This is a genomic window from Bordetella tumbae (assembly GCF_965139195.1).
Lineage (GTDB): Bacteria > Pseudomonadota > Gammaproteobacteria > Burkholderiales > Burkholderiaceae_B > Bordetella_A > Bordetella_A tumbae.
Genome location: NZ_CBCSJH010000016.1, coordinates 57,672 through 115,342 on the forward strand (window position 1 = coordinate 57,672; position 57,671 = coordinate 115,342).

The 57,671-nt window shown below is 58.7% G+C and carries 49 protein-coding genes (1 of these 49 only partly in view); 31 read left to right on the plus strand and 18 right to left on the minus strand.

Annotated features, from left to right (window positions below; all coding sequences use genetic code 11):
- Window positions 1-182: 182 nt before the first annotated feature.
- The 3 genes from ACNA0J_RS17130 (at window position 183) to ACNA0J_RS17140 (ending at window position 4,194) form a co-directional block, all read left to right on the plus strand.
- Window positions 183-1,340, plus strand: a complete 1,158-nt coding sequence (locus ACNA0J_RS17130; RefSeq protein WP_415820062.1) for a Fic family protein — start codon at window positions 183-185, stop codon at window positions 1,338-1,340.
- Window positions 1,341-1,919: 579 nt separating this feature from the next.
- On the plus strand, window positions 1,920-2,681 hold the full coding sequence (gene loiP / locus ACNA0J_RS17135) for a metalloprotease LoiP (RefSeq protein WP_460490356.1): 762 nt from the start codon (window positions 1,920-1,922) through the stop codon (window positions 2,679-2,681).
- 325 nt (window positions 2,682-3,006) lie between these two features.
- A complete protein-coding gene (locus ACNA0J_RS17140) occupies window positions 3,007-4,194 on the plus strand; it encodes an amidohydrolase family protein (RefSeq protein WP_415820063.1) in 1,188 nt (395 codons plus the stop codon).
- Here ACNA0J_RS17140 and ACNA0J_RS17145 read toward each other — a convergent pair.
- Complete coding sequence (locus ACNA0J_RS17145; RefSeq protein WP_415820064.1) at window positions 4,161-5,048, minus strand: LysR family transcriptional regulator; 888 nt, start codon at window positions 5,046-5,048, stop codon at window positions 4,161-4,163. The two genes, ACNA0J_RS17140 and ACNA0J_RS17145, sit on opposite strands and share 34 nt — an antisense overlap.
- 125 nt (window positions 5,049-5,173) lie before the next feature.
- On the opposite strand from ACNA0J_RS17145, the gene ACNA0J_RS17150 reads away from it, so the two are divergent.
- The 8 genes from ACNA0J_RS17150 to ACNA0J_RS17185 all read left to right on the plus strand — a co-directional run bounded on the left by ACNA0J_RS17150 (window position 5,174) and on the right by ACNA0J_RS17185 (window position 12,114).
- The gene (locus ACNA0J_RS17150) at window positions 5,174-5,851 is read left to right on the plus strand and encodes an ankyrin repeat domain-containing protein (protein ID WP_415820065.1); all 678 of its coding nucleotides are present in this window, start codon (window positions 5,174-5,176) and stop codon (window positions 5,849-5,851) included.
- Between the two features lie 215 nt (window positions 5,852-6,066).
- Window positions 6,067-6,744, plus strand: coding sequence for an RraA family protein (locus tag ACNA0J_RS17155; RefSeq protein WP_415820066.1), 678 nt, complete (start codon window positions 6,067-6,069; stop codon window positions 6,742-6,744).
- Complete coding sequence (locus tag ACNA0J_RS17160) at window positions 6,744-7,946, plus strand: aminotransferase class I/II-fold pyridoxal phosphate-dependent enzyme (protein WP_415820067.1); 1,203 nt, start codon at window positions 6,744-6,746, stop codon at window positions 7,944-7,946. The genes ACNA0J_RS17155 and ACNA0J_RS17160 overlap by 1 nt, the downstream gene beginning before the upstream one ends.
- Before the next feature lie 119 nt (window positions 7,947-8,065).
- A complete protein-coding gene (locus ACNA0J_RS17165) occupies window positions 8,066-8,884 on the plus strand; it encodes an ABC transporter substrate-binding protein (protein ID WP_415820068.1) in 819 nt (272 codons plus the stop codon).
- A gap of 114 nt (window positions 8,885-8,998) precedes the next feature.
- Window positions 8,999-9,688, plus strand: a complete 690-nt coding sequence (locus ACNA0J_RS17170; protein WP_415820069.1) for an amino acid ABC transporter permease — start codon at window positions 8,999-9,001, stop codon at window positions 9,686-9,688.
- Window positions 9,681-10,370 carry an amino acid ABC transporter permease gene (locus ACNA0J_RS17175; protein WP_415805552.1) on the plus strand — a complete coding sequence of 230 codons (690 nt, stop codon included), beginning with the start codon at window positions 9,681-9,683 and terminating at the stop codon, window positions 10,368-10,370. Before ACNA0J_RS17170 ends, ACNA0J_RS17175 begins: the two co-directional genes overlap by 8 nt.
- Window positions 10,371-10,390: 20 nt before the next feature.
- The gene (locus ACNA0J_RS17180) at window positions 10,391-11,125 is read left to right on the plus strand and encodes an amino acid ABC transporter ATP-binding protein (RefSeq protein ID WP_415820070.1); all 735 of its coding nucleotides are present in this window, start codon (window positions 10,391-10,393) and stop codon (window positions 11,123-11,125) included.
- Between the two features lie 59 nt (window positions 11,126-11,184).
- Window positions 11,185-12,114 carry a LysR family transcriptional regulator gene (locus ACNA0J_RS17185; RefSeq protein WP_415820109.1) on the plus strand — a complete coding sequence of 310 codons (930 nt, stop codon included), beginning with the start codon at window positions 11,185-11,187 and terminating at the stop codon, window positions 12,112-12,114.
- Between the two features lie 124 nt (window positions 12,115-12,238).
- Here the strand turns inward: ACNA0J_RS17185 and ACNA0J_RS17190 are convergent, their stop codons facing one another.
- Complete coding sequence (locus ACNA0J_RS17190) at window positions 12,239-13,297, minus strand: LacI family DNA-binding transcriptional regulator (protein ID WP_415820071.1); 1,059 nt, start codon at window positions 13,295-13,297, stop codon at window positions 12,239-12,241.
- Between the two features lie 260 nt (window positions 13,298-13,557).
- Here ACNA0J_RS17190 and ACNA0J_RS17195 point away from each other — a divergent pair, with 260 nt between their 5' ends.
- Genes ACNA0J_RS17195 through ACNA0J_RS17215 form a run of 5 tightly spaced genes read left to right on the plus strand, consistent with a single transcriptional unit; the run spans window position 13,558 to window position 19,644 of the window.
- Window positions 13,558-14,589: a TRAP transporter substrate-binding protein gene (locus tag ACNA0J_RS17195; protein WP_415820072.1), complete on the plus strand. Its 1,032-nt coding sequence runs from the start codon at window positions 13,558-13,560 to the stop codon at window positions 14,587-14,589.
- Complete coding sequence (locus tag ACNA0J_RS17200) at window positions 14,589-16,490, plus strand: TRAP transporter large permease (protein WP_415820073.1); 1,902 nt, start codon at window positions 14,589-14,591, stop codon at window positions 16,488-16,490. The genes ACNA0J_RS17195 and ACNA0J_RS17200 overlap by 1 nt, the downstream gene beginning before the upstream one ends.
- A 45-nt stretch (window positions 16,491-16,535) precedes the next feature.
- Window positions 16,536-17,075, plus strand: a complete 540-nt coding sequence (locus ACNA0J_RS17205) for a VOC family protein (protein WP_415820074.1) — start codon at window positions 16,536-16,538, stop codon at window positions 17,073-17,075.
- The gene (locus ACNA0J_RS17210) at window positions 17,072-18,346 is read left to right on the plus strand and encodes a ribulose-bisphosphate carboxylase large subunit family protein (RefSeq protein WP_415820075.1); all 1,275 of its coding nucleotides are present in this window, start codon (window positions 17,072-17,074) and stop codon (window positions 18,344-18,346) included. The genes ACNA0J_RS17205 and ACNA0J_RS17210 overlap by 4 nt, the downstream gene beginning before the upstream one ends.
- A complete protein-coding gene (locus ACNA0J_RS17215; protein WP_415820076.1) occupies window positions 18,343-19,644 on the plus strand; it encodes a four-carbon acid sugar kinase family protein in 1,302 nt (433 codons plus the stop codon). The genes ACNA0J_RS17210 and ACNA0J_RS17215 overlap by 4 nt, the downstream gene beginning before the upstream one ends.
- Window positions 19,645-19,716: 72 nt before the next feature.
- On the opposite strand, the gene ACNA0J_RS17220 is transcribed toward ACNA0J_RS17215, so the two are convergent.
- Window positions 19,717-22,476, minus strand: a complete 2,760-nt coding sequence (locus ACNA0J_RS17220) for a LuxR C-terminal-related transcriptional regulator (RefSeq protein WP_415820077.1) — start codon at window positions 22,474-22,476, stop codon at window positions 19,717-19,719.
- 197 nt (window positions 22,477-22,673) lie between these two features.
- Here ACNA0J_RS17220 and ACNA0J_RS17225 point away from each other — a divergent pair, with 197 nt between their 5' ends.
- The 3 genes from ACNA0J_RS17225 to ACNA0J_RS17235 are packed head-to-tail and all read left to right on the plus strand — an operon-like array spanning window position 22,674 to window position 26,384.
- Window positions 22,674-23,864 (plus strand): ABC transporter substrate-binding protein, encoded by a 1,191-nt coding sequence (locus ACNA0J_RS17225; RefSeq protein WP_415820110.1) that lies wholly within the window; start codon window positions 22,674-22,676, stop codon window positions 23,862-23,864.
- 13 nt (window positions 23,865-23,877) lie between these two features.
- Window positions 23,878-24,963: an alcohol dehydrogenase gene (locus ACNA0J_RS17230; RefSeq protein ID WP_415820078.1), complete on the plus strand. Its 1,086-nt coding sequence runs from the start codon at window positions 23,878-23,880 to the stop codon at window positions 24,961-24,963.
- The gene (locus ACNA0J_RS17235; protein ID WP_415820079.1) at window positions 24,960-26,384 is read left to right on the plus strand and encodes an aldehyde dehydrogenase family protein; all 1,425 of its coding nucleotides are present in this window, start codon (window positions 24,960-24,962) and stop codon (window positions 26,382-26,384) included. Before ACNA0J_RS17230 ends, ACNA0J_RS17235 begins: the two co-directional genes overlap by 4 nt.
- A gap of 45 nt (window positions 26,385-26,429) precedes the next feature.
- On the opposite strand, the gene ACNA0J_RS17240 is transcribed toward ACNA0J_RS17235, so the two are convergent.
- From ACNA0J_RS17240 to ACNA0J_RS17250, 3 genes are read right to left on the minus strand one after another with little or no spacing between them, the layout of a single operon-like run.
- Window positions 26,430-27,251 carry a siderophore-interacting protein gene (locus ACNA0J_RS17240; protein WP_415820080.1) on the minus strand — a complete coding sequence of 274 codons (822 nt, stop codon included), beginning with the start codon at window positions 27,249-27,251 and terminating at the stop codon, window positions 26,430-26,432.
- 22 nt (window positions 27,252-27,273) lie between these two features.
- Window positions 27,274-28,011 (minus strand): PadR family transcriptional regulator, encoded by a 738-nt coding sequence (locus ACNA0J_RS17245; RefSeq protein ID WP_415820081.1) that lies wholly within the window; start codon window positions 28,009-28,011, stop codon window positions 27,274-27,276.
- Complete coding sequence (locus ACNA0J_RS17250; RefSeq protein ID WP_415820082.1) at window positions 28,008-28,289, minus strand: hypothetical protein; 282 nt, start codon at window positions 28,287-28,289, stop codon at window positions 28,008-28,010. Before ACNA0J_RS17250 ends, ACNA0J_RS17245 begins: the two co-directional genes overlap by 4 nt.
- On the opposite strand from ACNA0J_RS17250, the gene ACNA0J_RS17255 reads away from it, so the two are divergent.
- Entirely contained in the window at window positions 28,281-35,054 is a 6,774-nt protein-coding gene (locus ACNA0J_RS17255; RefSeq protein ID WP_415820083.1) for an autotransporter outer membrane beta-barrel domain-containing protein, read from the plus strand. The two genes, ACNA0J_RS17250 and ACNA0J_RS17255, sit on opposite strands and share 9 nt — an antisense overlap.
- Before the next feature lie 71 nt (window positions 35,055-35,125).
- On the opposite strand, the gene ACNA0J_RS17260 is transcribed toward ACNA0J_RS17255, so the two are convergent.
- On the minus strand, window positions 35,126-35,578 hold the full coding sequence (locus tag ACNA0J_RS17260) for a MarR family winged helix-turn-helix transcriptional regulator (RefSeq protein WP_415820084.1): 453 nt from the start codon (window positions 35,576-35,578) through the stop codon (window positions 35,126-35,128).
- A 63-nt stretch (window positions 35,579-35,641) separates the two neighbouring features.
- Window positions 35,642-36,715, minus strand: coding sequence for an adenosine deaminase (locus ACNA0J_RS17265; RefSeq protein WP_415820085.1), 1,074 nt, complete (start codon window positions 36,713-36,715; stop codon window positions 35,642-35,644).
- Between the two features lie 162 nt (window positions 36,716-36,877).
- Between ACNA0J_RS17265 and ACNA0J_RS17270 the strand changes: the two genes are divergently transcribed.
- Together ACNA0J_RS17270 and ACNA0J_RS17275 are read left to right on the plus strand one after the other, a co-directional pair.
- Window positions 36,878-39,385, plus strand: coding sequence for an AsmA family protein (locus tag ACNA0J_RS17270; RefSeq protein ID WP_415820086.1), 2,508 nt, complete (start codon window positions 36,878-36,880; stop codon window positions 39,383-39,385).
- Window positions 39,382-39,768, plus strand: coding sequence for an MOSC N-terminal beta barrel domain-containing protein (locus ACNA0J_RS17275; protein ID WP_415820087.1), 387 nt, complete (start codon window positions 39,382-39,384; stop codon window positions 39,766-39,768). The genes ACNA0J_RS17270 and ACNA0J_RS17275 overlap by 4 nt, the downstream gene beginning before the upstream one ends.
- A gap of 11 nt (window positions 39,769-39,779) precedes the next feature.
- Here the strand turns inward: ACNA0J_RS17275 and ACNA0J_RS17280 are convergent, their stop codons facing one another.
- From ACNA0J_RS17280 to ACNA0J_RS17300, 5 genes are all read right to left on the minus strand, one after another.
- Entirely contained in the window at window positions 39,780-40,985 is a 1,206-nt protein-coding gene (locus ACNA0J_RS17280) for a benzoate/H(+) symporter BenE family transporter (protein WP_415820088.1), read from the minus strand.
- On the minus strand, window positions 40,982-41,236 hold the full coding sequence (locus tag ACNA0J_RS17285; RefSeq protein WP_094823017.1) for a YfhL family 4Fe-4S dicluster ferredoxin: 255 nt from the start codon (window positions 41,234-41,236) through the stop codon (window positions 40,982-40,984). The genes ACNA0J_RS17280 and ACNA0J_RS17285 overlap by 4 nt, the downstream gene beginning before the upstream one ends.
- A gap of 193 nt (window positions 41,237-41,429) precedes the next feature.
- A complete protein-coding gene (gene coaD / locus ACNA0J_RS17290; protein WP_415820089.1) occupies window positions 41,430-41,954 on the minus strand; it encodes a pantetheine-phosphate adenylyltransferase in 525 nt (174 codons plus the stop codon).
- A gap of 58 nt (window positions 41,955-42,012) precedes the next feature.
- Entirely contained in the window at window positions 42,013-42,594 is a 582-nt protein-coding gene (gene rsmD, locus ACNA0J_RS17295) for a 16S rRNA (guanine(966)-N(2))-methyltransferase RsmD (protein ID WP_415820090.1), read from the minus strand.
- Between the two features lie 260 nt (window positions 42,595-42,854).
- Window positions 42,855-43,361, minus strand: coding sequence for a hypothetical protein (locus ACNA0J_RS17300; protein WP_415820091.1), 507 nt, complete (start codon window positions 43,359-43,361; stop codon window positions 42,855-42,857).
- Between ACNA0J_RS17300 and ftsY the strand changes: the two genes are divergently transcribed.
- Window positions 43,336-44,463 carry a signal recognition particle-docking protein FtsY gene (gene ftsY, locus ACNA0J_RS17305; RefSeq protein ID WP_415820092.1) on the plus strand — a complete coding sequence of 376 codons (1,128 nt, stop codon included), beginning with the start codon at window positions 43,336-43,338 and terminating at the stop codon, window positions 44,461-44,463. The genes ACNA0J_RS17300 and ftsY overlap by 26 nt on opposite strands.
- A gap of 194 nt (window positions 44,464-44,657) precedes the next feature.
- Here ftsY and ACNA0J_RS17310 read toward each other — a convergent pair whose 3' ends face one another.
- On the minus strand, window positions 44,658-46,310 hold the full coding sequence (locus ACNA0J_RS17310; RefSeq protein ID WP_415820093.1) for a CYTH and CHAD domain-containing protein: 1,653 nt from the start codon (window positions 46,308-46,310) through the stop codon (window positions 44,658-44,660).
- 205 nt (window positions 46,311-46,515) lie between these two features.
- Here ACNA0J_RS17310 and ACNA0J_RS17315 point away from each other — a divergent pair, with 205 nt between their 5' ends.
- Window positions 46,516-47,241 (plus strand): IclR family transcriptional regulator, encoded by a 726-nt coding sequence (locus tag ACNA0J_RS17315; protein ID WP_415820094.1) that lies wholly within the window; start codon window positions 46,516-46,518, stop codon window positions 47,239-47,241.
- 28 nt (window positions 47,242-47,269) lie between these two features.
- On the opposite strand, the gene ACNA0J_RS17320 is transcribed toward ACNA0J_RS17315, so the two are convergent.
- Entirely contained in the window at window positions 47,270-48,136 is an 867-nt protein-coding gene (locus tag ACNA0J_RS17320; protein ID WP_415820095.1) for a TauD/TfdA dioxygenase family protein, read from the minus strand.
- A gap of 483 nt (window positions 48,137-48,619) precedes the next feature.
- Between ACNA0J_RS17320 and ACNA0J_RS17325 the strand changes: the two genes are divergently transcribed.
- From ACNA0J_RS17325 to ACNA0J_RS17355, 7 genes are all read left to right on the plus strand, one after another.
- Window positions 48,620-49,939, plus strand: a complete 1,320-nt coding sequence (locus tag ACNA0J_RS17325; protein WP_415820096.1) for an ATP-grasp domain-containing protein — start codon at window positions 48,620-48,622, stop codon at window positions 49,937-49,939.
- Window positions 49,936-50,430 (plus strand): dCTP deaminase, encoded by a 495-nt coding sequence (locus ACNA0J_RS17330; RefSeq protein ID WP_415820097.1) that lies wholly within the window; start codon window positions 49,936-49,938, stop codon window positions 50,428-50,430. Before ACNA0J_RS17325 ends, ACNA0J_RS17330 begins: the two co-directional genes overlap by 4 nt.
- Window positions 50,430-50,948 carry a dCTP deaminase gene (gene dcd / locus ACNA0J_RS17335; protein WP_415820098.1) on the plus strand — a complete coding sequence of 173 codons (519 nt, stop codon included), beginning with the start codon at window positions 50,430-50,432 and terminating at the stop codon, window positions 50,946-50,948. Before ACNA0J_RS17330 ends, dcd begins: the two co-directional genes overlap by 1 nt.
- Window positions 50,945-52,105, plus strand: coding sequence for an amino acid--tRNA ligase-related protein (locus ACNA0J_RS17340; protein ID WP_415820099.1), 1,161 nt, complete (start codon window positions 50,945-50,947; stop codon window positions 52,103-52,105). Before dcd ends, ACNA0J_RS17340 begins: the two co-directional genes overlap by 4 nt.
- A 21-nt stretch (window positions 52,106-52,126) precedes the next feature.
- Window positions 52,127-53,269 (plus strand): NAD(P)-dependent oxidoreductase, encoded by a 1,143-nt coding sequence (locus ACNA0J_RS17345; RefSeq protein ID WP_415820100.1) that lies wholly within the window; start codon window positions 52,127-52,129, stop codon window positions 53,267-53,269.
- 596 nt (window positions 53,270-53,865) lie between these two features.
- Entirely contained in the window at window positions 53,866-55,056 is a 1,191-nt protein-coding gene (locus ACNA0J_RS17350; protein ID WP_415820101.1) for an MFS transporter, read from the plus strand.
- A 36-nt stretch (window positions 55,057-55,092) separates the two neighbouring features.
- On the plus strand, window positions 55,093-55,749 hold the full coding sequence (locus ACNA0J_RS17355; protein ID WP_415820102.1) for an HD domain-containing protein: 657 nt from the start codon (window positions 55,093-55,095) through the stop codon (window positions 55,747-55,749).
- A gap of 235 nt (window positions 55,750-55,984) precedes the next feature.
- Here ACNA0J_RS17355 and phnE (ACNA0J_RS17360) read toward each other — a convergent pair whose 3' ends face one another.
- The 3 genes in view from phnE (ACNA0J_RS17360) to phnC are tightly spaced (at most 17 nt apart) and all read right to left on the minus strand, a layout consistent with a single transcriptional unit that may run on beyond the window.
- Complete coding sequence (phnE, locus tag ACNA0J_RS17360; RefSeq protein WP_415820103.1) at window positions 55,985-56,809, minus strand: phosphonate ABC transporter, permease protein PhnE; 825 nt, start codon at window positions 56,807-56,809, stop codon at window positions 55,985-55,987.
- On the minus strand, window positions 56,806-57,645 hold the full coding sequence (gene phnE / locus ACNA0J_RS17365) for a phosphonate ABC transporter, permease protein PhnE (RefSeq protein WP_415820111.1): 840 nt from the start codon (window positions 57,643-57,645) through the stop codon (window positions 56,806-56,808). The genes phnE (ACNA0J_RS17360) and phnE (ACNA0J_RS17365) overlap by 4 nt, the downstream gene beginning before the upstream one ends.
- A gap of 17 nt (window positions 57,646-57,662) precedes the next feature.
- Window positions 57,663-57,671, minus strand: the 3' end of a protein-coding gene (phnC, locus tag ACNA0J_RS17370; RefSeq protein ID WP_415820104.1) for a phosphonate ABC transporter ATP-binding protein. It continues 762 nt past the right edge of the window; 9 of the gene's 771 nt are visible here — the last part of the coding sequence; its start codon lies off the right edge, out of view; the stop codon is at window positions 57,663-57,665.

The window sequence follows — 57,671 nt, forward strand, 5'->3', positions numbered from 1 at the left end:
TAGGGCTGCACAGCTAAACAAATCTATTCTTTATTAGTTTTCGTATTATTAAAGCTTAGTGATATTATCCTTTAATAGTAATGGCGCCATTAAAGGATAGCGCTCCAATGCGAAAAAGCGATCTACCCCCTCAGTTGCGAGCGACGTGTGTTCCTATCCCTGAAAAATCAGGGTGTTTCGCTGTGGTTCCTCTTCCCGTTCCCACTTTTATCGACGTGCCGTCCTGCCATGCCCTGATTCTGCTGGCCAGGCGAGAGTTGGATGTACTCCGAGAGGTCATTGCAGACAACCAGGCCTACGCGGACTTGTTACTCCATATGCTTAATCGCAGGGAGGCGGTTGATAGTAGCCAGATCGAGGGCACACGTACCAGCTTTGACGGTTTATTGATCCACGAGATCAACGAGAACACGGACCAGGCGCAATCTGACGCCGATGCAGATATGACTCTGGGCTACGTGCACGCTTTCGCATACGGCGCAGAGCAAATTGATCAACTTGGCCCGACAGCTCTGAACCAGAAATTGATACTTGATCTGCATCGCCTGCTGATGGCGGGTGACGGGCAGGCTGCGCCAGGGCATTGGCGCGAAATCCAGAACTGGATTGGTGGATTCGCGATCGAAACGGCTACCTACGTTCCTCCACCTCCTGCAGAGGTGCCACGGCTTATGGCGGATCTGGAGAGGCTCTTTCAATATGAGCCCGAAGGCCCAGCCATGGTCTCGATCTTGATGAGGGCTGCGATCGCTCATGTGCAGTTTGAGGCGATACATCCATTCAAGGATGGCAATGGCCGCACGGGTCGGTTGTTATTGCCTCTGATGTTCAAAGCAGACGGCGAGCCTCCCCTGCATTTGGCCACTTTCCTGAAGGTGCGTAAACAAGACTACTACCGCGCGTTGGAGCAAGCACAGAAACGTTTGAACTGGGCACCATGGCTCACGTTGTTTTTGGAATGCGTGATCGCGTCTTGTCGCCATACCGTGCGGCTTTTCAGCGTATTGCGGGCAATTCAAACGCGCTGGAAAGGCTTGCTCGCGGCAGCTGGCAAGCGGCGCGACGCGGCTATCTGGAAAGTGATCGACCTGCTGTTGGGGCAGCCCGTCGTGACGGTGAGGGCCATTGCACAACGTCTGGGCGTCACGTTCCCTGCTGCTAATACCGCTATAGACGAGTTGGTCCGTTTTGATATTTTGCGCAAAATGGACCAGACCCAGCGTCGCGATCGAGTTTTTCACGCGCACGAGGTCATGAACGCGCTGTACACCGGCTTGGATGGGGTACTACTCGAAGTAGAGCGGCAGACGCGCTCTGCCCCTGGTCTGGCACGGGTATAAAAATAGGATGCTTGCGAAATGAATGTGCGAAGTAGATAACGCGATCCTTTAATAGTGTTAGTTCTATTAAAGGATATATTTTCTAACCTTTAATAGTGATGCTTGGTATCAAGGATTGGGTTTCATTGTGCAGGAGCGTATGGCAGCGGGACGCAGGAGGGCTATTTGCCCGCGTGGCCCCTGAAGCCAACATTAAATTGGCATGTTTGGTTACATTGTGTGCTAGGTGATCATGTAGGTTTTTCTCGGGCCGAGTTAACGCCCGTCGACGATAAGCCAAACCAGCATGCCTATGAATTCCCAACGAATCTGTTCCATGAGGGAGCTGGACTGATACGAGCAGCGAGCAGCTTTTTTTGTCACCTCATGCCATATAACGTTAAGTTTTTGGTTGCATTTCGAAAACGTATAACACCTAACGATCAGACACTTGTCATTACAGTCGAGCCTGCGAATTTTTAATCGGTCCAGGCTGGCAATTGCCGGCACGCGTCTGCGCCAAGGGACGGGAGAGCGGCGTACCGAGAAAAAGCAACGACGTTCCACATAATGTGCCCAGTGAGAAGAGGATCTCGGAAAATGAAAAGCAAAACCAAATTTATAGCTACGGCGTTGGCTGCCAGCGTGTTTTTGGCTGGTTGCAGCGGCATGAATCTCGATAGCGCCATGTCGGCTGGCTCTAATCTGTACTCGGCTGCCACCCTGACTGACGCGCAGATCGTGCAGTTGTCCGATGCCTCGTGCAAAGAGAGCGATCAGACCTCCAAAGTCGCTCCGGCTGGCAACAAATACAGCAAGCGTCTGACAAAGGTCATGAAGGGCTTTGGCAACATGACGTTGAACGGCCAAAAGGTCAACTACAAGGTCTACCTGACCGAAGACGTCAACGCCTGGGCCATGGGCAACGGTTGCGTGCGCGTGTACAGCGGCCTGATGGACCTGATGACCGACGACGAACTGCGTGGCGTGATTGGCCACGAAATGGGCCACGTCGCTCTGGGTCACTCCAAGAAAGCCATGCAGACTGCTTACACTGTCGCTGCTGCGCGTGACGCCGCTAACGCCTCGGGCAACAACATCGCGACCGCGTTGAACTCTTCGCAATTGGGCGACCTGACCGAGTCGTTCATCAATGCACAGTTCTCGCAATCGCAAGAGTCGGACGCCGACGATTACTCGTTCGATCTGCTGACCGAGAAAAAGATGAAGCGCGAAGGCCTGGTGACGGCGTTCCAGAAGCTGGCCAAGCTCGACGGCGGCGAGAGCAGCATGTTCAGCTCGCACCCGTCCTCGCCGGATCGCGCGGCGCGCATGCAGGCTCGTATCGACGCCAGCAAGTAAGCCAAGCTATCTCGCAATAGTGCTGGTTTGGTGAATACCGGACTTATGAGTCCGGTATTCATCGAAACTTTTTGAGCCGGGGTTCGCCAAGTGCGGACACCGGCTCAATGCTTTCTGCCATCCTGTCACTCAACAACGAGGATGGTGTGCGGGTTATCCTGGTGAATCCCGTTCGCTCCTACAGAGCTATTTATAAATCGAATGAATGGCATTCAGACATTTAACTTGTCGATGCCTGGTGGGTGGCGCTATCGTGAAAACTTGGCTGGCCTGAGGTATTCGATAATTAAAAGCCTCCCGTCTGCTCACCCATCAGGATTCTGCAATGATCGAACGTGTATTCATTAATGCCGCTGCCGCCGATGGCAGCACGCTGCGCATCGCTGTCGCGGATGGCAATATCGCCGGCATGGGGCCGGATGTACCGGTGGTGGAGGGCGCAGACGTCGTTGATCTACAAGGCTGGGTGGTGCTGCCGGGTTTTGTCGATGGGCATATTCACCTGGACAAGAGTTTTGTCGGCGACGTTTGGCATCCACATCAGACCGCGAACAGCCTGCGTGAACGTTTGGCATTCGAAAAGCAGGCGTTGGCGCAAGCAAAGCCGATGGGCGAGCGTGCGCAGGCGTTGCTCGCACAAGCCGCTGCCTTTGGCACGGTCGCCATGCGCAGCCATGTGGATGTCGATGCGACAACAGGATTGGAAAATCTGCACACCATCATGCAGGTACGCGAGCAATGGCGCGACCGCATGCATATAGAGCTGGTGGCGTTTCCTCAGGCTGGCGTCATGTCCTGTCCGGGTACGGTGCAGATCCTCGAGGCCGCCGCACGCGCAGGCGTCGATGTCGTCGGCGGTATCGATCCCACGACGCTGGATGGCGATGCGGACGGGCAGTTGGACGCGGTGTTCGGGATTGCCGAGAAACATGGCGTGAAAATCGACATCCATCTGCACGAGGCAGGACTGCAGGGCGTAGAGCAACTGCACCGCATTGCGGCCCGTACGCGTGCGGCAGGGCTCGGGGGCCGTGTCGCGGTCAGCCACGCCTATAGTCTGGGCGATGTGACGCCAGAGGTATTGGATCGCATTGCGGCGGCATTGGCCGATGCGGGGGTCGCCATCATGACGAACGCGCCGGGCAATCGAGCGTTTCCGCCGGTGCTGCGTTTGCGCGAGGCCGGGGTGAACGTGTTCTCCGGGAATGACAACATTCAGGATGCCTGGTGGCCGTATGGCACGGGCGACATGTTGCAGCGGGCCATGCTGGTGGGGTATCGCTCGGGGTTCTATACCGACGAGTCGTTGCACACGGCACTGCACCTGGTTTCGTCGGCCGGGGCGGCCGTGCTGGGCCTGGGCGGCTATGGATTGGCAATCGGAAACGAGGCAACATTCGTGGCGGTAAAGGCGCCCAATGCGGCTGCTGCCGTGGCCAGTGTGCCCACCGAGCGTCGCGTGATACGTAAAGGCCGTGTTCAGGATTTGGCCTCCGAACGATCCAGCAACTGAACCAGCACATCGGCGAGTTCGCGGATCGCCTGATTCGCAGAGGAACGATAAAAAATGCCCATTTCGTAGGCATCAATCTCGGGCAAGCCGCTGCGCCGCGTCAGTATCTGGTGATTCTTTGACGCTGCGCGGCGCGGCAGCAGACTGATGCCCATGCCGTTGGCGACGGCCTCCTGGATGCCCGCCAGGCTCGAACTCGTAAAGCTGATGCGCCACCGTCGCCCGATCGTTTCCAGTGCCTGGATCATCTCGTCACGATACAGCCCTCGCTGCGGAAAAGTGACCAGCGGAATGGGATCCTGTTTCAGGCAGGGATGCCGTGCACTGTCGATCCACACCAGTTTTTCCGGACGGCACGTGACGGCCGCGCGGCTATGCCGGCGTTGTTTGACCAGCACGAGGTCCAGTTCGCCTTGCTCGTAGCCGTGATACAAATCGCGGCTCAGGCCGCTGGTGACTTCCAGTTTGACGTGTGGGTAGTGCTGGCTAAAGCTCGAAAAGGCCTTCGTAATGGGGCCGGTGGCGAAATCTTCAGGAAGGCCCAGCCGCACCGTGATGGCCACCATTGCCCCGGACAACGCCTCGGCCAGTTGCTCATTCGCAGCCAACATCTGCCGAGCATATCGCAACAACACATGCCCGGCCTCGGTCGGGCGCACGTCGCGATTGCCGCGATCGAGCAGGGTATGGCCGGCCAGGTCCTCCAGGCGGCGTATTTTTTGACTGACCGTGGATTGCGTGGAATGCAGCCGTGTCGCCGCCGTCGTGAAACTGCCGCACTCGACGACGGCGACCATGGCTTTCAGCAAATCCAGTTCGAAAAGTACGTTATTCGATTTCGGACTGATAGGCATTCTAATATTTAATTTTTTAATGTGATGATTGGCTTTTATCATGGTCGTGGAAAGCCTGACAACTATGGGTACGGCACCTTCAAAACCTGGTTGCCACCGGCTTTCCGGGTCGATGGAGATAAACAATGCTGTTCAAACGTTTTGCAATTTGCGTCGCTTGCTTTATGGCAACGTGGATGGGTGCGGGCAGTTTCGCTGAGGAGAGCCCCTTGAATCGTCAATTACTGCACACGGCTGCGTCTGGCGATGCCGCCGATATCCAGGCCTTGCTCGCACAGGGCGCGGTTCTGGAGGCACGGGATGAACGGGGACGCACCGCTTTACTCGTCGCCACGCACCAGAACAACATCGCGGCGGCCCGGGCATTGATCGATGCCGGCGCGGACGTCAATGCCAAGGATGCGATTCAGGATAGTGCGTATCTATATGCAGGCGCCCGCGGCCTGAATGAGATCCTGGAGATGACCCTGACACATGGCGCAGACCTGAAAAGCACCAACCGGTATGGCGGCACGGCGCTGATTCCCGCCGCTGAACGCGGACATGTCGAGACCGTGCGCCGATTGATCAAAGCCGGGGTGGACGTGGACCATGTCAATCGCCTGGGTTGGACCGCATTGCTCGAGGCCATCATCCTGGGCGATGGTGGGTCCAGGCATGTGCAGATCGTGCAGGCGCTGGTGCAGGCGGGGGCGGATGTCAATCTGCCGGACGGCCGTGGCGTGACACCGCTGGCTCATGCGCGACAGCACGGGTACGAGGAGATCGCGCGGATACTGACAGTCGCGGGCGCGAAGCCCTAGCGTGTCTCATTGCGGCCCGCGGGCCGGTCAGCGCAATCGTCGCTGTGTTGAGGGGGCACGTCCGGACGCGGCCCGGGGCTGCCCAGCTATAATCCGATCCACGAAATTTTTTCGTGAATTTGGCCGAATTTATATCGTTTTGAGGATTGGAAGCCTAGGGTTTGTAATGCGGGCTGGTTTTCTTCCAGTTTTTTACGCATTCATTGCCAAAGCCCATGAGTCTTATCGGATATCGCGTTCTTCCCCGGCCTGAATCGGCCGTTTCCCCTAACGTCTTGGCCGGTTTTGCGACGGTTGGTTCGGCGCAGATCAGCGATTGCATGAATCGCTTGTACGGCGTGGCCGGGCTGCGTCCCTTGCACGCGCAAGCGCGCCGTATCGTGGGCCGTGCGTTGACGGTCAAGGCTCGCCCTGGCGACAACCTGATGATCCACAAGGCGATTTCGCTCGCCGAGACTGGCGAAGTGATTGTGGTCGACGGCGGCGGCGATACCAACAACGCGCTGGTGGGCGAATTGATGATGATGGACGCCCGCACGCGTGGCGTGGTGGGGTTCGTGATTGACGGCGCGGTGCGGGATGCCGACGTGTTCGCTCAAGAGGATTTCGGTTGCTTTGCGCGCGGCGTGACGCACCGTGGCCCCTACAAAGAAGGCCCCGGCGAGATCAACGTGCCCGTGTCGGTCGGCGGCCAGGTCGTATTCCCCGGCGATGTGGTGGTGGGCGATGCCGATGGCGTGGTCGTGATTCCGGCCGAGCACGCCGAGGCCGTCCTGGCCCTGGCACTGAAAAAAGAAGCCGACGAGGCCGCCATCAAAGAAAAACTGAACGCCGGCACCTACACCAAGCCCTGGGTCGACCGCATCATCGCGCAGAAATCGGGGGAGGCGTAATGAGCATCATCGCCGACAAGATCAAGCGCATCAAACTCTCGCCCAGCGTGGCGGCCCGCGCCATCATTGCCGAGCTGCGCGAACAAGGCCGCCGCGTCATTGACCTGACCGTGGGCGAGCCGGACTTCATGACGCCCGAGCATATTCGCCAGGCGGCGACAGCCGCGATGAATCGCGGTGAAACCAAATACCCGCCAGCCCAAGGCACGGTCGCGCTGCGCAAAGCCGCCAGCGTACGTCTGCAGGAAGAAACGGGCGTCGAATACCCGGCCTCGCGCATCATCGTCAGCACGGGCGCCAAGCAGGTGATTTTCAACGGCCTGGCGGCCACCTTGAACGACGGTGACGAGGTCATCATCCCCGCACCGTTCTGGGTGTCATATCCGGATATGGTGCTGGTCAACGGCGGTGTGCCGGTCGCCGTGCCGACGAGGCCGGAAACCGATTACAAACTGACGCCCGAGGCCCTGGAGCGCGCCATCACGCCACGCACCAAATGGCTGATGATGAATGCGCCGAGCAATCCGACCGGCGCCGTGTATCGCGCTGATGAGTTGCGTGCACTGGCTGACGTGTTGGTGCGTCATCCGCACGTGTGGCTGATGACGGACGACATCTATGCCCGCCTGAATTTCTCCGGCGAGGCCACCGTGCATCCGCTGCAAGTCGCGCCGGAGCTCACCGATCGCACCCTGGTCGTCAATGGCGTGTCCAAGGCCTATGCGATGACCGGCTGGCGTATCGGTTATGGTGCGGGGCCTGATGAGTTGATCAAGGCGATGGCGATTCTGCAGTCGCAAAGCACGTCGGGCGCATCGTCAGTCAGCCAGGCGGCTGCACTGGAGGCGTTGGCTGGTCCGCAGGACTGTGTCGCTGAGTTCGCAAAGGTGTTTCGCGAACGTCGCGATACGGCCATGGCGGCGCTGGCTGGAACACGAGGCCTGCAGATTGTTGAGCCGCAAGGGGCGTTCTACGTCTTTCCGGATTGCCAAGGGCTGCTGGGCAAGCGCACGCCGGCCGGCGACGTGATCAACACGGATACGGATTTGACGCATTATTTGCTGCGCGAGGCGGGCGTCGCTGTGATCGATGGCAATGCCTACGGCGCACCGGGCACGTTCCGTCTATCTTTTGCGGCGTCGCTGGATGATATCCGCGAGGGCTGCTCGGCGATTCGCACCGCCTGCGAAAAGCTTGCTTGATCCGAGAGGATGGCGCTCGAGCGCTGCGTGGACGTCAACGTATGAGGCCACGCAGCGCTTGGACATTCATCCATATCGGAATTTTTTCACCACGACTAAATGACCAAAAGGGGCAATCGATGATACGCAAAACCATTATGGCCGCATGCCTGGCGTGCGCTACCTTGGCCGGTGTTTCGGCACAGGCTGATCAGCTCGACGATATCAAAGCCAAGGGCGAGCTCTTGTGCGGTACGTTGGGCACGTCGCAGCCGTTCAGTTTCCAGGACGTCTCGACGCGTCAACTGGTCGGCTACGACGTGGACGTCTGCAAGCTCGTTGCCGACAAGCTGGGCGTGAAGGTGCAATACAAGCTGTTGTCGGTTGCTGCGCGCGTGCCTGAGCTGAGCGAAGGCCGAGTCGATATTCTGGCGGCCAATCTGGGTTATTCGCCCGAGCGCGCCGAGCAGATCGCGTTCAGCAACGCCTATTACGTCAGCCCGCAAAAATTGCTGGTCCGCGCCGACTCGGACTACGACACGATCGAATCTGTCAACGGCCGCCGCATCGCCGCCACCAAGGGTTCCAGCTCGGAACGCGAGATCAAGCGCATCATGGAGAAATCCAAGGTCCTGGGTTTTAGCGACAGCTCGGCCGCGTACCTGGCCTTGCAGCAAAAGAAAGTCGATGCGCAGTTTGCCTCGGAATTGGTGTTGGCCCGCCTGGTCCTGCAAAGCCCGCCGACTTCGCCCGTGCGCGTGATCGAAAAACCCGTGTTCAGTGAGTCGTGGGGCCTGGGTATCAAAAAATCCGAGACCCGTTTGCTGGAAGCAGTAAATCAAGCGCTCAACGACGCCGAGACCTCGGGCGACGCCGCCAAGCTGTTCGACAAATGGTTCGGACCAGAAACGCCGTACAAGCTCAAACGCGATTTCAAGGTCGGCCCGATCGCGGGTTGATCTGCTGTTTTGCAATGAGCGGGCCGCACATCATGTGCNNCCCGCGCCTGCGTCTGTGTGAGCGTGTTGTGATCCATCCATGGATCGCTCGGCGTTTCTCTGAGAGAGTGTTTTATGGATTTTCTCGAACCCATTTATCTACATCAATTGCTCGATGGCATGCTGACTACCGTGCAATTGTTCCTGATTGCCTGGGTCATGGCATTTACGATTGCCGTCCTGTTGGTGGTGATCCGGACGACCGATTGGGCACCATGCCGCTGGTTCGTCGATGCCTATGTCGAATATCACCGCAACGTGCCGCTGCTGGTGCAGGTGCTGTTCTGGTATTTCGGTATGCCGGAATTATTGCCCGAGGGCGTTCGCGATTGGCTGTATGAGCATAATGCCGAGTTGTCGCTGGCGGCCATTGCCTTGGCGCTGGGATCGGCAGCCTACATCGCCGAAGACATCCGCAGCGGTTTGCGTTCTATTCCGGGGACGCAGTTCGAGTCGGCACGGGCGTTGGGCTGCAGCTATCTGCAATGCATGCGATTCGTAATCGTGCCGCAGGCCCTGCGCGCTGCGATCCCGCCGCTGATCGGGCGTGCGCTGCTGCTGTTCAAGAACACCAGTGTGGCGATGGCGATCGGCGTGGTCGAGCTGACCTATCAGGCCCGCGAAATCGAGAACGAAACCTATCGCACGTTTGCGACCTTCGGGATCGCGACGGCGATGTATCTGCTGGGCTCGTTCTGCATCATGTTCATTGGTTCACATATTTACGCCCGCTACGTGCCGGGCCGCAGGAGCCGGCATGCTTGAGGTGATTGCACAATACTGGCCGACGTTTCTCGTCGGGCAATATCCGAACGGGCCGCTGGGCGGACTGGCCCTGACGTTGATCCTGGCGGTGTGTGGCTTGGCGGCGTCGTTGCCGTTGGCGCTGCTGATCGCGTTGGCACGTGTCAGTCCGTTTGCCTGGCTGCGCCGCATCAGCGCCGTGCTGGTCAACGTGGTGCGCGGCATGCCGCTGCTGATGCTGATTTTCTGGGCCTATTTCGTCATTCCGAAATTGACTGGCGAAGTCGTCAGCGGTTTCTGGACGTTGCTGTGCGCGCTGGTGCTATACGAGAGCGCGTATCTCTCCGAGGTCGTGCGTTCGGGGATCGAGGCGATTCCGCGTGGACAGACAGAGGCGTCCCGTTCCCTGGGCGTGGGCTACTGGACCACGATGCGCAAGGTCGTCTTGCCCCAGGCGCTGGTGAACGTCTTGCCCAGCATGACGAGTCAATTTGTCTCGACCATCAAGGAGACCTCGCTGGGCTATGTGATCAGTGTGAACGAGTTGACCTTTGCGGCCAATCAGGTGAACAACCTGGTCCTGACCAAGCCGCTGCAAGTGTTCGGCATTTTGGCGATCATGTATTTCCTGGTGTGTTTCAGCCTGAGCCGTGGTGTGAATTGGTTCGATCGGCGAGTGCGTCGCGCTCGCGCGATGGCCTAATGTATTGAAGGCGTTTTCTCATGATTAAGCTCGAAAAAATTAACAAGTGGTACGGCGCACACCATGTGCTGAAAGACGTCGATCTGGAGGTCGCGCGCGGCGAGGTGGTGGTGGTCTGCGGTCCGTCTGGGTCCGGCAAGTCGACCCTGATCCGCACGATCAACCGATTGGAACCCATCGAAAAGGGCACTATCCGCGTCGACGGCCAGGATGTCTATGCCAAGGGACTCAACCTCAATCGGTTGCGTCAAAAGATCGGTTTCGTGTTCCAACAGTTCAATCTGTTCCCGCATATGAGCGTGTTGGATAACGTGGTGTTCGCACCCTTGAATATCCAAAAGCGCCCGCGCAAACAAGCGGCTGAGTTGGCACACGCGTTGTTGGAACGCGTCGGCCTGGCGCACAAGATCGATGCGTACCCGGGCGCGCTTTCTGGCGGGCAGCAGCAGCGTGTGGCGATTGCCCGGGCGCTGGCGCTGCAACCGCCGGTCATGCTGTTTGATGAGCCGACCAGCGCACTGGATCCGGAAATGGTCGGCGAAGTCCTGCAGGTGATGAAATCACTGGCTAAAGACGGCATGACCATGGTGTGCGTCACGCACGAAATGGGCTTTGCCCGTGATGTCTGCGATCGCGTGATTTTTATGGATGCCGGAGAGATCCTCGAGAGCGGGACGCCGGAGCAGTTCTTCAGCGCACCGAAACATCCGCGCGCGCAGCGTTTTCTCAGCGATATTCTGCATCCGCGCGGATGAGCACGCCGCCCGAGGTGGGTGGTAAGGTGTCGGTTTCCCGATACCTGGCTCCCACCGCAATGTATACCCTGAAGCAACTCGAGGCGTTCTATTGGAGTGCGCAGCTTGGCAGCTTCAGTGCATCGTCCAAAAAGCTGCACACCACTCAGTCAGCCGTGGCCAAACGGGTGGGAGAGCTTGAGTCGTTCACGGGCGCACCTTTGTTCGAGCGGCGCGCGAAACGGCTATCGCTCACGCAGCACGGCCGTCGCCTGTTCGATCTGGCGAGCGAGATGCTGGAACTGAACAGCCGTATTGTGCAAAGCATGGCCGATACTGCCAGTGTCGAAGGCGTCGTGCGGCTGGGCGTTACCGAGTTGGTCGGCATGACCTGGCTGGCCCGGCTGATCAGTCAGATCACGCAGCACTATCCGCGCGTGCAGCTCATGCCCGAGATCGATGGGGGGATCACCCTGTATGAACGCCTGGAGCGGGACCAGTTGGACCTGGCCATCATGCCCGGCCCATTCTGGAGCTATCAATACGATTGCGTTCACCTGGGGGCTGTGACGAATGTCTGGATGGCCAGTCCACAGTTGGACATTGCGGCATCGGCACCGCTGACGCCGCATGATCTGGCGCCTTATCCGGTGATTTCCCAACCGACGAATTCTGCCCTGTCGCATTTGTACGATGCGTGGTTTGCGGAGCAGGGCCTGTCGGTGAAGCGGGTGTTGACGTGCAACAGCCTGGGCATGATGGTGCAGTTGACGATGCTGGGTCTGGGGATCAGTTATCTGCCGGGCGCGTATTTTGCGCCGTTGGTCGAGCGCGGCATGTTGCGGCAACTCGATGTGCAGCCCGATTTGCCGACCATCAATTACTACGCGGTGTACAAGAAAAGCCTGGTCAATCCTGTCGTGGCGACGGTGATTGACATCGCCCGGCAGGAGTGCGCGTTCGAGGTGGCGGGGGCTTTCTTGCCGCATGTGCCGCAGCGCGAGGATTGAGCTGGCCTCGCTGCCGTTGTGCGCGTCCCTGATTGGCGTACATTCTGCGCTGAGGGAGAGCTGCTTTCTGGTCGCAGAACATGCCGACACACCAGTATCGGGGCTTGCTCCGGCCATCGTGTTTCTAGGGCAAATTCTCCCTGAAAATCACATCCGTACGCGTGGCTTCCACACCCGACAATACACTGCGGTGATCGCGCAGGTTCGTAAAAATCCGGATGCTGTTCAGGATGGTGGTCAATGGGCTCTGGTTGATTACCGCATCCATGCTGCCGTCAATCAATAGCGCGCGCGTTTCCGGTGTCAGGCCGTGACCGATGAATACGATCTCGTGTTGGCGGCCGGCTTCTTTCATGGCCTGGCCGATGCCTTCGGCGCCGCTGCCGATGTTGTAGATCGCCGCCAGGTCGGGATGTTCTTTCAAGAGCGCCTGCGTTTGCCGGTAGTTCAGCTGCGCATCGTCATAGCCCTCGCGTAGTCCCACGACGCGCATCTCCGGATATTGCTCGGCGAACAAATGCAGGAATCCGGCCTCGCGTTCCTCGTGCGCGCGATAGTTCAGCGAACCGGCGATCAGCGCCACTTTGGCGCGACGCTGCGGACTATTGGACGCGCCGTGCGCCGGACTCAGAAAGCGGCCGATCAAATGAGCCGCCGTGCGGCCTGCAGCGCGATTGTCCAGGCCCACATAGGCGCTGCGTTTGGAATGCGAGAGATCAGAAACCAGCGTGACACAGGGAATGCCCCGATCGTTCAACTCCGCGACTGCCTCGCGGACCTTTGGGTGCTCGAGCGCCATAAATGCGACGCCGTCGCTTTGCTTACCGCGACGCAACAACAAACGGGTGAGGGCGTCGGGGTCGAAGCTCTCGACAGGCGCCACGCGGCAATTGACGTTGAAAGGCGCCCAATGCTCGTGCGAGTGCTTGACCCATTCCCCCAGCATCCACAGAAACCGGCTGCTGCGGCTGGGCAGCACAAAGAGCAGGCGCATCGGTGGCGGCGCCATGGCGGCATAGAGCTCGGCCTGAGGCAGGTATTTGAGCTCTGCCGCGGCTTTCAAGACGCGTTGCAGAGTCGCCTGGCGTACGCCAGGTCGATGATGCAGGGCACGGTCGACCGTCGCGGGGGATACGCCCGCCAGTCGCGCAATATCAATCACGGTAGGTAAAGCCTGCGGCACCGGGTTTCTCCGTTTCTGCCTGGACACAGGGGATATACCTTACACGCATTCTTGATGAGTACCTCAAAACCCATCAAAAAATGTGCTTGGGATTTTGCAGGCGGGCTTCTATTCTTACGACCCTATCGATAGCGGCGCCGCAGAGCGCGCACTCGTAGATAACGAACATAAATGGCGCCGGCCCCGCCGCGGGATAACCGGTCTGGAGATTTCCAACATCGTCGGTAACGCCGGCAAGCTTGTACACAGGAGACAGTGTCATGACGAATAACAGGTCTTTCACGCGCCGCAGCGCGTTGCGCACCCTGGCGGGCTTGCCGCTGGCGGCCATGGTCAGCATGCCGCGTCTGGCCAGCAGCGCCCAGGCAGAGTACGTATTCAAATACGGCAACAACTTGCCGGTCAGTCACCCGCTGAACATCCGTTCGCAAGAGGCCGCCGCCCGCATCGCCAAGGAAAGCAACGGCCGCCTCGAAGTACGGGTGTTCCCCAACAATCAGTTGGGCGGCGACACCGATATGCTGGCGCAAGTGCGCAGCGGCGGTATCGAGATGTTCAACGCGGGCACGATGGTCATTGCTACCCTGACGCCGATCAGCGCGATCACGGCCATGGGGTTTGCATTTGCGAACGATCAGGAAGTCTGGAAAACCGTTGACGGCCAACTCGGCAACCACGTGCGTGCCGCCTTTGCCAAAGTCGGTCTGCATACGCTGGACAAGATGTGGGATAACGGGTTCCGCCAGATGACCAGCAGCGCCGGCCCCATCAAGACGGCAGCCGATCTGGACGGTATCAAGATCCGCGTACCGGTGAGCCCGATGGCGATCTCGATGTTCAAGGCCCTGGAGGCCGCACCCACCAGCCTGCAGTTCAGCGAGGTCTATTCCGCCTTGCAGACCAAGGTCGTGGATGCACAGGAAAACCCGCTGGTGATCTTGCAGACGGCAAAATTGTACGAAGTGCAGAAATATTGCTCGCTGACCAACCACAGCTGGGATGGTTACCACTTGGTGGTCAACGGCCGTGCCTGGCGTGGCCTGCCCGATGATCTGAAGGCGATCTACACCAACGCATTCAACGAGGCGGGTCTGCAGCAGCGCGCCGATCTGGCGCAATTGAACCAGACCTTGCAGGCCGATCTCGCGGCAAAAGGCATGGTGTTCAACACCACCGAGGCCGACAGTTTCCGCGAGCAACTGCGCAAGGCCGGCTTCTACGCCGAATGGAAGAAGAAGTTCGGCGACGAAGCGTGGGCCTTGCTGGAAGCCTCCGTCGGCAAGGTGTCCTGATGCAGGCGGGCCACGATAGCAAGACCGTGTGGGGATCGAATCCTCATGCGGCGGCACCTGCGTCCGCGCGCGCCAACAATGGCCTCTTGGCCTGGTTGGATCGCGCCCTGGGTGTGGTGTCCGAATGGCCGGCGGCCGTGTTGGTAGTGCTGGAGGTCGCTGTGTTGCTGTCGGGCGTCGTGGCCCGTTATGTCTTGCACGAGCCCATCATCTGGACCGATGAGCTTGCCGCGATCATGTTCCTGTGGCTGTCGATGCTGGGCGCGGTGATCGCGCTGCGTCGTGGTGCGCATATGCGCATGACCGCGTTGGTCAGCAAATGCCGTCCCGAGACACGGGCTTTTCTGGAAATATTCGCGTTGGCCGCGGCCCTGGTGTTTCTGGTGCTGCTCATGCCGCATGCCTGGGAATACGCGGTCGAAGAGGCCATCATCGTCACCCCGGCGATGGAAATCAGTAATGCGTGGCGCGCCAGTGCGTTGCCCACGGGTACCTTGCTGATGTTGCTGGTCTGCATCGTGCGTCTGTTGCGCACGGAGCATACGCGTCAGGTCGTGCCCGCGGTGGTGACAGCTGTCGCGATCGCGACGGTGTTCTGGTTGGCGGGGCCGTGGTTGATGACGCTGGGCAAGTTGAATCTGTTGATCTTCTTTGCCGGTGTGGTCGGGGCCTGCGTGTTCGCTGGTGTGCCGATTGCGTTTTCGTTCGCGTTGGCGACCTTTGGTTTTCTCGCCTTGACTACGCGTACCCCCATGCTCGTCATGGTGGGACGTCTGGACGAGGGCATGTCGCATCTGATTCTCTTGGCCGTGCCGCTTTTCGTGCTGCTGGGGATGTTGATTGAAATGACCGGCATGGCTCGCGCGATGGTGCAATTCCTGTCGAGCCTGCTGGGCCATGTGCGGGGCGGATTGAACTACGTATTGATTGGCGGCATGTATCTGGTGTCGGGGATCTCCGGTTCCAAGACGGCGGATATGGCGGCGATTGCGCCTGTGCTTCTGCCTGAAATGAAAAAGCGTGGCGCCAAGCCGGGTGATTTGATTGCATTGCTGTCGACGACGGGCGCGCAGACAGAAACGATTCCGCCCTCGATTGTGTTGATCACGATCGGCTCGGTGACGGGCGTATCGATTTCGGCCCTGTTTACCGGTGGGATGCTGCCGGGGCTGGTATTGGGCCTGGCGCTGTGCGTGATCGTGTGGTGGCGCTATCGTCATGAGGACCTGAGCGGCGTGCCGCGTGTGTCGCGCAAATTGATCGGCAAGACCTTTGTCGTGGCCTTGCCTGCATTGGCGCTGCCGTTTGTGATCCGTGCGGCTGTGGTCGAGGGTGTGGCGACGGCGACCGAGGTGTCGACCATCGGGATTGCCTATGCCGTGGTAGCGGGGTTGCTGCTGTATCGGCAGTTTGATTTCAAACGCCTGCCGGGCATTCTGATCGAGACGGCGACTTTGTCGGGCGCGATTCTGTTCATCATAGGCTGCGCGACGGCGATGGCCTGGGCGCTGACGCAATCGGGTTTCGCCCACGATCTGGCGCAGGCAATGGGTAATCTGCCTGGCGGAAAATTCACATTCATGGCGGTGTCGCTGGTGGCATTCATCGTGCTGGGCAGCGTCCTCGAGGGTATTCCGGCCATTGTGCTGTTCGGGCCATTGATGTTCCCCATCGCGCGCGAAGTCGGCATCCACGAGGTCCAGTACGCCATGGTGGTCATCCTGGCCATGGGCGTGGGTCTGTTCGCTCCGCCGTTCGGTGTGGGCTATTACGGGGCCTGCGCGGTGGGCAAAGTCGATCCCAACGAAGGGATCGGCCCGATCTGGGGCTATATGGCAGCGCTGCTGGTGGGCTTGGTGCTCGTGGCCGCGATTCCCTGGATCTCTATCGGTTTTCTGTAAATCCGATCATTTCTTTCTTTCGCAATTTCGCACGGGAGCATTGTCATGAGCCGATTCCTCGGCCAGATCCGCCAGTTGGGCTATGTGGTGCCTGACATCGAGGCCGCTATGGATTACTGGAGCAAGACGCTGGGCGTTGGCCCCTGGTATTACAACCCGCGCGTACCTATCGTGAATTACCACTACGACGGCAAACCGTACGAGCCGCATAATTCGGTGGCCTTGGCGAACTCGGGTTTTGTGCAGGTGGAGTTGATCCAGACGCGCAACGACGTGCCGTCGATGTACCGCGATTTTCTGCAAGCCGGCCGTACCGGTCTGCAGCACGTCGCATACTGGACGGAAGACTACGACGCCGATCTGGAACGCCTGCTGCGCCAGGGGTTCAAGCCCAAAATGAGTGGCGAAGTCGGCGAGCGTGGCCGCTTCATTTATTTCGACACTGAATATCATCCCGGCACGGTGATCGAGTTGTCTGAAGTCGCCGGCCCCAAAGGCCGCATGTTCCAACAAATCCGCGAGGCTGCGGACGGCTGGGACGGCAGCGATCCCGTGCGTCCGTTTCCCAATCTGGGGGCCCAATGAGCGGTGACCGCATCCTGGCCAGCTATGTCATCGAGACACCGCTGGATCCCGCGGCGGTTGCCGAGGTGATGGCGGGCGAACAGTCCAGCGGCACGTTTACGCGTGTCGCGGGCGAGACGGATGATTTGCGCGCGCGTGCTCGTGCGACAGTCACTTCAGTGCAATTGTTGGACGAGGTCGATGCACCCAGTCTGCCCAATGCGTGGCTGGAGCGTCGCGGTCAGCCCGGGCCATGGCGCCGCGCGCGCATCGATATTGCTTTTCCTCCGGCGAATATCGGTGCAAATCTGCCCACGCTGGCCAGCACGGTGGCGGGCAATCTATACGATCTGGGCGAGGTCACGGGCCTGCGGCTGGAAACGTTGCATGTCCCGGCGTCGTATCGCGAGCGATTCGATTTTCCGCGTGTCGGCATTGCCGGTACGCGCCGTGCAACCGGGGTGTCGCAAGGGGCGCTGGTTGGTACGATCATCAAGCCGAACGTGGGATTGACTGCGCCGCAGATTGCAGAACTGGTTGCGCAGTTGTGCGCGGCTGGCGTCGATTTCATCAAGGACGATGAAGTATGCGCCGACCCCGAGCATGCGCCGTTGGCACAACGTGTGCCGGCCGTGATGCGGGTCGTGCGAGAGCATGCCGAACGCACTGGCAAGAAAGTCATGGTGGCGTTCAACATCACCGACGAAACCGACGCAATGCGCCGTCACGCCGATCTGGTCGAGCGCGAGGGCGGCACGTGCGTGATGGCGAGTTTGAATGCCTGCGGATATTCCGCTATTCAAAGCCTGCGCCGTCATACGCCGTTGGCTTTGCATGGCCATCGCAACGGATTTGGCGCCTTGTCGCGGCATCCGTTGTTGGGCATTGGCTATCAGGCCTACCAGACGCTGTGGCGTTTGGCCGGCGTGGACCACATGCATGTGCATGGTTTGCAGGGAAAATTCTCGCAGGCGGACGAAGAAGTCATCTCGGGCGCACGCGATAGCTATACCCCGTTGGCAGAGGGATTGGCGCAAGACGATGTCGTGATGCCGGCGTTTTCTTCGGGGCAGTGGGCGGGTACCGTTCCGGCGACCTGGGCTGCGATTGGCCGCGATGATCTGTTGTTCATGGCGGGCGGAGGCATTCTGGCGCATCCCGACGGCCCGGCTGCGGGCGTGACGAGCATTCGTCAGGCCTGGCAGGCTGTACGCGCAGGCGAGGATGTGGCGGACTATGCGCGCGAGGCACCTGAGCTCGCCCGAGCCTTGGCGTTTTTCGGATCAAAATGAGCGGCATCTCGCCTCGCCTGGCGTATTACGGCGATGATTTCACAGGGGCTACCGACGCGCTGGCCACGGCGACGCGGATGGGTTTGCGCAGTCTGTTGTTCTTTGGTGTGCCGACTGCGGCGCAACTGCAACGCGTCGGTCCGCTGGATTGTCTAGGCATCGCGGGCGCTACGCGTGCAATGGCACCCGATGCCATGCGTGCCGAATTGCAGCCCGTTGCCGAGTTTTTTCAAACGCTCAAGCCGCGTGTCGTGCACTACAAGGTGTGCTCCACTTTCGACAGTGCCCCGCAAGTCGGCAATATCGCCGTCGCCATGGAAACATTGGGCAGGGCCGTCGATCAGGTCAAGCCGTTTATTATCGGCGGCCAGCCCAGCCTGGGCAGGTACTGCGTGTTTGCGCAGCTGTACGCGGCCGCCGATGGTGAGGTTCATCGCATTGATCGTCATCCCACGATGAGCCAGCATCCGGTTACGCCCATGCATGAGGCCGATCTGCGGCGTCATTTTGCGACGCTGGGCGCGGGGCGTGTCGAGGGGGTGGACATGCGCACGTGTGCGCTGGGCGTTGATGCCATCGCCACCCGTTTGTTCTCTGCATGGGATAACGGTGCGGATGCGGTGCTGTTCGATGTTGCGGAGTCTCGGCATCTGGATGCGATCGGCGCCGTGTTGGCGCAGGCCTCTGAGACGGAGTCCCTGCTGGCCGTCGGCGCCAGCAGTGTGATCGAGGCACTCGGAACGCAATGGGGTGGCGCCGAGAAACACGCGGCGCACGATTCCTTTGCTGCGGCACAAGGACCGGTGTTGTTATTGGCAGGCAGCCTATCGCCGATGACGGCCAGACAAGTCCAGGCCGCTGCTTCCTATCGAAAAATCCGTCTGGATCCGGTACGCCTGGCCAGTGAGGATGCTGTTTATCAGGCCGCCATGGTGGCGGAACTCGCCAACCTGCTGCGCGAGGGCCAGCATGTGCTCGCATGGATGGACAACGCTCAAGGCCAGCGTACCGCAGGCGTACAAAGCCAGGCCTTGGCTAGCGCAGGTGGCCGTCTATTAGATGCAGTGTTGCGCCGCACTCCAGTCAGGCGCCTGGGCGTTGCAGGGGGAGACAGTTCCAGCCTTGCCATGCAGACGTTGGACGCATGGGGCTTGTCCCACATCGCGCGTGTCCAACCCGGCGTAGCACTGTGTCGCTTGCATAGCGACGTGCCTGAATTCGACGGCATGGAAGTCATGCTAAAAGGCGGGCAAATGGGCACGGAAGATTTGTTCGAGCGGTTTCTACTTGGCGCGTAACGTGTTTCGCCGGTCGCGTGTCCATGACGCTTGTCGCGTGCACGCTTCGCTGCGGCACTTGTGCCGTTTCTCCTACAGCAATCCCGCCTTGCGCGCCTGGGCGACGGCCTGGGTGCGATTGGCTGCCTGCAGTTTGATGTTCAGATTACGCAGATGCGTGCGCACCGTATTTTCCGAGACGAATAGCTTTCGTGCGATGGAAATATTGGAATGGCCTTCGGCCAAGAGTTCGAGGACGCGTGTCTCTTTGGTGGTCAGCGGATCGGTCAGAATGGCGGACGTGTCAGCCGCCTGAGGAACCAGGTTCAGGCCCGTCTGCAGTTGGTATTTTTGCAGCCAGGGCAGGGCTCTTGGTTCCTCACTCAGCCAACGCTGACCCGCCGGTGCAGCGTGAAATCGTGTCAGCAGATCAGCGACAGCGGTACCTTCGTCGGCGATGACGCGGCACAGGTCTTCGTTGACGGCGGTTTGCAGGGCTTGCGCCAGCAATGTGTGTGCTTTGCTGTCTTGCCCCAGTTTTTCGCAGGCGACTGCTGTCAGCAGGCGCATTTTGAAGGCCCGGCGATATCTGCCGGCCTGGATCGCCGCGTCAGTGTCACGCTCAAGCTCGGCGATCGCCCACTGCAGGTCGCTATGGTTGCCGGCATAACACGCCCAACGCAGTTTTCCCAGCCGCGGATAGAGCAGATCATTGGCGGGCAGGCGCAGACGCTCTACGCGTTGCCACAGGTCATCATCCTCGGCGCGTAGCAGTTCATCGCGCGCGGCGCTGCTGTGGCCTTGCAGCAGCAAGAATCGAGCTCGTTCGACCCGAGCGCTGGCTGCTATGCGTGGCAGCCTCCGCTGGTGACCCAGATATTCCAGTTCGCCCAGCAGATAAAACGTACGGTCAGTGTCGCCATTGAGGAATGCGATGCGCGACAGCATGAGGTAGCCCAGGATCATGTGATCGGGCAGGGCAACATCCCGTCCCAGCGGGACATAGACGGCGAGCAATCGTGAGGCTTGCGCCAGGTCCCCTGTTTCGTAGACCCAGGCGGCATACAGTACGCCTGCCCAGGCGTTGCCGCCGACAGGGCCAGGCATGTCGCGATGCGTGGCATGCACGGCTGTCAGAAAGCGAGCGCCGGCCTGACGCATGCGCCCCTCTTGCAGATCGATGATGCCCTCGACGGCTTCCGAATACATATGATTGAAGCGGCTCGCGGCAACGCCTTGGGCGCGGCGGGCCGTGTCCAGCCAACGGCGGGCGTCCTGGTAGCGTCCGAGAACGGCGGCAACGTTGGCCATCGCGTTGAGCAGCGCGGTTTCTGTAAAGGAGAGTTCGCCTTGCAGGGCCGCGATACCAGGCATGCCGATCTCGTACGCCTGTTCATGGCAGTCCATCATGGACAGCAGCAGCGGGCGCAGGGTGCGCACGTGCCGTTGTACCGCGGGATCGGTGTGGGCGGCGAGCTTCAGTTCGTTCATCAGCAGGCTGGCCTCGCTCGGCCCGCGTGTCATGCACGTGGCCCAGATTTGCAGGGCTTGCAGAACAGGCTGTGTGGCGAGCGTCGCGGGCGGGATCTGGGCGAACCAACGGGCCAGCAGTCCCATGCGGCCCTCTGCAGCAAGGCGAGCCGCATGCGTTTGCAGGAGTTCGATCGCGAGTCCGAAATCACCGCCGTCGATGGCGTGGTCGATCGCCGGAACGGGCCTGTTCTGTTGTAGAAACCAGGCCGATGCGCGCCGGTGCAACGTGGCGATTTCCGAGGGCGCCTCGGCACGTAGTTGTGCCTGTAAATAGGCGGCGAACAGGCTGTGATAGCGATAACTGTGGTCATCGAGGCCGTCGCTGCCCAACAGCAAGTGCGTGCTTTCCAATTGCGTCAGCAAGGCCGCGCAGGGGAAGTCGGGCAACAGCGCTTGGCACAACGGCGCGTTCAGCCGTTTCAGGATGCTGGTACGCAGCAGAAAATAGCGTACCTCGTCAGGCAAGCCTGCCAGAACGTCCTGTGCCAGGTATTCTGCGATGGATTGTTCGGTACCAGAAAAACGGGCGACAAAGGCGCTGGCGTCGGCATGCCGGGACAGCGACAACGAGACCAGCCATAGTGCGGCAATCCAGCCCTCTGTTTTGCGATGCAGCTGATCGATATCCGCGGGGCGCAAGGGCGGCGCCATGTCGGCGAACAGACCGGCCGTCTCTTCGTGTGAAAAACACAATTGTGCTGCATCGATCTCCAGCAGTTTGCCGCGGCTGCGCAGCCTGCCGAGATGCAGCGAGGGTACATGCCGGGTGCCGATGAGCAAGCTGCCATGATGCGGAAAATCCGAGATCAGATCCTGAACAAGGTCCAGTACGCTGCGTTCGGTAATGGATTCAAAGTCATCCAGAAACACGGCGAATGGATGAGCCAGCGAAGCAATATGCGTTTTGACAGTCAGGGCTAGTTCGAGAACGTCGGTATGTGGAAGGCGCGAAGAATCTACCGCAGCCGTTGCAGGGTCGCGTGCTGGCGCAGGCGTGTTGATCGATGGCTGGTTTTGCGGCGCCGTCAGATTTCGCAGTGCTGTGCACAGGCAATGCAAAAAGCGCACGGCATCGTTGTCCGATCTGTCCAGCGTCAGCCAGGTGACGGAGATCGATGAGCGCAGCATCTCATCGCGGCATTGCGCCAACAATGAAGTCTTGCCATACCCCGCCGGGCCACGCAGCAGTACCACTTTTCCCGGCGCTTGCAGGCATATCTGCTCGCGCAGCGCATGCCGCGTCACGTGATGAGCAGACACCATGGGGGCATTCAGTTTGCCGCTGACCAGGGTGGCCTGCAGCGTGGGGGGTAACTGCATAACGACCTGTATTGGAAACGAATACGTGAGGGAGGGGGCGGGTAAACCCGGGCCATATCAAAAATCACCCGTTTGGACGAAGACGCAAAACGGGTCCCTAAGATACAAAAAGAACCTGTACAGGGCAATGGCGTGTACCCGCATTGCACCGGAAAAATAATGATCGGAGACAACTTGTGAAGAAATCCAAGGCGGTGATGGCGTTGTCTGGCCTGATGTTCTACTGCGCTGCGGCTTGGTCTGCTCCCGCGCAGGGCCCTGTCAAGATCGGCGTGTTGACGGACATGAGTTCGGTGTACTCGAATATCGGCGGCAGCGGCCTGGTAGAGGCCGCGCGCATGGCGGTCGCGGATTTTGGCGGACAAGTGTTGGGCAAGCCTATCGAGCTGGTCTACATCGATGGCCAAAACAAGGTCGACGTCTCCAGCGCCGCAGCGCGCCGCTGGTTCGATCAGGATGGCGTGGATATGATCACCGACCTGCCTACGTCGGCGACCGCCTTGGCTGTCAGCGAGGTGGGTCGCGAGAAAAAGAAGATCATCATGGTCACCAGTGCGTCGACCTCGGATCTGACGGGCAAAGCGTGTTCGCCCTATACCGTGCACTGGACGTACGACACCTACGCCTTGGCCAGCGGCACCGGTGCAGAGGTCACTCGCCAAGGCGGCAAGCAATGGTATTTCATCACGGCCGATTATGCGTTCGGGAATGCGTTACAGGCCGACGCCAGCGCCGTGATTGAGCGCGGTGGCGGCAAGGTGGTAGGCGCTGTGCGTTCGCCGCTGAACTCACCGGATTTCAGCTCTTATCTGTTGCAGGCACAGGCTTCGAATGCGGGCATCGTGGGGCTGGCACTGGGTGGCGGGGATTTGATCAATGCCATCAAGCAGGCCGCTGAGTTCGGCGTTGGGCGCGGCGACAGCAAGCAACGGCTGGTGGCGCTGCTGGCCTTTTTCTCGGACGTGAAATCGATCGGGCTGGAATTGGGGCAGGGCCTGCTCTTGACGGAGGCCTTCTACTGGGATCAAAGCGATGCTACCCGTCATTGGTCGCAGCGCTTTCAGGACAAGGTCGGACGTAAACCGACGATGACACAGGCCGGCACTTATGGCGCAGTGACGCATTATCTCAAGGCCGTTCAGGCCGCAGGGACGAAGGACTCGGACGCCGTGATGGCCAAGATGCGCGAGACACCCATCAACGATTTCATGACGCGTGACGGCAAGCTGCGTATTGACGGGCGAGTGGTGCGCGATATGTACTTGTTCCAGGTAAAGACGCCAGCCGAGTCGAAAAGCGAATGGGACTTGTACAAGCAGGTCGGCGTGATTCCCGGTGACGTGGCGTTTCGCCCGTTGAATCAGGGCGGTTGCCCGTTGGTGAAATAACAGGAGGACAGACATGATCAGCCAGGACGTAGTGGCCTTTGGACAACCGTTGCAGCGCATTGAGCGCGCGACGCCACAACCGCGGGGCAATGAGGTGCTGTTGCGCGTGTTGGCAGCCGGCGTATGCCATACCGATATTCACACGTGGGAGGGTTCGTACGATCTTGGTGGCGGCAAGCGTTTGAACATGGCGGATCGTGGCGTTGGTTTGCCGTTGACGCTGGGCCACGAGACGGTGGGCGAGGTGGTTGCCGTTGGGCCCGACGTGACCGATGTCCGGCCGGGCGATCGCCGTCTGGTCTATCCATGGATTGGTTGCGGCCAATGCCGGGTATGTTTGCGGGGGCGGGAAAACCTATGCACGCAACCGCGTTTTCTAGGCATATTTCGAGCCGGCGGCTATAGCGATCATTTGTTGGTGCCCCATTCGCGTTATCTCGTGGATATCGGCACATTGACCCCCGAGCAAGCCGCACCGTATGCATGTTCGGGTTTGACGACCTACAGTGCGATCAACAAAATCGATCGTGACGTGCTGGCGCAAGAGGCAGTGCTGGTGATCGGCGCTGGTGGCCTGGGGTTGATGTGCGTCACCTTGTTGCGTGCGATGGGATGCGGCAGTGTGATTGTGCTGGAGCCAGACGGTAAGCGCCGTGGCGCGGCGCTGGCTGCGGGCGCTACATGTGCGGTGGATGCGGGGGCGCCGGATGCGTTGGATCAAATACGCGTCGCTGCGGGCGGTCCCGTATGGGCAGTGATTGATTGCGTTGGCCACGGCACGACGGTGCAACAGGGACTGGATCTGTTGGCCAAAGGCGGCCAGTTGATTGTCGTGGGATTGTTCGGCGGTGAACTGACATTGTCGTCGGCCTTGCTGCCCATGCGCGCGGCGACGGTCCAAGGTTCCTATATCGGCAATCTGGGCGAACTGCAGTCGCTGATGCAGTTGGTGCGGGAAAAACAGCCCACTTTGATTCCGACGTCCTGCCGTTGCCTGGACGACGCTGCCAGCGCATTGCAGGACTTGTCGCAAGGTCGCGTGGTGGGACGCTTGATTCTCTGCCCCAGTGCGAATGATTCAGCGACGGCCGCATCATGACGCTGAGTTTCGATTCGAATTACGCCATGACCATTGACGGCCGCGCGACGCTGTCGTCAGAAAGCATGGATGTGCTGAATCCTGCGACAGAAGAGTGCATCGCGCGTGTGCCGGATGCCTCGCTGGATCAACTGAATGACGCAGTCGCCGCTGCACGGCGGGCACAAGCCTCATGGTCAGTGCAGCCGCTTGCCCAGCGGCAGCAGGCGCTGAATGCGATGGCCGATTTGCTGGCATCGCACACAGACGGCTTCATGCGTCTGTTGACACGAGAACAGGGCAAGCCCCACGCTGATGCCAAGGCCGAGGTCGGGCGTTGCGTCCATTGGCTGCGCGAATACGCGAAGCGGGTGTTACCTGTGTCGCGGCATGATGACGGTGTGGGCCATATTTTCGAGACGCACCATGCTCCCATCGGTGTGGTGGCCGCCATCGCACCGTGGAATTTCCCCATGACGCTGGCCATCTGGAAAGTGGCGCCGGCATTATTGGCCGGCAATACCGTTGTGTTGAAACCCTCGCCATTCACACCGCTGACATCACTCAAAATGGGTGAACTGTTTCGCGATGTGTTGCCGCCCGGTGTGTTGAACGTGGTCAGTGGCTCCGATCGTTTGGGGCCATGGCTGACCGAGCACCCTGGCATCGACAAAATAGGCTTTACGGGTTCAACCGCTACTGGGCGCCGTGTCATGCAAAGTGCGTCCAGCCGGCTCAAAAGGATCACCCTGGAGCTCGGCGGCAATGATGCGGCCATCGTTTTGCCGGATGTCGATGTGGCACAGACCGCACGTGCTTTGTTTTGGGGTGCATTTCGCAATAGCTCGCAATATTGCCTTGCGACGAAACGCATGTATGTGCATGAAAGCATCTACGAGGACTTCAGCCGCGAGCTCGTGGCCTACGCACGTACCGTCGAAATGGGCAACGGTGCTGATCCGGGCATTGGATTGGGACCGATTCAGAATCGCATGCAGTATGAACGGGTAAAGGATCTGATATCAGATGCGCACCGTACGGGTGTGAAGTTCTTGCTGGGAGGCAATGTGCCTGAGGGCAAGGGATACTTCATCCCGGTCTGCATTCTGGATAACCCGCCGGATGATGCACGATCCGTCACAGAGGAGGCATTCGGCCCGGTGTTGCCGCTATTGAAATATCGCGACATTGATGAGGTCGTGCATCGCGCCAACGATAGCGATTATGGTTTGGGAGGCTCCGTCTGGAGCCGGGATCAACACTTGGCGTATGAGATCGCGGGGCGTCTGCAAACAGGTATGGTCTGGGTCAATCACATACATGTGATGTCGCCGAACGCGCCATTCGGCGGACAGAAACAGTCAGGGATCGGTGTGGAAAACGCAATGGAGGGATTGCTGGAATACACCAATGTGCAGACGAGAGTGACGCTCATAAATTAAATGGCATGGCAGGCGCCGTGTCCTCGGCGCTTCGCCCCCCGCCGCTTAATCCTCCAGTACTTCGTGCGCCCCTTGATTGCCGCGCCGCCAATAGGCAGACGCACGAATGCGGGATTTGTCGATGCCGCGCTCCTGGACGAGATACTGGCGCACGCTGCGAATAGCGGCGGACTCGCCTGCAGCCCAGATGTAGCCTTCGCCCTCGGGCAATTGCAGACGGCGAACCACGCGTTCCAACACGGATTCGGAGCCCTCGGCGTCGGTGCCGCCGTTTACCCATTGCACCGTAGCGTCGGCTTGCGTAGGCAGGTCGATGCGGGCATCGGGGCCGCGGGTTTCGATGACAGCGAGCACGCGTTTGCCTGCGGGGAGTTCTTCCAGACGCCGCGCGATAGCGGGCAATGCCGTTTCATCGCCGATCAACAGATGCCAATCAAAATCATGCGGGATGACAAACGAACCGCGCGGCCCGGCAACGCCTAAGTGTTGGCCTGGCGCTGCTTGAATGGCCCAAGTACCGGCGGGACCGTGGTCGTGCAGCACGAAATCGACATCGAGTTCTTTGGTGTCCGGGCGATAGCTGCGCGGCGTGTAATCGCGCGCCTGAGGGCGTGCCACGCCGGCGGGAAATTCCGGGCCGTTGGGGCCGATGGTGGGAATGACAGGCAGAGCGTCACCCTCGGGCAGAAAAACTTTGACGTGGTCGTCAAACGAAGCGGAGACAAAGCCCTCGAGATCATCGCCGGTCAGCGTGATGCGCACCATGTGCGCACTCAGCGGCTGTACGCGGCTGACTTGCAGCAGGCGGGACTTCAGGGGATGCCGGACTTTTTGTACGGCATAGCGGTCGGTGGATGCGGTATCCATAAATATCCTTGTATCAGTGGCGTCAGTCAGTGACGGGATCACAGGACCCGGCTGCCTGACCCAGAATGTCCGCCGTGGCGCGTTCCAGGATGACGATGATGCGGCGTTGCTCGGCCTCGTCGGCTTCGGAGCGGCGCACGAGCGCTTCGCGCAGGGCGCGGCGGGCCTCGACGTATTCCCGCAGCCAGCCGCTGGCTTGGACGGCTTCTTGCGCGCCAGGGTCGCCTTGCCAGGCTTGTTTCATCCAGGCCATCTTGCGCGCTACGTGTTGCAGGCCTGCGAGCAGTAGTTCTACCCGGTCGCGTTGGCTGTCCAGATGGGCACGGCCAGCGTCGGCCAAGTGATAGCGTTTGCGGGTGCCATGCGTCTCGACGGTGGTGTAGTCGAGTTCCTCGAGATAAGTCAGCGCAGGGTAGACCACGCCGGGACTGGGCGTGTAGTAGCCGTTGGTGCGGGCTTCTATTTCCTTGATCAGTTCATAGCCGTGGCGGGCTTGTTCTTCGATCAGGGCCAAGAGCATCAATTGCAGGTCTTCGGCGCTGAATTTACGGCCGCGCATCATGCCGTCGCCGCCCATGCCATGCCCGCCACGCATCATGCTCTCGCCCCCCATGCCATGGCCACCACGCATTTTGCCGTGACCGCCATGCCGGCCATGGTGGCCGGCGGCGTCCTGGGCGGGCGAGGTATGACGCGAACCAGATCGATGCAGATCGTCAGGGTGCGTAGGGTGTGTCGGGCGTGTTTGCGTATCTTTCATGTATCGTACGATATATCTAACGATATTGTGATGTCAAGGCTAATGATTTGGGTTTTGGCATTGGTACGAACAATCCCGCCAGGGAAAAAAGAATTCGCAATGTTGTTTCGTTGAGCAGCAAGCTGCATTTCATCGATAAAAACCCCGGTTTCGTCGAAAAAATATTGCGCTGCTGCAATGAAAACGCAGAATCTCGTATCCAGACCTTTCTGCATGGGGAGCGGTGCGCGGAAAGGAGGCCTTCTTTCGTCCGGGAACTTCACATCATCATGAATCAATCCACATCGTTCTCTGCGCGCCGCGTGTCCTTTCCATCGATGCGCCAGAACGCGCTGCGATTGGCGATCCTGTCGGCACTCGGTGTGTGGGGATGCAGCTTGACGGGAGATGTCCGTGCAGGGACCTGCTGGGGCACTGGTGATGACGGAAGCTATGCGTACATGTACGGCATGTGCAAGGGCGATGACGGCGTCGATAAAAACAATGAAAAAGACGGTGAAACTGGCGGAGATGAAAATGGTGTGACCACGACGAGATCCCACTCCATTGATGCCGCGACCTACATTAACGTTTTGGGCTCCCAAAACACCATGGGTGTCGTGACTGGCGCAACAACGGGTGGAGCAGGCGTCGACGAAGGGACGGCGGGAAACGGTGGACAAGTCACCGTGACGAATGCCTATGACGTGACGTTGACAGGCACGACGATCTCCAACGTGAACAGCTTGATTCTCGCGGGTTCCTACGGCGGTCAAGCCGATCAGGACAACGACAACAATGACTCCAATGGCGGGCAGGGCGGATTCGGGCAACTCGTGACCGTCCAGAACACGGGTAACTTGACGATAGAGGGCCCGGTAGATACCCCCACGACGGGTCTCTTTGGCATTAACGCTACCTCCACAGGAGGCGCCGGCGGCCAACAGAACGATCCCACACTCGAGTACGGCGATCAGATCGGCGGGACGGGGGGCAATGGCAGTACGGTGACCGTCACCACTAGCGGTGCGATCAACCTCGGTAGCAGTGGTGCGCGCTTGCGCACGAATACGATCGGGGCGGCGATTTCTGCAACGTCAGTAGGCGGAATGGGGGGGCAAAAAAACGGCAACGCCGGCACGGGTGGAACGGTGCAGGTGACGCAGTACGGTTCGGCCACCAGCTATTGGCAGGTCAATCAGGGCGCAAAGATTTTCGGAATCAGGGCAGAGACTTCGGGAGGTGACGGTACTGCCTCTACGGACGATAGTGACAATGGCGGAGATGGCGGGGGTAATTCTCCGAACGGTAATGGCGATTCACCCGCCTGGACCCAGAAAGTGGTTGTCGATGCCTATGGTTCCGTATTGGTGGATGTCGAATGGTCAGGCTCGACTATCGAGGGGGCCGGGATAGCTGCCAGAGCCTTGGGCGGCAAAGGTGGCGGCGGGCCAGACAAGGATCATTCGGGCGGCAATGGCGGCGATGGCGGAACGGCGACGGTGAATCTACATTCCGGCGCCACCGTGACGACGCGGGGCGAAAATCTCGTGGGCATCGCGGCACAGAGCCTGGGCGGGCAGGGCGGCGACGGCGCGGACAGTACCGCCCTGGCTGGCCAAGCCGGTGGCGGGGGATTTGGCGGCGATGCGGGTACTGTGACCATACAGGCCGACGACAATACGACGATTACAACGAATGGAAATTTCGCGATAGGTGTGGTCGCGCAGTCGATTGGCGGCGGAGGCGGCACCGGCAGCGATTTTGTATCAGTGCTGGGCGGCCAAGGCGGCAACGGCGGCAATGGCGGCAATGCCGGGCAAGTCTACGTCACGACCGACGGATCGATTCAAACAAGCGGTCAACATGCCTATGGTGTCGTGGGGCAATCCATCGCAGGCAGTGGCGGCGCGGGCGGAGCAGACACGTCTTCGTTCGTATCGCTGGGCGGCGGCGGCGCGGGCGGTGGTTCGGCCAGCTCGGTTCAGATCACCAATTCGGGATCGATTACCACGTCGGGCTACGACTCGCACGGCATCGTCGCGCAATCGATCGGCGGCGGCGGCGGGGCATCGGGCAGTGCGACAGGCCTGCTCAGTGTCGGGGGTAATTCGTCGGATGGCACCTCGGGATCGGACGGCAATAGTGTGGTGGTCAACAATACCGGCGGCACGATTACAACCACAGGTGATGCCGCTATCGGCATGGTGGCGCAGTCCATCGGCGGCGGTGGTGGCAGCGGCGGCGATAGCTTGGGCGTGGTGGGAGTCGGCGGCGCAGGGGGCGGTGGCGGCTCGGGTGGCAGCGTTACGTTTGGCGATCTCGGCCAGGTCACGACGTCAGGCCAGTTCAGCCCCGGTGTCGTGGCGCAAAGTATTGGCGGTGGCGGTGGCAATGGTGGGGATACGTTTACGGCGTCCGTTGGGGTTTCCGTGGCGATTGGCGGCAGCGCCAGCGGTGGTGGCAATGGTGGCGAAGCCTGCTTGAGTAACCATGGAGGATGCGGGAGCGGAACAACCTCGTATTCGACGGGGAATATCGTGACCCACGGCAATTACTCGTCCGGGATCATCGCGCAAAGTATCGGCGGCGGCGGCGGTACAGGAGGCAGCGTCAAAAATGTCAGCCTCGGGTCTTTTGTCGCATTGCAATTGGGCGGTAGCGGGGGCGACGGAGGACATTCCTCTGATGTCACGGTGGGCTATTCCAACCTGCATATCAATACCGGAGGCGCTCATTCGACGGGCATACTCGCGCAATCCATTGGCGGTGGCGGCGGCAATGGCGGCGGCGCCAGTTATTCCGATGCGACGGTCGGATTCAATGCCGCTATGGTGTTAGGCGGCAGCGGCGGGTCTGGCGGGACAGGGAATGCGGTCACAGTGAATCTGTCCAACTCGCATATCGCGACGGGGATGGATTACGACAGCTCGGCAATCGACCCCGAGACGTATGCACCCAACGATTCGCTCGGCATTCTTGCACAAACCATTGGCGGCGGTGGCGGTAACGGCGGCAGTTCCGCCGCCAGTGATGCGGTAGTGGCGGTGCCGACAGGCGACGGCGTTTCGGCGGCGTTCAATTTCGAATCATCGATTGGTGGCTCGGGCGGCTCGGGCGGTCATGCTTGTCCAGACGGCGGCAGTTCATGTACGACAGAGGTCGTGTTGAACAACGGCTCGACCGTTACGACGCTGGGCGATGGATCGCACGCTGTCGTAGCGCAGTCCATAGGCGGGGGCGGCGGTAATGGCGGCGACTCTTCCGTTTTGGCGACCACGATCGGCGATGAAACCACGGTGGCCGCGACGGCTGCCATGACCTTCGGCGGGACAGGAACCGCGGGGGGCGATGGTGGCGGCGTGCAGATCAGCCTGGGCGATAGCGGCTCGGGGTATGCGGCGTTGCCGCCACTATTGTCGACGCCTCCGACGAAAGACACGCCGCCGGCGTCTTCGATCATCACCTATGGCGATTACGCCAACGGCGTCTTGGCGCAATCAATAGGCGGAGGCGGCGGCAATGGCGGTATAGGCAGCAGTAATGCATACACTCATGGCGGCCCCACCTCCATCAAGGCGACCCTGGCGTTGGGCGGTACGGGCGGTGCAGGCGGCACGGGCGGCGATGTCAATATCACGTTGAATCCCAATTTCGTGATTCGTACGCTCGGTTCAGGATCACGCGGCATCGTTGCGCAGTCGATTGGCGGCGGGGGCGGTGCCTCTCAAGGGGGAACGATGAGTATCGCCTCGTCGTTTAGCGAGACGCCTTCTGCGCGCCTTCAAGTTGGCCTGGGGGCAACAGGCGCCTCTGGCGCGACGGGCGGCACGATCAATGCGACGCTGCAGGGGGCGATCCGTACCGAGGGCGGTGATGCCGACGGCGTGTTGCTGCAATCGATTGGCGGTGGCGGTGGATTAGGGGGATCGTTAGGCGCGGACGCATCGTCCTATCCCATTCTGGATCGGATCGGCACCCATAGCGACAATAAAGAGCGCCTGGACGATACCGGCTCGACGTATGCCTTCGGTGTCGACGTGGGAGGCAATGGCGGCACGGGCGGGAACGGCGGCACGGTGAATACGACCTTTGCGGGGAAAATTGGTACCAGCGGTGATTGGGCCGACGGCTTGGTCTTGCAATCTATCGGCGGCGGCGGCGGTACAGGGGGCTCATCAACCTCCTCGGGCAGCAAGGTTCGGGCGAATGCCCTGATCAGTGTCGGAGGCACAGGAGGATCCGGTGGCAACGGCGGTGCATTGAATGTCTATTTCGATGACGAGCACAACAATAGTATTTCCACCGCAGGGTACTACGCCTACGGTGTGCTGTTGCAGTCCATTGGCGGCGGTGGTGGCCAAGGTGGCGACGGTTCGGACCAGGCCTACGGCACGATCACAGTTGGCGCGTCCTACGGGGGAACTGGCGGTCAGGCCGGCGATGGCGGCACCATACAGGTGGCCGACGGGGCGAATGGCCCAGGATGGCTGACGGTGAGTACTGGGGGGGATGATGCGCCTGGTCTGGCCATGCAGTCGATCGGTGGCGGTGGCGGTATCGGTGGCGCGGGTAATAGCGCGTCGAAACTGCTCGCGCAAAACAGTCATGCCATGCAGGTGTCGGTAGGCGGCAGCGGCGGACTGGCGGGCAACGGTGGCGTGGTGAATGTCAGCACGGGGCTGAACTCCATCACAACGGGGGATCGGGCTTACGGTGTGTTGGCACAGTCCATCGGCGGCGGTGGCGGCCTGGGCGGCGCCGGTGAAGTGCAACACTACAGCGGCGTGGGGCTCGGCGGCACCGAGGGTATATCAGGCGATGGTGAAACGGTGACGCTCAGTTTTACGAGCGACAGCTATATCAAGACATCCGGTGCCGGGGCGCATGGGCTGATTGCGCAATCGATCGGCGGCGGGGGCGGCATCGCGGGTGATACATCCGTCGGGACGGAATTGGGTACGAGCGGTTGGAAAGATAACGACTCTACACAGGGCAGCAGTGGCAGCGGCAAGGCGGTCACGGTCAATGTTGACGGCGATGTGCAGACCAGTGGCGTGAACGCGTTCGGCATCATCGCGCAATCGATCGGCGGCGGCGGCGGTCTCGGTGGCAGCGCCGATGGTGGTTTTGCCGGCAGTACCGGTGTATCGGGTGCCAGCGCCGGCTCCGGCGGCGACGTCACCGTGACGCAGTCCGGCCTGGTCAGTGCTGGCGGCAGCGGCGGCACCGGTATTTTTGCGCAAAGCGATGGGCCGGACGGCACGGGCGTCGTGACGGTCAACGTGAACGGTACTGTCGCAGGCGGATCGGGTTCTGAGGCCAACGGTGTCTGGATCGCCGGCAACAACTCGAATGTGCTCAACGTTGGTACCGATGGTGTGATTACGGTGGCCTCTGGCGGCACTGCAGTGCGTTACAGCGGCGTCGCCGGCCCACAATACAAAACCTCTTCCTTGGCCGTGGCCGATGTCGCGAGGCCGACATTGAGTATCGGCAATGCGGGCGTGATCAACGGCGACATCAACTGCCAGAACGGCAGTGGCAGTATTGCTTGCGATGTACAGAACAAGGAAACCGGTACGCTAAGCGGAGCGACGAGTTATCAGGCGAACATTGATAACGCGGGTCTGGTGGCGATAGGCCGCACGGCTGAGACGGACACGTTGACAGTATCTGGCGACTTTACGCAGCGGTCCACCGGCACGCTGCAGGCCAATGCGGATTTTTCGGCATTGCGTGCATCACATCTGGTGGTCAAAGGCGATACCAAATTGGATGGGCAAGTGAGCGTCGTGCCGCTGGCACTATTGCCTGGCCGCGAGGTTGCGGTGGCGACCCTTGAAGGCGGAATTCAGGGCACGCCCGTGGCCTACGATAGTCCGGTCGTTGACTACGATGCCACGCTGCAGGGGAATCAAGTCCACATGCGCGTGGTGAGCGCCGATTTTGCGCCCCCATCGATGAGTCTGGCGGATAACCAAGGCACGGTTGCCGCGCATGTGCAGAGTACGTGGAATCAAGACGGCGGCTCGAACGACTTGGCGCCGTTGTATGCCGCACTCGATATGGCCTCACGCGGCGGGGCGAAAAATTATTCCGACCGCTTGGCCGACCTGTCTCCTGGCGTCGCTGTCGCGCCGGCTGCACAGATGCAAGCCAGCATGGCGCGCTTCACGGGCGCAATGATGTCCTGCCCGATGTTCCAAGGCGCGGATGCGCTGTCGGGTGAACAGGATTGCCTGTGGGGCCAAGTATCCGGCGTGAACACCAATCAGGATGGCGATAACGGCATATCGGGCTTCTCGTTTGACGGCGTGACCTATCAGTTCGGCGGTCAACGCCAGGTCAGCCCGGGCTGGTTCTTAGGCGGGTCCGTCGCGTATGAAAACACGCATATGCGCGGCGACGACGGACGTGTCACCGGTAAAGGCGATAGTGGTTATGCCGGACTGGTGCTCAAGCGCGAAGCAGGACCATGGACCTTCTCCGCAGCATTGGGCGGCGGCTACGGTCAATACGATATTGATCGCGGCATCAACTTCCCCGGTATGCAAAGCACCGCCAGTTCCGACGTGGACGTCTATGGCGCGGGGATGCGTTTGCGCATCGCGCGCACCTTCGCCGCAGAGCAGTTTTATCTGAAACCTTATGTCGATCTGGACGCGTTCTACACGCGTATGCCTGGCTACAGCGAATCGCGCAAAGCCGAGCATCTGGATATCGAAAGCAGCGACAAATTCATCGTCGGCCTGTCTCCCACGCTGGAGATCGGCGGCCGGGTGCCGTTGACCAAAGGGACCACCATGCGGCCCTACATGTATGCGGGCGCGTCGTTCTTGTCTGACGACGAGTACAAGGTCAAAGCAAAATTGCAGGGCGCGCAGGCAGGCACTGGCAGTTTTGAATCGTCGATACCGATGGACGACGTGATAGGCCGCATCGGCGCGGGCATTCAAGTCTCTAATGCGGGCGGTGTGGACTTTCGGTTGCAGTATGACGGTGAGTTTTCATCACACGTACAAAGCCACCGAGGCTCGTTGAAATTGATGGTGCCGTTCTGAGCGCTTGGCTTGGATGCTGCACGAAACCTGGGAAACGTCAGTCAGCTCTCGTTTCCCAGGATGAGGCAGTCTTAGTTTTCCTGATCGACGCGCGATGCGCCTGCTTGCGAAAAATTGCGTTCCAGCACATCCAACGCGTGTGTCAACGCCTGGACGTCTTCGTCGGATAACCCTTGCAATGCGTCTTCAAAAAAGGCTTCGCGGCGAGGCAGGGCGTCGTCGACCACGGCTTGGCCAGCTGGCGTCAGCGAGGCATTGGTGACCCGGTTGTCGTTCCGATCCGCGCTGCGAGTGACCCAGCCTTGTTGTTGCATGGCCTGCAGCAAGCGGGTCAGCGAAGCCGGATCCAGCCGGCATTGTTCAGCCAGCATTTTTTGCGAACACTGACCATGTTCGTGCAGCGTGAACAAAATGCGCCAGCGCGGCAAAGCATGCCCCACACGGCCGCTGAAAGCGGCTTGCATGGAGCGATAGGCTTGGCCCAGATGCTGAATGACTTGCAGCCCTTGGTGTTGTTTCGGCAAAGTGAGGTCTCCTCGCGCAGAGGCCGGAAAGCAATGAGTTGAGACAGATTGTGCCAGGAAACGTCAGGCCGCCGTTAACGGGGCGGTTTGTTCCGGTCCGAACCGGGCCACCGTGCGCGCCAACTCATCATGCCAACGGGCCTTTTGCTCGTCAGAGACGAAGCTGGCGTCAAAGCTGTTTTTCGCTAACTGTACGGCGTGGCTTGCTCCCAATTGGGGCAGCGCCTCGAACGTTTCTACAAAATTCTGATTGAGATAGCCGCCGAAATAAGCCGGATCATCCGAGTTCACCGTCACGCACAGGCCTGCCTCCAGCAGCACCGCCATATTGTGAGCGGCCATCGTATCGAAGACGCACAGCTTGATATTGGACAGCGGGCAGACCGTCAACGGAATACGTTCGCGTGCCAGGCGTTCGACCAGCAGAGGGTCTTCGACACAGCGCACGCCATGATCCACCCGTTCCGCGCCCAGCAGGTCGAGAGCGTCGTGGATGTAGTCGGCCGGGCCTTCCTCGCCTGCATGCGCCACGATACGCAAACCCAGCTCGCGGCACCGGGCAAAGACACGAGCGAACTTTTCCGGCGGATTGCCGCGTTCGCTGCTATCGAGCCCTATGCCGATAAAGTGCTCACGGTAGGGCAGCGCCTGCTCCAGCGTGTCGAACGCGTCGGCCTCGCTCAGATGGCGCAGGAAACACAGGATCAGCGCGCTGCTGATGCCCAGCTGCTCGCGCGCGGTATCGCAGGCGCGAGTCAGGCCGCGGATCACCGTTCCTATCGGAACGCCGCGCGCGGTATGGGTTTGCGGATCAAAGAACAACTCGGCGTGTACGATCCGATCCGCTGCCGCGCGATGAAAATACGCCATCGCCATGTCAAAGAAATCTTGTTCGTGCAGCAGGACGCCCGCCCCAGCGTAATAGATATCCAGAAAGCTCTGCAGGTCGGTAAAGGCATACGCGGCGCGCAGCGCCTCGATGCCGTCATAGGGCAGGGTCACGCCGTTTCGCTGCGCCAGGGCAAAGATCAATTCGGGCTCCAGCGTGCCTTCGATGTGCACGTGGAGCTCCGCTTTGGGCATGGTACGCAGCAATTCGAACAGCTGCTGGCGGGGAAAATCAGTAAGTATGTGCATATTAAGAGCCGTATTTATCAGTAAGTTAGCGCGGATTCCTGCCCCTGGTTTGTTACCATAGCGGCACGCCGCTGGCTCGAAGCGGCTGGAATCCCCCAATACCATACCGGATTGCGGGCGATTACCCCTATTATTCCTAGTCGAGGTACCCGCGGGGCGGCGATGAAAACGTGGTTTAAGCGCATAGTGATTGGCCTGGTAGTGTTGGTTCTTGTGGCCGTCGTCGGCCTGGCCATCTTTTTGCTCACGTTCGATCCCAACGCGTACAAGTACAAGTTGGAAGAGATCGTCCAGGAGCGTTACCACCGTACGTTGGCAATTGATGGCGACATCGAGCTGTCGCTGTTTCCGCGTATTGGATTGGCGGTTCAGGGCGTCTCCCTGTCGGAAGTCAACAGTTCCGAGACCTTTGCCTCGATCGAGAGTATGCGCCTGGCAGTCGCTGTCTGGCCCTTGCTGTCGAGCAATCTCGTGGTGGACCATGTCACCATCAATGGTTTCAAAGTCCGCGCCGTGCGCGACAAAAATGGCCATCTGAATTTCGAGGATCTGGTCGGCGGCGGCATCATGTCCACCGACAAGCCCCGCGGCCCTGCCGAGGCGGCTGTCGGCGCGATGGCCGGGGCGGCGCAGGCGCTCACTACGGGGGGCGCATCGGCGCCCGCCACCATGCAGATCGATATCGCCGGCCTGGACCTGCAATCGGGTGAATTGCAGCTACAGGACGAGATCTCCGGCATGGCCGTAGCCGTGACCAATCTGACGGCCAACACCGGCCGCGTGACCTACAAACAGCCGTTCGACGTCACCTTGTCGGCTCGCGTCGAGGGTGGAAATCCCCGTATGGACGCCAATCTGACGGGGCAGGGCCTGTTGATGCTGGACCCGCTGGCCAGGCGTTTCGCGGCGCAAAAGCTCGATATGCGCATGGACGGCAATGTGCTGGGCGCCGAGGCCAAGAGTCTGAGCGCCCGCGGCAACCTTGCTTTCAACGGCCAAACCTCGTCTGTAGACGTCAGCGGGCTTGAGATCCTGTTCCAGGGGAATGTGCCGGATCAGCCCTCCCCAATGAAAAACGTCGAAGCCAGCGTGACCATTCCGAAACTCGCGATGGATCCGCACAAGCTCGAACTGCAACTGGACAAACTCGCTGTGCGCGCCAAGGGCGCCTTGCCTGGCGGGCCATTTGAATTGGCCGCCGACGCGCCGGGGCTGAATATCTCGCCCTCCGAGGCGACCGGCCAGGCCCTGACGGGGCGGATTCGCCTGCAGGGCCTGGACGCCAGCTTTGGCCTGAACGGCATCAGCGGCAATGCCAGCGAGCTGGACATCAAGGAAGTCAAATTCGACAGCACGCTCACCAAGGGCGAACGCGTCATCAAGGCCGCATTCAGCTCGCCCGCGACGTTCAACCTCTGGCAACGCGCCATCAGCCTGCTGACTTTGCGAGGCGAGGTCAACATCACCGATCCCGGCCTGCCCAAAGGCAGCCTGCAGATCCCCGTCATCGGCAGCATGAACGCCAATCTGCAAAAAGACCAGGCGGGCGCCAGGATCAACGCGGTGCTGGAGGGCGGCAAATTCGACCTGACGGCCGACGTCAAGCAACTGTCCGCCGTGCCCGACATCACATTCGCCCTGGCGGTCGATACCCTCGATCTGGACAAACTGGCGCCGCCGGTCGCCGCGCCTGCGCCCAAAGCCCCCGAGGGTGACGGCAAACAGGATGACCCCGAGAAAAAACCCGATACCGCAGCGCCTGCCGAGGCGCCGGCTGCTGCCGATGGCTCGATTGATTTGTCTGCGCTGGTCGGTCCCACGGCAAACGGTACGGTCAAAATCGGCCAACTGGTCGTTCGCGGCCTGAAAGCTAGCGATCTGACAGCCAAGCTCAAACTCGACAAAGGCAAGCTCGATGTTTCGACGCTGGCTGCCTCCTTGTACGACGGCAAGGTCGGAGGCGCCCTGTCCGTCGATGCCGCCAACGGCAACCAGATCGCCACCAAAATGACCTTGGCCGGCATCTCGATCGGGCCTTTGCTGACCGATCTGATGAAAAAATCGGTACTGACTGGTACCGGCAGCCTCGCCCTGGACCTGAAGACCGCCGGCTCGAACTCCTATGCATTGACCACCGGCTTGAACGGCGGCATGCAACTGCGTCTGCGTGACGGTGCCGTGACGGGCATCAACGTGGCGCAGACCCTGCGCGACATCAAGGCCTCCTTTACCGGCGCCGAACAGGACGCCGCGTTGGCTGCTGATCAGACACGCAGCACGGATTTCACCTCGCTCGAGGCGGACCTGGTCTTTGTAAAGGGTATCGCCACGGCGAAACGCCTGGATATGGCCTCGCCTCTGTTGCGGGTGTCTCAGGGCGATCCCGCAGCAATCGATTTCGTCCAGAACATATTGAATTTCGTCGCCAAAGTGCGTGTGGTCAACACCAGCACTGGCCAGGACGGCAAAGACCTCGAGGAACTGAAGGGCATCACCATTCCGGTGCTGATCAGCGGTCCGTTCGACAAGCCCGTCTACACTGTGCAATGGCGCGGCGTAGCGACCGAGGCCCTCAAAAAAGGCCTGGAAAAACGCCTGAAAGAGGCCTTGGACGACGAAAAAGTCGCCCCTAAAATCGATAAAGCACTCAAGGGAATTCTCGGCAAATGAGCACGTCCGCTTTTCAGCCCATCGCCGAATGTGGCGTCACCGCTCAATCCCAGGCCCAGGATTATCACAAGCGCTGGCTGATCACCAACGATGCCGGCACGTGGTTGAACCGCACCCTCAGCCCGCGGCTGGCCGAGATCAGCGTCGAATTGCGCTTGGGCTATCTGGTCATGAAGGCCCCCGGGATGTTGCGCCTGGACATTCCGCTGGACGTCATCGAGGACGATGACAGCGTGCGCTATCAGATCCGTCTCGGCGATCAGACCGTGGACGTGGTCGACGAGGGCGAGCTGGCCGCAGCCTGGGTATCCAATTTTCTGCAGATCCCGTGCCGGCTGCTAAAAGTCCATCCCGAGATGGAGGCCGTGCACTGGCCTGCTTGATGGGACGGTGCTCAGCGCCGCTTGTACTCAAACACCCAGTGCGTGATCAGGCCGGCCACCAGCCCCCAAAAGGCTGAGCCGATTCCCCAGGCACTGAATCCCGACGCCGTGGCCAACAGCGTGATCAGCGCTGCCTCGCGACGCGACGGATTCGCCATGGCGTTGGCCATGCCGCCCAGAATCGCACCCAGCAAGGCCAGGCCCGCTAGTGCAGCGATCAAGGCTGCGGGCAGCGCCTGAAAGAACACCGCCACCGCGCCGGCAACCACGCTCAGCAAGATATAAAACACCCCATACGCAACGCCGGCAATATAACGGCGCGAGGAGTCGGGATGGGTTTCAGGGCCCGTACAAATCGCCGCGGTGATCGCCGCCAAGGTCACTCCGTGTGACCCGAACGGCGCAGCCAACAGGCTCAGAAAACCCGTGGCGCCCACCAGCCGGGAGGCCCCGGGCCGATAACCGGACGCCTGCAAAATCGCCAGGCCCGGCAGATTCTGCGAAGCCAATGCCACCACAAACAGCGGAATCCCCAGGCTGATAGCGATCTGCCAGCTAAAGGCCGGCGTCGTCCAGACGAACTGCGTCAACTGCCAGTCCACATTACCGAGCTGCAACTGACCTGCCGCCGCCGCAACCGCCAACCCCACCACCATGACAGCCATGATCGCGTAGCGAGGCATCCAGCGTTTACTCAGCAAATAGGCTGCACACATCGCCAGAATCAGCGCCGGTTGCTTGCTCAGATGCGTAAAAATCCCCAGGCCAAAATTCAGCAGTACGCCCGCCAGCATCGCACTGGCGATTTCGGCCGGCACGCGCCGCATGATGGGATCGATCCAGCCAAACAAACCGCACGCCAGCGTCAACGCCGATGCCAGCACAAAGGCCCCGACAGCCTGATCAAACGGCACACCAACCAGCGCGGTGACCAACAACGCCGCACCCGGCGTGGACCAGGCCAACACAATAGGCATGCGGCTGCGCAGGCTCATCACCAGCCCGCCGATCCCAACAGCCAGGCAAATTGAGGCCAGCCAGGAACCGATATGCACAGCATCCAGCCCCGCACTATGTCCGGCCTGCACAATCAACACCGCCGTGCCGCCAAAACCTACCAGGACAGCCACAAAGCCAGCCACAATGGCCGAGAGGGAAAAGTCTCGCGCAGGGGGATTGCGCGGCGTCACAGAGACAGTGGCGTCGGAGGCGTTCACGCGGCGGATTTTGTCAGGCGATAGTATTTGGCCATCAGGGCTTCCTGCCCCTCGTGCCATTGAGGATGCAATTCAATGCATTCGACCGGGCACACGACCTTGCACTGCGGTTCGTCGTGATGCCCCACGCATTCCGTGCAACGATCCGGGTCGATGACGTAATAATCCTCGCCCATCGAGATGGCCTCGTTGGGGCATTGCGGCTCGCAGACGTCGCAATTAATGCATTCTTCGGTGATCGTTAAAGCCATGACAGAGGGCGAATCGGCGCGGATGTGCAGAACACAACCATTGTACGCCCGCCGTGCGCAGGGCCGCGAATGACGCGCTTGCTCTGCCTCAGCAGTGCAAGCGCGGCGGACAGGACATCCGTTGGCTGCGAATCATCGTGTGCGTAGACAGATCGATTGCCAGATCAGGCCGCAGTGCGTAAACCAGCCCGCATCAGGCGGTCGGCGCGCCACCGGCTGCCGGCCAGGACTGCTCGCGGTGTTCCTTGGCCTTGGCTTGCAGCCAGCGCTCGACCGACGGGAACACGAACTTGCTGACATCACCGCCCAGTTGAGCGATTTCACGCACAATCGTGCCCGAAATGAACTGATACTGGTCCGACGGCGTCATGAACATCGTTTCGACTTCGGGCAGCAGGTGGCGGTTCATCCCGGCCATCTGGAACTCGTACTCGAAATCAGACACCGCCCGCAGGCCGCGCACGATCACACGGCCATTTTGCTCGCGCACAAAGTCCTTGAGCAGCCCGGCGAAGCTGCGGACCTCGACATTGGGATAATGTCCCAGAACTTCCTGGGCGATTTCTACACGTTCCTCGACGCTGAAGAACGGTTTCTTGTTGCGGCTGTGAGCGATGCCCACGACGACTTTGTCGAACAGGGCAGCGGCGCGGCGCACCAAATCCTCGTGGCCGCGGGTTAGCGGGTCAAACGTGCCGGGGTAGACAGCGGTAATCATGGGGGCTCCGTATCCTCGTAACTTGCGTAAACCTTCCTCCGAACTGCGGATTATTGACCTATTTCCGCATTGCAGCAAATTGCATGAGTCCGTAGTGGACCGCCCCCGCCCGATCCTGACGTAACACCTCGAACTCGTCAGGGGGGGCAAGCGCAGCCTCGGACTCTATGTAAATCAAGCCATCTTCGGCCAAAATGCCGGGTAATAATGGCCATAAACGGGGCAACCAGTCCTGATTGAACGGCGGATCCAACAAAATCAGATCGAACCGTGACGCGTCCATGCGCTGGACAACTTGCAGTGCCTCGCCCGCGTGAATGCGCACTGCGTCCGCCTTGAGCTTGTCGCGCAATGCCCGCAGTGCAGCAATAGCGGTACGGTCATTTTCGACCATTTGCACCTGCGTGGCGCCGCGCGATGCCGCCTCGAATCCCAGGGCGCCGCTGCCCGCGAACAAATCCAGCACCCGTTTGCCAGTGTAGTTTCCATCCCACAAATGGGTCAGCCAATTGAACAGCGTTTCCCGCACGCGATCAGGCGTCGGGCGCAGGCCAGGCACATCGGGCACGGCGATAGGCGTGCGCCGGTATTGTCCGGCAACGATACGGATGGGCTTATTGCCCGTATTGGATTTTTTCAAGAAAGCGAACCTCCAGCGCGAATATAGCAGCCGGGTAGGGGAGTCAGGCTGCTGCACTGCGGGGAACCGAATATACTTTCACCCATGTTCCGTTTCTTCAAGAAAAAATCTCCGCCGCCTGCCGCGCCGGTGCAGCCTGATGCTGCGCCCCCCGCAGACGAGCCGCGCCTGGCCGACGAGCCCGCGCCCCAGCAGGCCCCGGCCGAGCCTCCTGCTGTCCCTTCCTTGCCCGTTGCACGCGCCAACGAGGCCACCAGAGATCAAACGCCTGAACCCAGCGGCCATGCCGCAGGCGATACGCCGTCTGCGGCGCCTGCACCGGCCGAGCGCCCGCACAGCGAGCCTGCGCCTGCGCCGACGGCCCCAGCGGGCAGATCCTCGATGGCTGGTGCGCTCGCGGGCAGCTCGGTGACGCACAGGCCTGTTGCTGCGCCTGAAACCAGCTCACCTGCTACGTCCTCCGCTGCCCCGGCTGGCGCGCCCGCATCCGCGCCGCCAGCAGCGCCGGTCGCGACGACATCGCCGCAGTCGCCAGAGGCCGCACCGGCTGGCACTCCTACATCTGTACCGCCAGCATCGCCCGTAGCGACAGTGCCGCCGCAATCGCCCGCGGCTGCGCCGGTTAATGCATCAGCCTCCGCGCGGCCAGCGGCGCCCGTAGCGACCACATCGCCGGAATCGCCAGAGGCGGCACCGTCTAGCGCCCCCGCGCCCTCAGCGCCCTCCGTATCGGCAGCACCGGTGCAAGCGCCTGCTTCGTTCAACACGCCCGCGTCTGCACCGGCAACACCGGCACAAACGCCAGCGTCTACATCGGCTACCTCTGCGGCTTCTGCGCCCGCGGCGTCGCCCGTAGCGACAACGCCGCCGCAAGCGCCTGCCGCCGCCGCGCCCAGCGCTCCCGTACCTGCCCCATCCACTCCGCCTGCTGCGCCGCCCGCCGAGCCCCCTGCCAAGAAAACTTCCTGGCTAGGCCGCCTCAAACAGGGCCTGGCGCGCACCGGGCAAAGCCTGGGCGGCTTGTTCGTCGGCGTCAAAGTCGACGAAAACCTGTTCGAGGAACTCGAGTCCGCGCTGATCATGGCCGATGCGGGCCTGGAGGCCACCGAAAAACTCCTGACCGCACTGCGTGCCCGCGTACGTAAAGAACGCATCGAAGACCCGGCGCAAGTCAAAACCGCATTGCGCGCCTTGCTGGCCGACCATCTGCGGCCGCTGGAGCGCACCTTCGACCTGCAAAAGGCCAAACCGCTCGTCGTCATGATCGCCGGCGTCAACGGCGCAGGTAAAACCACCTCCATCGGCAAACTGGCCCATACCTTCCAGCGCCAAGGCGCGAGCGTCCTGCTGGCCGCAGGCGATACCTTCCGCGCCGCTGCGCGCGAACAATTGATCGAATGGGGCAGCCGCAATAACGTCAGCGTCATTGCCCAAGAGGGTGGCGACCCCGCCGCCGTCGCATTCGACGCCGTCAACGCCGGCCGTGCACGCAACACTGGCGTGGTCATGGTCGATACCGCTGGCCGCTTGCCCACCCAGCTGCACCTGATGGAAGAGCTGAAAAAAATCCGCCGCGTCATTGGCAAAGCCGACAGCGCCGCCCCTCACGAAGTCCTGCTCGTGGTCGACGGCAACACCGGCCAAAACGTCCTGGCGCAGATCCGCGCCTTTGACGCCGCCATCAACCTGACGGGTCTGGTCGTCACCAAACTCGACGGCACCGCCAAGGGCGGCACGCTTGCCGCTGTCGCCGCAGGCAGCAACGGCGTGCGTCCCATCCCCGTTTACTGGATCGGCGTAGGCGAGGGCATGGAAGACCTGCAGCCTTTCGTCGCTGACGAGTTCGCAGGCGCGTTGTTGGCCGATTAAACGCCAGCATTGCGTCCGCATCATCCAATGACACAGGGCCGCCGGTCTGCATCGACCGAGCGGCCCTGAAATTTTGAGGCGATGCGGCCATCCAGCCAAAATCGCTTGCTAGATCTTCAAATGAACAAACCCTCCGTTTTACGGGAGGGTTTGTCAGCGATCAGTCGCCGGCTGATCATCCGGCGCCTTTCACCTCACTTCCAAAACGGCTTACTCGCCGCCAACTGATCGAACGCCGCTTGCGCCTCGACAGTCAGCTTTTCCAATCGCGCACTGATCCACCCCAACGCAAACCACGCCTGCGGATGCGTGCCAACGCAGGCCTGGTAATAATCTTTCGCCATCGCCAGGTCATTGATCTCGCCCAACAGATCCTGCACCTGCGCCAACTGCTTGCGATAACTGCGCAGCCGCACTTGCGGCAGCAGCGATTCCGCGAACGCCAGACCATAGCGCAGGCGCTTGCCGCGTTTGCGCAGATCATGGCGTGCCGGAATATCCAGCGCCGCAAAGTTCTTGCCTTGCTCGGCCACCTTGGTGTGCCAACGATGCAAGCGCTTGGTCAGCAGCTTGCGCAACGTAGGCGGTTCGTTGTTCGACGTCATCGGAATGATGAGGGTAGGCGTCGCGCCCGCAGCGGGGGCCGTGCCGTCCAGGCTGAAACTCGGCTCGGGCGCCGTGTCAGAGGGCTCGGCCATGACAGGCAGGGCAGCCGGCTCCGGCGGCTGCACATCCAGACTCCATTCCAGCGTATCCAACAACCAGCCTTGAAAAGCCTTGCCCGACGCAATGCTTTGCGAATCCACATCTGGCGGCGGCACATCAAAACTGATGGCCGGCATCCCGGCGCGTTGCAACAGCGGCGTGACCGTTTCGTTCAACACATCCTGATCGCGGTTTTGCCCGAACGCGGCAAACAGCGTACGCACGCCTTCCAACACGGGGGCGGGCGGCGGCGCAATCCAGCCGTCGAACAAACGCCAGGCCGAGCGCAAACGGCGCATGCCTACCCGCAACTGATGCACGTGTTCCGAGTTGCCGGCAGGATAGATACCCAACGTATCCACCTCTGCCAACACAGCGGCATTGCGAGCAACCTGATCCAGACATTCCCCGGCGATGCGCCCCATCGCCTGAGGCGGTGTCAGGTTGTCATCCAACGCCGCCGGGGCAGCGCCGCACGGCGCCCAAAAGCGCGCAATCGCCTTGCTGCGGCGCTCTTGTAATGTCTCGGCATCGCCCGTGGCATCCTGTTCCGCCAACTCACGCGCCAGGCCGGCGAGCGCATCACCGCGTTCCGACTTGCTGCGCGCATCCAGCACCAGACCATGACGCTGCTGCCAACGCCGCGCTACCGAAAAAATCGCGGCAGGGCGGCCAGACACCAGCTCAAACTCCAGCTCCGAAATCGGCAGCTCCAGCGATCCCGCGCGCAGCACGCCGGTGTCGTAGGCCAACTCGATCGTGCCGTGACGGCTGCGGACCTTGCGCAGCTGGCGCTGCACATCGGTCTCGTAGCGCAGACCCAATTCACCCTTCAACGAGGACAGCGGGCCTTCAAACTCAGTGCCCGCGTAGACTGACAAATCCAGCACCGGACCCGGCCGAGGGTGATTGACCTCGACCCGCGTGATGGCATCCGCACCAGGCATTTTGAGCGTCTGTACCCAATCACGGCCCTCTTGGCGCAGCCGCAGCGCAATACGCGCGCGGGCCAGCTCCCGAGTCGGGGTATCAAAATACAGGGCATGCAGCCGAATGCGCGTGGCATCGCCTTGGCGGACCTCTTGTAAAACTGCCCGGCGCGCAGCGGCGGGGACGTGCAACTTCAATTCTTGTTCTGACATGGTCCGCGATCAGTACTGGGGGAACCGGGCATGTTACCCAATACGACCTAAAATTTGATGACATGTCATAAATAATTCATCAATCAACGCAGCCGGTGCGTTTCATCACGCGCAATGCAGTTGTTTGCTGCGCCAGTCATCCGTACAGTTGCCCATCCCGCCCGTACGAGGCGGCAGGCAATCACGCTCGAGGGGCTAACCGAAAGTGACGTCGAACGCTGAACATCAGGCTGCGGGAGTCGGCCCCGTCCTACGCGCGCTGCGCATTCTGGACGCGTTTTCCTCCGAAGACTGCTATTTGTCCTTGGCCGAAATCAGTGCGCGATGTGCAATGCACAAAACCACCGTCCTGCGTCTGGCGCGCACCCTGGGCAGTGCGCAATACCTGGTCGGCCGCAAAGACGGCGCATGGCGGCTAGGGCCTGCTGCCGGATGGCTGGGCAACCGTTATCAAGCATCCTTTGACCAAGCATTCCATATCGAACCAGTGCTCAATGAGCTGGCTCGCAAAACCGGCGAGAGCGCCGTGTTCTACGCCCACGAGGGCGACAGCCGCATCTGTCTATATCGCATAGACGGGCCGCACGTCGCCCGCGACCACATACGCGTCGGGCAGCGCTTGCCCCTCGCACAAGGCAGCGCCGGCAAAGTCATCCTCGCAGGCCTGGGCGCAGAGGGGCCCGAATACGACCAGATCCGGCGAAATCATTACAGCATCACGCAGGGCGATCGCGACGCCGACGCCATCAGCCTGTCGGTCCCCATCTATGGATCGGGATGGAGCGTGACGGGATCCATCAGCATCATTGCGCACGTCAGCCGCACCACCCGCGAGCAGATCAAAGCCCATGCAGGCCACATGATCCACCTGGGCAATCAGCTGTCCGTAGCACTCGGCGGCAAACAAGTGGTGCGAAAATTGACCGCATGAGGCCTCGCTCGTGCGCGAGGCTCAACATCTATTGAGGAATGCCCTTTATCGTCGTGCGATGCATATAGCGAATCCCGAACGCCTTGTAATTAGGCACCGCGTAATGCATGACACTGCGGTTATCCCACATCAACAGGTCCCCCAACTGCCATACATGCCGATAGACATTATCCGGTTTGGTCGAGTGCGCAAACAGATAGTCCAAAATCGCTTTGCTCTCGTCGCGAGGCAGACCAATGATGTGCGACGTAAAACCCGGATTGACGAACAGCAGTTTCCTGCCTGTCTCCGGATGCGTTTTGATGACAGGATGCACCGCGTTTTTTGATTGCGCCTGGTCGAGCTTGCCCACATATTCCTTGGCATAGCTCGTTTGCAGTACCGCGCTCAATAGCGTGTGCTGTGCCTCCAGCCCCTCCAGCATTTTCTTCATCGGCTCGGACAGCGTCTCATAGGCCTGGTACATATTGGCGAAAATCGTATCGCCGCCCGTGCTCGGTAGCTCTCGCGCATAGAGCAACGAGCCCGTAGGCGGCTCCGGTTGCCAAGACGCATCGGAATGCCAATACGTACCCGCATCCTCTCGCCCCACGGGCCTGCCATCGGCGAGCTTTTTATTCGTAACCTGAAAAATCTGCGGATAGCCTTCCAGATAGTAGCCGGCGAGCGCTGGATTATTCACCGGCCCCTGATCGTAGACATTGCCAAAATGCCGGCTGAAATCGATATGCTGATCAGGCGTGATGTCCTGCTTGCGCAAAAACAAAACACCGCCCGCATCCAGCCATCCTTTACGCAACTGCGCGACATCCGCTGCGGATAGTGGCTGGCTAATATCGACGTCCCGCGCTTCGAATGCAAAATTCGGCGTGGCCATATGAAAAGTAATGCTCAAGATCGGCTCCTCATGCAAACGTGATCGTGGCATTGCACGGTGTGCAGTATCTCTACCGCGCACACCATCGTTTGCATCAAGCCAACTGCCGCAGCAGCCGGCTTGATATGTCGATTCATGCAATGACAGATGCGATGCTACGAGTCAGACAGAGCACCTACAACGCCGTTTCGTGAGACGAAATTTGCGCTGAATAATAATTTTTCTCGCGCTACAGAATCCGCTTGCATGCCTGCGTAAGAAGACCTCCGCTGTTGGCAACCCTTCTGCGCATTCCAGGTTCTCTAGGTTAGTCGTTAACTGCGAACTCGGAGTCTGTCCGAATTTTTCCAGTCATGTGGAATTCAGAGAATCGGTGATTTTTATTGAGATAGATTCACCGTCGCTCACTTAGCACTAAAAAGGAAGAAGCAGATGCGTTGCGATTCATCGACGGCAACAGCTACGGCCAATGCAACCTCGCACTAATTTGGTAAGGTCACAATGAACTTGGAAATAGGACAAAACTCGTCCGAAGACGCTCCAGAGTATCTAGTTCTGAACTGGCGTTATGAGATATATAGCGCATTTGTTAAGGCTAAGAAGCACGCAACATATGTTCTGGATCGACACGCGTTATATGCGGAATTTGAGTCCGCGGTCCGTGAGTGCCAACGGCTCGGCGTCAGTCACATCGTTGTAGAAAATCTAGATAATGTTGGCACGATCTATGCGTTGGTGTCGCTTTTGCTGGAAAACAGAGGCTCCTATAGAGCCGTTTTCAGCTGTGATGAGAAAACTCAATATGCAGCTGCGATCATCAGCCAGGAAGTCTTTTGCGATTATGGGGCTGCCAAGCGCGCTTTGTACACAAAAGATAAGCGCTGGATGAAAAATCTGTTGCGGGATACGGTTCGCATGGCAGACCACTTTTCCGTCGCGACCCACGCATCGCATGGCCGAATAGATTCTCTGCCAAAGGGGTTCGACTTCCCAATAGTGATCAAGCCAGTAAATCGATATGGAAGCTCCGAAACCTATTTGGTCGAAGACATTGAAGCGCTTAATAAGCGACTTAAAGAGTTCAAAAATGATCTAGCTGAGTTCATCTGCGAAGAATTCATATCTGGCCCTGAGTACAACGTCGATGTGGTTTGGAAAAACGGAGATCCGCTCTATTTTTTTGTGGGCGAGTATATCGTTCCGCGGCTATACGGATATGAAAACAGGATTTCAAAAATCACTACCTATCTGCCTCGCGATAAGCATAGCCCTATCTATGATCGTTTCTATGAGGAAATGAGAGCAATAGGTCGAAAGCTGGATATTAGGGACGGCGTTACGCACGCGGAATTCTTTATTAATTCAGATGAAACCGTGTTAGGCGAAATTGCAACTCGCCATGCTGGTGGCGGGATGAGTTATTGCATCCAGGCTGTGCTCGGAGAGGGCTTAATCGAGCTAGGTTTGCGCACAAGGCTAGACTACCTAGAGGGAGCTCCGGCACAAAAGGCAATTCTTGGGGACTATATTGGCTTCATAGATCTGCGACCTCATAAATCTGGGGTAGTGGTCGCGGTTATCTCAGAAGACGAACTGGCCGTTGTCCCTGGGGTTATTAGGCTAGTTTACCGGGTGCGGATGAATCATCACATTGAGGCTTTTGGGCGAGACAGTTGGTGTGTTCTCGCAATTGTGAGTGCTCCGACAAAGGATCTTCTACACGCGAGGATGCAAGAACTTCAAGCTCGATTTTGGTGCAGATTTAAAGATGACTCGATTAATCCTGCCCATATTGGTCTTCAAATGAAGGAGTTTGGATGATTCTCACTGGCAGAAAAATCTGTGAAGAAGTAGAGAAAGGATCAATCGTATTATCCGATTTTGACGAGGCAAGAGTTAATCCGAATAGTTACAACTATCGCCTCGGAAGTGAAATAAAGGTTTTTGATAGCTTTGGAGAGGATGGAGAGTATAGATTTCTAGCCGAAACCATTCCCGAGTCGGGGGTAAGGCTTTTGCCGGGCCGCATGTATTTAGGAGTGACGCAGGAAATTATTGGGTCTGACATTTATGCCATGTCACTGATCGGCCGTAGCTCTATGGGACGTTATGGCTTGTTTCTTCAGGTGTCGGCAAATCTGGGTCATACAACCTCTTGTCATCGATGGACGCTCGAGCTCTACGCTTGTCAGCCTATAACTTTATATCCTGGTATGGATATAGGGCAGGTTTCGTTTTGGCGCAATGATGGCCCGATTCATTGTTACGGAAAAACGTATGCGAAATTCAATGACCCAGTGGAGCGCCTCTGATGATCCTGACTGGGAAGAAAATCGATGCTGAGGTGAGGAGCGGCCGAATCACGATATCTCCGTTTTATGCAGAACGTCTCACTACAAATTCATATGACCTGAAATTAGGCGCAAAGTACCTGGTTTATAAGGACAATCTAATTGATCCGAAACGCGAAGCAGACTACGACTTACTAACTATTCCACCGGAAGGTCTTAAGCTGTCACCAGGAGACTTCGTGTTGGGCGAATCTGCTGAAATCATTGGCAGTGATCATTACGTCCCCCTAATCCATGCGAAATCTGGAACAGCAAGGTGTGGGTTATTTGTTCACGTTACGTCCGACCTTATAGACATTGGTTCGAAGGGTAAGACGACATTCCAGTTATACGCCACGCTTCCCGTAATCGTCTATCCCGGCATGCTAATCGCTCAAGTTAGTTTTTGGATTCCAGAAGGGGAAATAGTACTGTACGAGGGCAAGTATCAAAATTCGCAAGGCCCTCAGCCTTCGAAGACATACCTTGATTTCAAGTGAAATCGGAGAAAAAAGTGTATTTGACGGGGACTGTAATTGCATGTCGAAAAGCACCTGACACAGGGTTAATTATAGAACTAATGGTCAATGGCGGTGTACAGGTTATAGCGTATGAAGGCAGTGAGAGACGGAAGGTTCAAAGCGGGGATTATGTAATTGCCACTGATTTTGGGCACTCATCAAGCAATGGTGCTGCGAGTTGCAAATCACTGAAAACAATCTTTCGAGATTTTGACTCAAAAAATAGAAAAGCAAAAAACTCAACGAATAACTATCGAAACATAAATAAGTTAGAAGCCTTAAGAATTCGCGGCCTAACCATTCAACATTTTCAAAATACACTGGGAACGCAAGGATATCTCCCAGTATCCTCCCCGGCGATCGTAAGTCGCTGGCCCGACGGTAACACAGTACCGTTTCCTATCGACTACTACGGTACGGATGCACGGCTGAGCATAAGCAATATGATTTATCACCAAATCATGGTCATGCATGGCTTTGGAAAAATATATGAAGTGGGAAAATCATTCAGAAATGAAACGCCAAGTCATCCAAATAGATTGGCCGAGTACACGACCTTCGATATATCTCGTGATACTCCTGTACTAGAAACCGTAGAGAAAACGTTCGAAGCCCTAATTCACTCGTTATGTTTGTATTTGGAAAAGCAGGATTTTAAGAATTTATGCCCACCATCCAGATTCCAGTTTGATCGAATAACGTATCGAGAACTATTGAGTCGGTGCGGGCTAGAGAGTATGCCTGGAGCACAATTGCCGCCGCCGGTCCGCGAATATATCGCCAAGAACTTTGAAAGCTATTTATGGGTAACGAATTTCCCTGAATACAGTCGTCCATTCTATGCGCGATCCCGAAACGGTTTTTGCGACGACAGCCAGTTATGGTACCGCGGGAAGGTTTATATAGCAGCTGGCACCGTCGTGGAGGACGACGTGGAATCCTATGTTCCAAAAATGATTGCAAGAAATCACAGGGTCGAAAATTTTGAAGATTATTTAGTGCACGTCAAAAATGGCGTCCCACCTATCAGCCAAATGGCAGTTGGCATAGAGCGCATGCTGGCCACATGGTTTGACGGCATGGACGCCGCGGATTTCTGCTGGTTCCCCCGTTACGGAAAGAACATTTCACTGTAGTTAATAGAGTTGGACAGAAGTATGTCTATATACGAAAATCGCCGTGGATTTTTTTCTGAGGTGGCAAAGCGCATAGGTAGGCATCCAGGAAGTTTGATCGTGCTTACTCATTGTCTGCCAGATCGGCCTGAGCTTTTAGACGCATTGAACGAAATCTGCAACATATCACTTGTTATCGTGGTGCCGTACTCGATCAATCCCACCACGTACGGTTCTATTTCCAGAAAGTATCGTGTAGTCGCTCCAACAATGGAGCAATTGACTACCGCAAACTTTTTGACTGAGCTGATAAGGCCATTCGTTAACCGTCTCGCGACATATATATTAGAGATTGGTGGTTATTTCGCCCGAGAACTCCGTGCTCTTCATGAGGAGTTTGGCAGTTCGATCGTGGGAATCGTAGAGGACACAGAGAATGGTCATCGACGCTATGAAGCGATGATCTCTCTACCTTACCCGGTGGTCTCTGTTGCTAGAAGTCCGCTAAAGCTTGCCGAAGACGCGCTGGTAGGCCCCTCTTGTGTCTTCAGTATCGAGCGCATTCTTCGGAGTCGCGGCACTTTGTTGCAGGGCCGGCGAGTCTTAGTCCTCGGATATGGGAAAGTGGGGAAAGGGACTGCTAAAGCGTTACATGCGAAAGGATGCCATGTTCTCGTTTATGACGTCAGCAGTGTGGCCTCAGTTTTGGCGATGGCGGAGGGGTTTGTTGTTCCAGATAGAAGGGCCGCGCTCGCAACGGCAGACATAGTTTTCGGTTGTTCAGGATTCCGCTCGATCGATATCGCAGACGTTGGTTTTCTACAGGACGGTGTTTTTCTGGCGAGTTGCAGCTCTAAAGTCATTGAATTTCCTGTAGCTGATTTGGCTAAGACTGCTGATAGTCACATTGAGACAGGCAATGTGCATAGCTATGAGGTGGCTGGCCGCACATTGAACCTAGTCGCCGACGGTGCGCCAGTCAATTATCTAGATGACGCAGTAATTGGACCGGTTCTTGCCTTGGTCCAAGCTGAAATGATGTTTGCACTGGAACTGATCATAAATGAAGGAAAAATGCTGGGCTCGAATTTGATCAACGGAGTCGCCGACGGTACGCGCGAAGTGGTCGCCACATTGTGGAGCCGTTGTTTTCGTAATCCTTCGTCTGGAGCGTATGTGTTGTGAGAGTTTTTGATGATATATCGCTCGAATCGGCACGTCGTTCTGTGCATTCTTATCTGTCGCGCGAGCCTATTGAGCGGGCTCGAATTAATGATTGGTGCAAGCGCTTCGCTTCTTTGACGATTGATACTTTGCTGGGTGAGAGGGACACTGTTTTTTGCGTCAGTCCCATGATCGTCGATGCGTCAAACAGCATTGCAATGATCTCAGGATATAGCGAACTGGCAGATCACCGTGGATCGATGCATCCCGTCCATGCTGCTCTTATGACGTTGGGAGCCACTTCCAACATTTCTTACGCGTCGATCCTGAATGTGGGCGTTCGAGCTATTGACGTCAATGTGGAGGTTGGGTGGGTAGATGAAAAATTACGATTTCGAGTTCAACTTGCTTACCCTGTGTGTCTCTCAACAAATAGAGTTATGGATCTAGTGCATCTTGGTGATCCACGATCAGAGTATTTTTACTTTGACAGAGTGCCTCTTTCTCCACGTGCCGAACGCATAAGAATTGCGTTAGATACGGGGAGTATTTGGCAAGGAGAGACGTCGGAGCCTGAGGTATGCAATGTCCCCGTTCAGACGACATGCATGGCATAGATGCGTCGTCTATTGAGTTCCCACTGTCTACTGTATTTGGCGAGATCCTTTATTAGCGCCGTTCTCGTCGTCTACCTCGTAGACCAGGGAATTTCGCTATCAACAATATCATGGGCCAAAGCAACCCAATTGCTTGTGAGCATAGCGTTTAACGTTGTTGGCGGGAAAATCTCCGATCGATTTGGGAGTAGATCGTGTGCTCTCCTGTCATGTTCCTCATCAATCCTATATTTTTTTTTGATGATCGATCCCACGGAGGTCAAGGTCATCATAGGCGAGGCATTGAACGGGCTCGCAATTGCCCTTTATAAGGGAGCTTACGAAGCCTGGTCATTCAAGCTCAAAGCTACAAAAGAGCCCGTAGTTTTTATCCTGTTTCGCAGCAACGAAACCATGTTTGTGGCGATGATGGTCGCGGGAGTGCTAGGCGCTTTCTTTGCCTCGCAAGCTCTTGTTATTAGCATTTCGGTATCGTTGTTAGCCTGCTTCATGTTTGCACTTACGCCGGAGCCACGCGAGAGGTCCGTCCACATAGTTGCATCGACGCGACTACATGTCTCAGCGTCACTGCGGCGATTTGACGTGTACCTATACGTTTTTGCCGCAGGCTTGACGCAGCTCATATATCAATATTGGCCAATTTACCTGATGCAAGCAAGCGGTCACACTTTGAGCCAACAGGAGATCGGCTGGGCATTTGGAGGGTGTATGTGTGCGCAAGCCTTGGTTACTCGATATGTGAGGCAACAAAATTATGTTGGAAAAGAGGCCTTAACTAAGTTCGCAATCGGGTTGCTTCTACTCGCATGTGGCTGTGTTGCAGTGGTGCCTGTTCTATTAGTAGGAAAGGAGGCCGCGGTGGCGTCCTATATTTTCTTTGCTACCGCTGCAGGTCTTTATCTTGGTTTAATCTTTGGAAAAGTTTGTGCGCATTTCAACAGTACAGGACAAGCGGCTCAGCTTATAAGTTGGGTCGACGCAATGGGCCGGAGTGCAGGCGCCGCTTTCTTGGCGCTGCTGGGGGCTTTTGACCAGGAAAGTATAGGCATGGTATGGGCGCTTTTGTTTGGAATCGCCGCATTGGGACATTTATGGCTGCGCTTCGTGCGCGTTGGCAGGGGCCAACAGAGTGCCGAAGGCGGTGATGATCAAGAAAGGAACACATATGGCAGGAGTCTCACTGATGCATAGGACTTCCAGCGTTGGGGCATTTCTTCAATCATGCCCATGAAAAAATCCCTAGGCCTGCTGTCCTCTTGGCGCCCCAAGTTGATTACGCTGGTTTCCAATAACGATGAAGGTGATCGTGCGCATGATCTCAATCATTTGGAGCGAGTTTGGGGAAATGCTTTACAGATCCTGTCATCGGCTCCTGGCGCAAATCATCTCGTTGTGATGGCTGCGTGCTATCTACACGACATTGTAAATTTGCCAAAATCTCATCCCAATCGAAAAAATGCATCATGTCTTTCGGCTGCGAGAGCCAAAGTAGAGCTGGCCATGGCCGGTTTCCCGGCGGAACACCTTGATGCGGTCGCTCATGCAATTGAAGCCCATAGCTTTTCCGCAGGCATATCACCTGAAACTTATGAGGCAGAAATTGTTCAAGATGCCGATAGGCTAGATGCCTTAGGTGCCGTCGGATTAGCTCGAATGTTTCATGTGGGAGGGCAGTTGGGCAGGTGCCTCGCACATGGTGCAGATCCTCTTGGAAAAGACCGATCTCTTGATGATATGCGCTACACGCTCGATCACATTGAAAATAAGCTGCTACGACTACCGGGCACGATGAAAACTCCTCAAGCCCGACGGCTGGCGCAGGGCAGGGCAGAGGTGCTCATTCGATTTCGTGATCAGTTTGTTGCGGAATGGATGGGCATGTAGATCCATTCTAGGATGTTGTTCAAATCATGGGCGGCTACGGTCAGAATTGGTGGCGCTAACTGGATTGATATGACGAAATTTTCACGTTAGCTGCGCAGCTAATCATACGTAAATAGCAAATTTGGAATACCTGCTTGGTACATCCTCTTGCGCATCGAAAGCGGCACCCTTCGCTCGCAAAGTAGAACTTCGCGAGCGAAGGGTTTTCATGGACACGTAGGCGCATGCGATCGCGCTACAAAATCCGTTTCCGTGCCTGCGTAATAATGACCTCCGCGACAATCACCACCGCGAAAATCGCCGCCAGTACCAACGCCACACGGTCCCACTGGAACAGATTCAACGCCGTATCGAGCGCCATCCCGATCCCGCCTGCGCCGACCAAACCGAGCACAGCCGATTCGCGCACATTGATATCCCAACGCAGCAACACAATCGACCAAAATGCCGGCCGGATCTGCGGCCAATAGCCGTACCACAGCACAGCGCTCGAGCTCGCGCCAGTCGCCGTCAACGCCTCCACCGGACCCCGTTGGGCTTCCTCGATTGCCTCGCCCACCAGCTTGCCTACAAACCCGATAGACCGAAACGCAATCGCCAACGTACCCGCCAATGCTCCAGGCCCAAAGATCGCGATAAAAAGCAGCGCCCACACCAGCGAGTTCACCGAACGGCTCGACACCAGAATCAACCGCGCCAACTGATTGATCAGCCGATTCGGCGTCAGATTATTCGCCGCCAGCAAACCCACCGGCACCGCCAATATCACCGACAGAATCGTGCCCAGCGTGGCAATGTGCAGCGTCTCCATCAACGCGGCATGGACACCGTCTGGGTAATACGCCCAATCAATAGGCCACATCCGGCTCAGCAAATCCCCCATCTGCTCCGGTGCGTCATACAGAAACTCGGGGATGACCTCGACACTGCGCAGCGCCTGCACAATCGCCGCCACCACCACCAGATACAACGCAAAGCGCAGCAGCCGCTGCCCCATCGTGTATCGTTGCCACGTGCGCGGGTATCCCGTTGCCGTCAAACTCGTCGCGGAGGTATTCATGCGTCCTCCTGCTGATTCAACGGCTTTCTACCGAGCCCACGCGCCGCACTGAATCGGCGCTGCAAAATCGTATCGAATCCCAAATTATCCAAGAACACCGCACGCACAAACCGCGCCAGCACCTCGCCCAACATAATGATCACAATCAACGTAATCAAAATCGCCGCGACAAAGTCATAATCAAACCGTTGGAACGCCGAGAACAATGTCCCACCGATCCCGCCTGCGCCCACGATCCCGACCATCGTCGAATTACGCAAATTCGAATCGAACTGATACGTCGCAAAACCAATAAACCGCGCAAACACCTGCGGCAACACGCCAAACAAAATCACATTGGCAAACGACGCGCCTGTCGCGCGCACCGCCTCGACCTGCTTGAGTGAGATCTCCTCGATAGACTCGGTAAAGAGCTTTCCAATAAACCCCACCGACGCCACCGCCAACGCCAAAATCCCCGCCAGCGCCCCAAAGCCGACAGCCTTGACGAACAAGATCGCCACAATCACCGGATGCAGCGAACGGCACAACGCCACGATGGCCCGAGCAGGCCACGACGCCCATGACGGCATCAAATTACGCGCACCCAACAACCCGATCGGCAGCGCGATGATGATCCCCAACACCGACGCCAACACCGCGATTTCCAGGCTTTCCGCGAGCCCCTGCCACAGCGTGTCAGGCTGTTGAATATGCGGAGGAAACATCCGCCCCAACAACGTCGCCGCATGGCCCAAGCCATTGTGAAAACGTTCCAGACTGAAATCCAGCTGGCCCGCCGCATACAGCGCATACAAAAAAATCAGCAGTGCGCTGAGCTTCGCCTGCCAAGACATCGCAAACGGACGGCGCTTTACTCCAG

What these genes read in the sequence shown, in the direction of transcription:
- loiP (WP_460490356.1), top strand. Translation starts at nt 1,920, where the DNA reads ATGAAAAGCAAAACCAAATTTATAGCTACGGCGTTGGCTGCCAGCGTG.
- ACNA0J_RS17140 (WP_415820063.1), top strand. Translation starts at nt 3,007, where the DNA reads ATGATCGAACGTGTATTCATTAATGCCGCTGCCGCCGATGGCAGCACG.
- ACNA0J_RS17145 (WP_415820064.1), bottom strand. Translation starts at nt 5,048, where the DNA reads ATGCCTATCAGTCCGAAATCGAATAACGTACTTTTCGAACTGGATTTG.
- ACNA0J_RS17150 (WP_415820065.1), top strand. Translation starts at nt 5,174, where the DNA reads ATGCTGTTCAAACGTTTTGCAATTTGCGTCGCTTGCTTTATGGCAACG.
- ACNA0J_RS17155 (WP_415820066.1), top strand. Translation starts at nt 6,067, where the DNA reads ATGAGTCTTATCGGATATCGCGTTCTTCCCCGGCCTGAATCGGCCGTT.
- ACNA0J_RS17160 (WP_415820067.1), top strand. Translation starts at nt 6,744, where the DNA reads ATGAGCATCATCGCCGACAAGATCAAGCGCATCAAACTCTCGCCCAGC.
- ACNA0J_RS17165 (WP_415820068.1), top strand. Translation starts at nt 8,066, where the DNA reads ATGATACGCAAAACCATTATGGCCGCATGCCTGGCGTGCGCTACCTTG.
- ACNA0J_RS17170 (WP_415820069.1), top strand. Translation starts at nt 8,999, where the DNA reads ATGGATTTTCTCGAACCCATTTATCTACATCAATTGCTCGATGGCATG.
- ACNA0J_RS17175 (WP_415805552.1), top strand. Translation starts at nt 9,681, where the DNA reads ATGCTTGAGGTGATTGCACAATACTGGCCGACGTTTCTCGTCGGGCAA.
- ACNA0J_RS17180 (WP_415820070.1), top strand. Translation starts at nt 10,391, where the DNA reads ATGATTAAGCTCGAAAAAATTAACAAGTGGTACGGCGCACACCATGTG.
- ACNA0J_RS17185 (WP_415820109.1), top strand. Translation starts at nt 11,185, where the DNA reads ATGTATACCCTGAAGCAACTCGAGGCGTTCTATTGGAGTGCGCAGCTT.
- ACNA0J_RS17195 (WP_415820072.1), top strand. Translation starts at nt 13,558, where the DNA reads ATGACGAATAACAGGTCTTTCACGCGCCGCAGCGCGTTGCGCACCCTG.
- ACNA0J_RS17200 (WP_415820073.1), top strand. Translation starts at nt 14,589, where the DNA reads ATGCAGGCGGGCCACGATAGCAAGACCGTGTGGGGATCGAATCCTCAT.
- ACNA0J_RS17205 (WP_415820074.1), top strand. Translation starts at nt 16,536, where the DNA reads ATGAGCCGATTCCTCGGCCAGATCCGCCAGTTGGGCTATGTGGTGCCT.
- ACNA0J_RS17210 (WP_415820075.1), top strand. Translation starts at nt 17,072, where the DNA reads ATGAGCGGTGACCGCATCCTGGCCAGCTATGTCATCGAGACACCGCTG.
- ACNA0J_RS17215 (WP_415820076.1), top strand. Translation starts at nt 18,343, where the DNA reads ATGAGCGGCATCTCGCCTCGCCTGGCGTATTACGGCGATGATTTCACA.
- ACNA0J_RS17220 (WP_415820077.1), bottom strand. Translation starts at nt 22,476, where the DNA reads ATGCAGTTACCCCCCACGCTGCAGGCCACCCTGGTCAGCGGCAAACTG.
- ACNA0J_RS17225 (WP_415820110.1), top strand. Translation starts at nt 22,674, where the DNA reads ATGGCGTTGTCTGGCCTGATGTTCTACTGCGCTGCGGCTTGGTCTGCT.
- ACNA0J_RS17230 (WP_415820078.1), top strand. Translation starts at nt 23,878, where the DNA reads ATGATCAGCCAGGACGTAGTGGCCTTTGGACAACCGTTGCAGCGCATT.
- ACNA0J_RS17235 (WP_415820079.1), top strand. Translation starts at nt 24,960, where the DNA reads ATGACGCTGAGTTTCGATTCGAATTACGCCATGACCATTGACGGCCGC.
- ACNA0J_RS17240 (WP_415820080.1), bottom strand. Translation starts at nt 27,251, where the DNA reads ATGGATACCGCATCCACCGACCGCTATGCCGTACAAAAAGTCCGGCAT.
- ACNA0J_RS17245 (WP_415820081.1), bottom strand. Translation starts at nt 28,011, where the DNA reads ATGAAAGATACGCAAACACGCCCGACACACCCTACGCACCCTGACGAT.
- ACNA0J_RS17255 (WP_415820083.1), top strand. Translation starts at nt 28,281, where the DNA reads ATGAATCAATCCACATCGTTCTCTGCGCGCCGCGTGTCCTTTCCATCG.
- ACNA0J_RS17265 (WP_415820085.1), bottom strand. Translation starts at nt 36,715, where the DNA reads ATGCACATACTTACTGATTTTCCCCGCCAGCAGCTGTTCGAATTGCTG.
- ACNA0J_RS17270 (WP_415820086.1), top strand. Translation starts at nt 36,878, where the DNA reads ATGAAAACGTGGTTTAAGCGCATAGTGATTGGCCTGGTAGTGTTGGTT.
- ACNA0J_RS17275 (WP_415820087.1), top strand. Translation starts at nt 39,382, where the DNA reads ATGAGCACGTCCGCTTTTCAGCCCATCGCCGAATGTGGCGTCACCGCT.
- ACNA0J_RS17285 (WP_094823017.1), bottom strand. Translation starts at nt 41,236, where the DNA reads ATGGCTTTAACGATCACCGAAGAATGCATTAATTGCGACGTCTGCGAG.
- coaD (WP_415820089.1), bottom strand. Translation starts at nt 41,954, where the DNA reads ATGATTACCGCTGTCTACCCCGGCACGTTTGACCCGCTAACCCGCGGC.
- ACNA0J_RS17310 (WP_415820093.1), bottom strand. Translation starts at nt 46,310, where the DNA reads ATGTCAGAACAAGAATTGAAGTTGCACGTCCCCGCCGCTGCGCGCCGG.
- ACNA0J_RS17325 (WP_415820096.1), top strand. Translation starts at nt 48,620, where the DNA reads ATGAACTTGGAAATAGGACAAAACTCGTCCGAAGACGCTCCAGAGTAT.
- ACNA0J_RS17330 (WP_415820097.1), top strand. Translation starts at nt 49,936, where the DNA reads ATGATTCTCACTGGCAGAAAAATCTGTGAAGAAGTAGAGAAAGGATCA.
- dcd (WP_415820098.1), top strand. Translation starts at nt 50,430, where the DNA reads ATGATCCTGACTGGGAAGAAAATCGATGCTGAGGTGAGGAGCGGCCGA.
- ACNA0J_RS17345 (WP_415820100.1), top strand. Translation starts at nt 52,127, where the DNA reads ATGTCTATATACGAAAATCGCCGTGGATTTTTTTCTGAGGTGGCAAAG.
- ACNA0J_RS17350 (WP_415820101.1), top strand. Translation starts at nt 53,866, where the DNA reads ATGCGTCGTCTATTGAGTTCCCACTGTCTACTGTATTTGGCGAGATCC.
- ACNA0J_RS17355 (WP_415820102.1), top strand. Translation starts at nt 55,093, where the DNA reads ATGAAAAAATCCCTAGGCCTGCTGTCCTCTTGGCGCCCCAAGTTGATT.
- phnE (WP_415820103.1), bottom strand. Translation starts at nt 56,809, where the DNA reads ATGAATACCTCCGCGACGAGTTTGACGGCAACGGGATACCCGCGCACG.
- phnE (WP_415820111.1), bottom strand. Translation starts at nt 57,645, where the DNA reads ATGTCTTGGCAGGCGAAGCTCAGCGCACTGCTGATTTTTTTGTATGCG.